The sequence below is a fragment of the Mycobacterium sp. 852002-51163_SCH5372311 genome, assembly GCF_001667115.1.
Lineage (GTDB): Bacteria > Actinomycetota > Actinomycetes > Mycobacteriales > Mycobacteriaceae > Mycobacterium.
In genome coordinates, this window is the sequence record NZ_LZIJ01000089.1 from 57553 (window position 1) to 115223 (window position 57671).

General features: G+C 66.9%; 54 protein-coding genes (2 of these 54 only partly in view). 10 read left to right on the plus strand and 44 right to left on the minus strand.

Translation table 11 applies throughout. The features are described 5' to 3' along the window. Positions 1–1211 carry the 3' portion of an NAD(P)/FAD-dependent oxidoreductase gene (locus A5791_RS11955; RefSeq protein ID WP_067236106.1) on the plus strand. It extends 274 nt beyond the left edge of the window, so the window shows 1211 of its 1485 coding nt (coding positions 275–1485); the start codon falls outside the window, past its left edge; the stop codon is at positions 1209–1211. Positions 1212–1291: 80 nt separating this feature from the next. On the opposite strand, the gene A5791_RS11960 is transcribed toward A5791_RS11955, so the two are convergent. After that, on the minus strand, positions 1292–2911 hold the full coding sequence (locus A5791_RS11960) for a GMC oxidoreductase (protein ID WP_067236108.1): 1620 nt from the start codon (positions 2909–2911) through the stop codon (positions 1292–1294). Between the two features lie 321 nt (positions 2912–3232). On the opposite strand from A5791_RS11960, the gene A5791_RS11965 reads away from it, so the two are divergent. Next, entirely contained in the window at positions 3233–4276 is a 1044-nt protein-coding gene (locus tag A5791_RS11965) for an alkane 1-monooxygenase (protein ID WP_067236111.1), read from the plus strand. Positions 4277–4308: 32 nt separating this feature from the next. Beyond that, positions 4309–4875, plus strand: a complete 567-nt coding sequence (locus A5791_RS11970) for a pyridoxamine 5'-phosphate oxidase family protein (protein ID WP_067236113.1) — start codon at positions 4309–4311, stop codon at positions 4873–4875. Between the two features lie 28 nt (positions 4876–4903). On the opposite strand, the gene metK is transcribed toward A5791_RS11970, so the two are convergent. From metK to mihF, 5 genes are all read right to left on the minus strand, one after another. Continuing rightward, a complete protein-coding gene (gene metK / locus A5791_RS11975) occupies positions 4904–6115 on the minus strand; it encodes a methionine adenosyltransferase (protein WP_067236115.1) in 1212 nt (403 codons plus the stop codon). A gap of 93 nt (positions 6116–6208) precedes the next feature. After that, on the minus strand, positions 6209–7474 hold the full coding sequence (gene coaBC / locus A5791_RS11980) for a bifunctional phosphopantothenoylcysteine decarboxylase/phosphopantothenate--cysteine ligase CoaBC (RefSeq protein ID WP_067236125.1): 1266 nt from the start codon (positions 7472–7474) through the stop codon (positions 6209–6211). Between the two features lie 18 nt (positions 7475–7492). Beyond that, the gene (gene rpoZ, locus A5791_RS11985; RefSeq protein WP_067236127.1) at positions 7493–7825 is read right to left on the minus strand and encodes a DNA-directed RNA polymerase subunit omega; all 333 of its coding nucleotides are present in this window, start codon (positions 7823–7825) and stop codon (positions 7493–7495) included. 59 nt (positions 7826–7884) lie between these two features. Next, positions 7885–8448, minus strand: coding sequence for a guanylate kinase (gene gmk, locus A5791_RS11990; RefSeq protein WP_067236130.1), 564 nt, complete (start codon positions 8446–8448; stop codon positions 7885–7887). Between the two features lie 214 nt (positions 8449–8662). Beyond that, complete coding sequence (gene mihF, locus A5791_RS11995; RefSeq protein WP_003407240.1) at positions 8663–8980, minus strand: integration host factor, actinobacterial type; 318 nt, start codon at positions 8978–8980, stop codon at positions 8663–8665. Between the two features lie 428 nt (positions 8981–9408). Between mihF and A5791_RS12000 the strand changes: the two genes are divergently transcribed. Then, positions 9409–9828 carry a molybdopterin-binding protein gene (locus A5791_RS12000; RefSeq protein ID WP_067236132.1) on the plus strand — a complete coding sequence of 140 codons (420 nt, stop codon included), beginning with the start codon at positions 9409–9411 and terminating at the stop codon, positions 9826–9828. 144 nt (positions 9829–9972) lie between these two features. On the opposite strand, the gene pyrF is transcribed toward A5791_RS12000, so the two are convergent. From pyrF to pyrR, 7 genes are all read right to left on the minus strand, one after another. After that, complete coding sequence (gene pyrF / locus A5791_RS12005; RefSeq protein WP_067236134.1) at positions 9973–10809, minus strand: orotidine-5'-phosphate decarboxylase; 837 nt, start codon at positions 10807–10809, stop codon at positions 9973–9975. Next, entirely contained in the window at positions 10806–14171 is a 3366-nt protein-coding gene (gene carB, locus A5791_RS12010; protein WP_067236137.1) for a carbamoyl-phosphate synthase large subunit, read from the minus strand. Before carB ends, pyrF begins: the two co-directional genes overlap by 4 nt. A gap of 112 nt (positions 14172–14283) precedes the next feature. After that, the gene (gene carA / locus A5791_RS12015; RefSeq protein ID WP_067236139.1) at positions 14284–15411 is read right to left on the minus strand and encodes a glutamine-hydrolyzing carbamoyl-phosphate synthase small subunit; all 1128 of its coding nucleotides are present in this window, start codon (positions 15409–15411) and stop codon (positions 14284–14286) included. A gap of 61 nt (positions 15412–15472) precedes the next feature. Further along, on the minus strand, positions 15473–15979 hold the full coding sequence (locus tag A5791_RS12020) for a transporter (protein ID WP_067236140.1): 507 nt from the start codon (positions 15977–15979) through the stop codon (positions 15473–15475). Further along, positions 15976–17280, minus strand: a complete 1305-nt coding sequence (locus A5791_RS12025; RefSeq protein WP_067236141.1) for a dihydroorotase — start codon at positions 17278–17280, stop codon at positions 15976–15978. Before A5791_RS12025 ends, A5791_RS12020 begins: the two co-directional genes overlap by 4 nt. Further along, positions 17277–18248, minus strand: a complete 972-nt coding sequence (locus A5791_RS12030) for an aspartate carbamoyltransferase catalytic subunit (RefSeq protein WP_156661177.1) — start codon at positions 18246–18248, stop codon at positions 17277–17279. Before A5791_RS12030 ends, A5791_RS12025 begins: the two co-directional genes overlap by 4 nt. A gap of 4 nt (positions 18249–18252) precedes the next feature. Continuing rightward, complete coding sequence (gene pyrR, locus A5791_RS12035; protein ID WP_067236143.1) at positions 18253–18861, minus strand: bifunctional pyr operon transcriptional regulator/uracil phosphoribosyltransferase PyrR; 609 nt, start codon at positions 18859–18861, stop codon at positions 18253–18255. Positions 18862–19147: 286 nt separating this feature from the next. On the opposite strand from pyrR, the gene A5791_RS12040 reads away from it, so the two are divergent. Next, positions 19148–19933 carry a hypothetical protein gene (locus A5791_RS12040; RefSeq protein ID WP_156661179.1) on the plus strand — a complete coding sequence of 262 codons (786 nt, stop codon included), beginning with the start codon at positions 19148–19150 and terminating at the stop codon, positions 19931–19933. A gap of 293 nt (positions 19934–20226) precedes the next feature. Here A5791_RS12040 and A5791_RS26755 read toward each other — a convergent pair whose 3' ends face one another. Continuing rightward, on the minus strand, positions 20227–20502 hold the full coding sequence (locus A5791_RS26755; protein ID WP_197504666.1) for a hypothetical protein: 276 nt from the start codon (positions 20500–20502) through the stop codon (positions 20227–20229). Between the two features lie 534 nt (positions 20503–21036). Between A5791_RS26755 and A5791_RS12050 the strand changes: the two genes are divergently transcribed. Beyond that, a complete protein-coding gene (locus tag A5791_RS12050; RefSeq protein WP_067236145.1) occupies positions 21037–21795 on the plus strand; it encodes an alpha/beta fold hydrolase in 759 nt (252 codons plus the stop codon). A 296-nt stretch (positions 21796–22091) separates the two neighbouring features. Here the strand turns inward: A5791_RS12050 and A5791_RS12055 are convergent, their stop codons facing one another. The 5 genes from A5791_RS12055 to A5791_RS12075 all read right to left on the minus strand — a co-directional run bounded on the left by A5791_RS12055 (position 22092) and on the right by A5791_RS12075 (position 27641). Next, complete coding sequence (locus tag A5791_RS12055) at positions 22092–23108, minus strand: sulfotransferase domain-containing protein (protein ID WP_067236147.1); 1017 nt, start codon at positions 23106–23108, stop codon at positions 22092–22094. Further along, positions 23108–24031, minus strand: coding sequence for a sulfotransferase domain-containing protein (locus A5791_RS12060; protein WP_067236149.1), 924 nt, complete (start codon positions 24029–24031; stop codon positions 23108–23110). Before A5791_RS12060 ends, A5791_RS12055 begins: the two co-directional genes overlap by 1 nt. Further along, on the minus strand, positions 24031–25212 hold the full coding sequence (locus tag A5791_RS12065; RefSeq protein ID WP_067236154.1) for a type III polyketide synthase: 1182 nt from the start codon (positions 25210–25212) through the stop codon (positions 24031–24033). Before A5791_RS12065 ends, A5791_RS12060 begins: the two co-directional genes overlap by 1 nt. Then, entirely contained in the window at positions 25209–26669 is a 1461-nt protein-coding gene (locus A5791_RS12070) for a cytochrome b5 domain-containing protein (protein ID WP_156661181.1), read from the minus strand. The genes A5791_RS12065 and A5791_RS12070 overlap by 4 nt, the downstream gene beginning before the upstream one ends. A 108-nt stretch (positions 26670–26777) precedes the next feature. Further along, positions 26778–27641 (minus strand): LppX_LprAFG lipoprotein, encoded by an 864-nt coding sequence (locus tag A5791_RS12075; protein WP_067236171.1) that lies wholly within the window; start codon positions 27639–27641, stop codon positions 26778–26780. Positions 27642–28032: 391 nt separating this feature from the next. Between A5791_RS12075 and A5791_RS12080 the strand changes: the two genes are divergently transcribed. Next, the gene (locus A5791_RS12080) at positions 28033–29238 is read left to right on the plus strand and encodes a serine hydrolase (RefSeq protein WP_067236173.1); all 1206 of its coding nucleotides are present in this window, start codon (positions 28033–28035) and stop codon (positions 29236–29238) included. A 14-nt stretch (positions 29239–29252) separates the two neighbouring features. After that, positions 29253–29792 carry a GNAT family N-acetyltransferase gene (locus A5791_RS12085; RefSeq protein ID WP_067236180.1) on the plus strand — a complete coding sequence of 180 codons (540 nt, stop codon included), beginning with the start codon at positions 29253–29255 and terminating at the stop codon, positions 29790–29792. Positions 29793–29894: 102 nt separating this feature from the next. On the opposite strand, the gene A5791_RS12090 is transcribed toward A5791_RS12085, so the two are convergent. The 15 genes from A5791_RS12090 to A5791_RS12160 form a co-directional block, all read right to left on the minus strand. After that, positions 29895–32591 (minus strand): fumarate reductase/succinate dehydrogenase flavoprotein subunit, encoded by a 2697-nt coding sequence (locus tag A5791_RS12090; protein ID WP_197504667.1) that lies wholly within the window; start codon positions 32589–32591, stop codon positions 29895–29897. Then, positions 32588–33337, minus strand: coding sequence for an ABC transporter ATP-binding protein (locus A5791_RS12095; protein ID WP_067236182.1), 750 nt, complete (start codon positions 33335–33337; stop codon positions 32588–32590). The genes A5791_RS12090 and A5791_RS12095 overlap by 4 nt, the downstream gene beginning before the upstream one ends. Further along, positions 33334–34191, minus strand: a complete 858-nt coding sequence (locus A5791_RS12100; RefSeq protein ID WP_067236186.1) for an ABC transporter permease — start codon at positions 34189–34191, stop codon at positions 33334–33336. The genes A5791_RS12095 and A5791_RS12100 overlap by 4 nt, the downstream gene beginning before the upstream one ends. Beyond that, complete coding sequence (locus A5791_RS12105) at positions 34188–35582, minus strand: ABC transporter substrate-binding protein (protein WP_067236188.1); 1395 nt, start codon at positions 35580–35582, stop codon at positions 34188–34190. The genes A5791_RS12100 and A5791_RS12105 overlap by 4 nt, the downstream gene beginning before the upstream one ends. A gap of 25 nt (positions 35583–35607) precedes the next feature. Continuing rightward, a complete protein-coding gene (locus A5791_RS12110) occupies positions 35608–35835 on the minus strand; it encodes a ferredoxin family protein (RefSeq protein WP_067236190.1) in 228 nt (75 codons plus the stop codon). Then, positions 35832–36521, minus strand: a complete 690-nt coding sequence (locus A5791_RS12115) for a GntR family transcriptional regulator (protein WP_369828059.1) — start codon at positions 36519–36521, stop codon at positions 35832–35834. The genes A5791_RS12110 and A5791_RS12115 overlap by 4 nt, the downstream gene beginning before the upstream one ends. 248 nt (positions 36522–36769) lie before the next feature. After that, positions 36770–37948 carry an AAA family ATPase gene (locus A5791_RS12120; RefSeq protein ID WP_067236196.1) on the minus strand — a complete coding sequence of 393 codons (1179 nt, stop codon included), beginning with the start codon at positions 37946–37948 and terminating at the stop codon, positions 36770–36772. Between the two features lie 101 nt (positions 37949–38049). Further along, positions 38050–40899, minus strand: a complete 2850-nt coding sequence (locus tag A5791_RS12125; RefSeq protein WP_067236199.1) for an aminotransferase class I/II-fold pyridoxal phosphate-dependent enzyme — start codon at positions 40897–40899, stop codon at positions 38050–38052. A gap of 368 nt (positions 40900–41267) precedes the next feature. Further along, positions 41268–41582: a GreA/GreB family elongation factor gene (locus tag A5791_RS12130; protein ID WP_082966877.1), complete on the minus strand. Its 315-nt coding sequence runs from the start codon at positions 41580–41582 to the stop codon at positions 41268–41270. 267 nt (positions 41583–41849) lie between these two features. After that, positions 41850–42473: a hypothetical protein gene (locus A5791_RS12135; protein WP_067236206.1), complete on the minus strand. Its 624-nt coding sequence runs from the start codon at positions 42471–42473 to the stop codon at positions 41850–41852. Positions 42474–42588: 115 nt separating this feature from the next. Next, a complete protein-coding gene (locus tag A5791_RS12140) occupies positions 42589–44106 on the minus strand; it encodes a CdaR family transcriptional regulator (protein ID WP_067236210.1) in 1518 nt (505 codons plus the stop codon). 31 nt (positions 44107–44137) lie between these two features. After that, positions 44138–44545 (minus strand): antitermination protein NusB, encoded by a 408-nt coding sequence (locus tag A5791_RS12145; protein ID WP_067236213.1) that lies wholly within the window; start codon positions 44543–44545, stop codon positions 44138–44140. Continuing rightward, positions 44545–45066, minus strand: coding sequence for a transcription antitermination factor NusB (gene nusB, locus A5791_RS12150; RefSeq protein ID WP_067236218.1), 522 nt, complete (start codon positions 45064–45066; stop codon positions 44545–44547). The genes A5791_RS12145 and nusB overlap by 1 nt, the downstream gene beginning before the upstream one ends. A 3-nt stretch (positions 45067–45069) precedes the next feature. Then, positions 45070–45633, minus strand: a complete 564-nt coding sequence (gene efp, locus A5791_RS12155; protein ID WP_067236221.1) for an elongation factor P — start codon at positions 45631–45633, stop codon at positions 45070–45072. A gap of 22 nt (positions 45634–45655) precedes the next feature. After that, complete coding sequence (locus A5791_RS12160) at positions 45656–46774, minus strand: Xaa-Pro peptidase family protein (protein ID WP_067236224.1); 1119 nt, start codon at positions 46772–46774, stop codon at positions 45656–45658. A 33-nt stretch (positions 46775–46807) separates the two neighbouring features. Between A5791_RS12160 and A5791_RS12165 the strand changes: the two genes are divergently transcribed. Beyond that, positions 46808–47551, plus strand: a complete 744-nt coding sequence (locus A5791_RS12165) for a B-4DMT family transporter (protein WP_067236232.1) — start codon at positions 46808–46810, stop codon at positions 47549–47551. Positions 47552–47736: 185 nt separating this feature from the next. On the opposite strand, the gene aroQ is transcribed toward A5791_RS12165, so the two are convergent. The 10 genes from aroQ to A5791_RS12215 all read right to left on the minus strand — a co-directional run bounded on the left by aroQ (position 47737) and on the right by A5791_RS12215 (position 57376). Continuing rightward, positions 47737–48174 (minus strand): type II 3-dehydroquinate dehydratase, encoded by a 438-nt coding sequence (gene aroQ / locus A5791_RS12170; RefSeq protein WP_067236235.1) that lies wholly within the window; start codon positions 48172–48174, stop codon positions 47737–47739. Then, on the minus strand, positions 48171–49259 hold the full coding sequence (gene aroB, locus A5791_RS12175; RefSeq protein WP_067236239.1) for a 3-dehydroquinate synthase: 1089 nt from the start codon (positions 49257–49259) through the stop codon (positions 48171–48173). Before aroB ends, aroQ begins: the two co-directional genes overlap by 4 nt. After that, entirely contained in the window at positions 49256–49828 is a 573-nt protein-coding gene (locus tag A5791_RS12180) for a shikimate kinase (RefSeq protein WP_067236242.1), read from the minus strand. The genes aroB and A5791_RS12180 overlap by 4 nt, the downstream gene beginning before the upstream one ends. A gap of 5 nt (positions 49829–49833) precedes the next feature. Then, the gene (gene aroC, locus A5791_RS12185; protein WP_067236246.1) at positions 49834–51042 is read right to left on the minus strand and encodes a chorismate synthase; all 1209 of its coding nucleotides are present in this window, start codon (positions 51040–51042) and stop codon (positions 49834–49836) included. A 116-nt stretch (positions 51043–51158) separates the two neighbouring features. Further along, the gene (locus tag A5791_RS12190; protein WP_231995873.1) at positions 51159–51566 is read right to left on the minus strand and encodes an A24 family peptidase; all 408 of its coding nucleotides are present in this window, start codon (positions 51564–51566) and stop codon (positions 51159–51161) included. Between the two features lie 14 nt (positions 51567–51580). After that, entirely contained in the window at positions 51581–52432 is an 852-nt protein-coding gene (locus tag A5791_RS12195) for a shikimate dehydrogenase (protein WP_067236252.1), read from the minus strand. Further along, a complete protein-coding gene (gene mltG, locus A5791_RS12200) occupies positions 52410–53654 on the minus strand; it encodes an endolytic transglycosylase MltG (RefSeq protein ID WP_067236255.1) in 1245 nt (414 codons plus the stop codon). The genes A5791_RS12195 and mltG overlap by 23 nt, the downstream gene beginning before the upstream one ends. Then, positions 53647–54144, minus strand: a complete 498-nt coding sequence (ruvX, locus tag A5791_RS12205) for a Holliday junction resolvase RuvX (protein WP_067236259.1) — start codon at positions 54142–54144, stop codon at positions 53647–53649. Before ruvX ends, mltG begins: the two co-directional genes overlap by 8 nt. After that, a complete protein-coding gene (gene alaS, locus A5791_RS12210; protein WP_067236264.1) occupies positions 54145–56859 on the minus strand; it encodes an alanine--tRNA ligase in 2715 nt (904 codons plus the stop codon). Between the two features lie 127 nt (positions 56860–56986). Further along, on the minus strand, positions 56987–57376 hold the full coding sequence (locus A5791_RS12215) for a secondary thiamine-phosphate synthase enzyme YjbQ (protein ID WP_156661185.1): 390 nt from the start codon (positions 57374–57376) through the stop codon (positions 56987–56989). Between the two features lie 156 nt (positions 57377–57532). On the opposite strand from A5791_RS12215, the gene A5791_RS12220 reads away from it, so the two are divergent. Continuing rightward, on the plus strand, positions 57533–57671 hold the 5' end (the start) of the coding sequence (locus A5791_RS12220) for a hypothetical protein (protein WP_067236316.1). It continues 482 nt past the right edge of the window; the window shows 139 of its 621 coding nt (coding positions 1–139); it begins with the start codon at positions 57533–57535; its stop codon lies off the right edge, out of view.

Consider the following 57671-nt stretch of genomic DNA (forward strand, 5'->3'; position numbering starts at 1 on the left):
AAAAGTACGGGCTGCGCTCCCGAATCCGTTTCGGCACAAAGGTTCTCGCTGCCGAATTCGACGACGAGCACGGAATATGGCGGCTGCAAACGGACCCGGGCGGCGAAATCACGGCGCGGTTCGTGATCAGCGCCAGCGGCGTGCTCACCGTGCCCAATCTGCCCGACATCGACGGCGTGGACTCCTTCGACGGCATCACCATGCACACCGCGCGCTGGGACCACGCTCAGGATCTGACCGGCAAGCGGGTCGCGATCATCGGCACCGGCGCTTCGGCCGTGCAGGTGATCCCGGAGATCGCACCAATTGTGTCCCACCTCACCGTCTTTCAGCGCACCCCGATATGGTGCTTTCCCAAGTTCGACGTCCCGCTGCCGACCGCGGCGCGCTGGGCGATGCGGATTCCCGGCGGCAAATTCGTGCAACGGCTCCTCAGCCAGGCTTTCGTCGAATTGACCTTCCCGATCTCGGCGCAGTACTTCACGGTGTTTCCGCTGGCCAAGCGCATGGCCGACGCGGGCCGCAGCTACCTGCGTCAGCAGGTCGAGGACCCGGCGGTGCGCGAGCAACTCACGCCGCAATACGCCGTCGGCTGTAAACGGCCCGGCTTCCACAACGGCTACCTGGCAACGTTCAATCGCGACAACGTCCGTCTGGTCACCCAGCCGATAGACAAGATCACGCCAGGTGCGGTGGCGACGACGGACGGCGAAAACCACGAGATCGATGTGCTGATACTGGCGACCGGCTTCAAGGTCATGGACACCGACAACGTCCCGACCTATGCGGTCACGGGCAGCGGCGGCCGGTCCTTGAGCCGCTTTTGGGATGAGCATCGGCTGCAGGCCTACGAGGGTGTCAGCGTCCCCGGATTTCCCAACATGTTCACCGTTTTCGGCCCGTACGGCTACGTCGGATCATCGTATTTCGCGCTCATCGAGACACAGACCCATCACATCGTGCGCTGCCTGAAGCGGGCGCGGCGCAGCGGCGCCACCCGGATCGAGGTGACCGAGGAGGCCAACGCCCGGTACTTCGCCGAGATGATGCGCAAACGCCACCGGCAGATCTTCTGGCAGGACAGTTGCCGGCTGGCCAACAGCTACTACTTCGACAAAAACGGTGACGTTCCGCTCCGACCCGCCACGACGGTGGAAGCTTACTGGCGCAGTCGGCGGTTCGATCTGGACGACTACCGGTTCACCGGGTAGCGCGAGTCAGCGCGAGCAGACACAGAATCGCACGATTCGTGCGTCAAACGTGCGATTCTGCGTCTGCTCGCGCGGGAAAGTCACCTGCGGCCTTGGAGGATTCCCTCGATATTCCGCTCTGCCAACGCGGTGATGGCCATGAAGGGGTTGCAGCCGAGGTAACCGGGCAGCAATGACGCATCGTTGACGTAAAGGTTGTGATATCCCTTCACCCTGCCGTAGCCATCCGTGGCTTTGCCCCGGACAACTCCGCCCAACGGGTGAACGGTGTTGGGCGCGAACGCGTTTCCTTCGAACAGGTCGTCGCGATAGTCCACCCGGTTGGCGTGCGTCACTTTGTCGAAAACCACCCGTGCTTTCGCGCGCAGGTGATCGGTATGACCCTGCGGCCAATTGATGGCGATGGCATCCTTGGCGCGGTCGTAGCTGATGTCAGCACGGTCGCCGGTTCTGACCATCACGTAGTAGCCCAACGCGAACGTCTCGACCGGAAGCGGAAGCGAGAACATGCTGGCGTATACCGGGTTATCCGGATCGTCTCGGCCGTCGAGGTTGATCATTCCCATCAAAGACTGCTGGGTACCGGCGGGATCGCGGGGTGCCAGCATGTGAGAAGCCATGATGTCGCCGTTGTTTCCGTAGCCACGCCCGATCTCGTGGCTCAAGTTCGGCAGGGTCCCCGTCTCGCGCGCCCGCAGTAGCAGCTCAGTGGTACCGAGCACCCCGGCGCTGAGAAACAGCCGCTCACAAGAGACTTCGGCGCGTGCCACCTCCTTGCCGAATCGGTCGATCTCGCGGATCGACAGGATGTACTGGCCGGAACGCTCGCGGCGGATGCCGGTGACCTCGGTGAGCGGCTTTAGGGTGACCTTGCCGGTGGCCAGTGCGGCAGCGATATACGTCTGATCGACGCTGCCGAACCGACCGTAGTTGTTCCCGTACTGCTGCTCGAAGTTCAAAGCCGAGCGCGGAACCTCGCCCGCCTCTTCTCTTTTCATGTAATCGAACGAGTAGGCGCTGCCGTTGTAGTCGACGCGGTAACCCGCTGCCTCCGCGTACCGGCGCCCCACTCGCGCGTATTGGAACCAGGGTGTGCGCTCGAACCAGTCCATGTCGCGATAGCTGATCCGCAGCGTCGCCTTCGCGCGTTCGATATAGGTGCCCAGGAAAACGGCCGGGTCGATGTCCGGGAACGCCGCACGGACCTGGCCGGGGGTCGGTATTGCGGCAATCGCCGCGTTGACCATCGACCCTCCGCCGACTGCGGTTCCGCGGAACACCGTGTGTGCGCCGTGGGCGACCTTTTCGCAGATCCCGGCCTGGACGGGCTGCGGCGACGGCGCGCGCCGGGCGACCTCCGCCATCGAGACGCCACGGAAAGACGGCACCAGGCTCGGCGGCACGGAGGTGAACCAGCCGGCGCGGTTGTCCGCGGGCAACATGCGGGAAAAGCGTTTGCCGTCTGCGTCGGCCGCGTCCCACCACCTGCCCTTTTCCAGAATCAGGGTTTCGACGCCGGCTTGCCCGAGCCGTAGTGCCGAAACGCCGCCACCATAACCGCTGCCCACCACGATGGCCCGATAGTGAGGTCGCAGGGCGGCTGCGTCGCTGCTTCGTTTGAACTCGGCGGCCCCGGCGCCGAGAGCGCCCACAGCAACCCCGGCGGCGACACCGAGAAACCGTCTGCGCGACAGATGCATTTAGCGCCTCCACGACTTCGCCGAGCTAAGGCCGAGGCCCGCGCGCGAGCTATCACACCCAACCTGAGCCAACTGTGATTCACATAACTATTGAATAACCATACCATAAGTATGTGATAACTGATAGTTTGACCGAGCATGACAGGGCACACGCTTTTAACTAGACCTTCGGAATGTTATTGGACGCAAGTACCATTAACCAACTCCGGCGTCGCCGACTCGCGACGGCACCCTTCGGGTGCGCGCTGGAGACAACCAAAGAGGTACCTGTGGCTAATCGCGGCCGCCATCCCGGCGCTTGTCTACGGGTCATGGCTCGGGGTGTGGCTCACCGGGCTCGGCGTGTTCTGGTGGGCCAGTCCCATCCTGGCGTTCGGGGTCATGCCGATCCTCGACCACATGGTGGCGCGCGACGCCGACCATCAGCCGGACAGCGTCATCGCGTGGCTGGAAAACGATCCCTTCTACCGCTGGGTCACCTACCTCTACCTGCCCAATCAGTACCTGTCACTGGTGTTCGCCTGCTGGCTGTGGGCCGGCGGCGGCTGGGTGACCATGTCCGTCGTCGACAAGCTCGGACTGATGGCGACGGTCGGACTGATGGGCGGCCTTGCCATCAACGCGGCGCATGAACTCGGACACACGCGAGAACAACGCGAGAGACGCCTGAGCAAGATCGCGCTGGCGCAGACGTGCTACGGCCACTTCTTCGTCGAGCACAACCGCGGACACCATGTCCGGGTCGCTACCGCCGACGACCCCGCCAGCGCGAGATTCGGCGAGAGCCTGTACGCCTTTCTGCCCCGGTCGATCCTCGGCGGTCTGCGCTCGGCGTGGCGACTGGAAGCCACCCGCCTGGCCGGGATTGGGCGATCGCGCTGGTCACTGCGCAATGACGTGCTCAATGCCTGGCTCATCACCTTCGGACTGTTTACCGTACTTGCGGTATGGTTTCGCCCGGTCGTGCTGCCATGGCTCGCCGGCCAGGCGATTATCGGCTTTTGCCTGCTGGAGACGGTCAACTACTTGGAGCACTACGGACTACGACGGCAGCAGCTGCCCAGCGGCCGCTATGAGCGCGTGCGCCCCGCCCATAGCTGGAACAGCAGCACGGTGATCACCAACATCCTGCTCTTCCACCTGCAGCGGCATTCCGATCACCACGCCAATCCGTTGCGCAACTATCAGGTGTTGCGTCATGTCGACGAGGCACCGCAGCTTCCGAGCGGCTACAGCGCCATGCTGCTGCTGGCCCTCTTCCCGCCGCTGTGGCGCAAGGTGATGGACCCGCGTGTGCTCGATTTTTACGGCGGCGACATCAGCTTGGCCGCACTGAAGCCCGGTCCGGCTGCCCGGTTAAGCTGATTGGCGATTCCGGACTTGAAAAGGAGACGTCGGTGGCGAAAGAGTTTTCGCAGATCGACGAGGCGCTCCGCAAGTTCATGCAGGACCAGGCCATGTTCTTCGTCGCCACCGCCCCGTCGGTAGGCGGGCGAATCAATCTGTCGCCCAAGGGTTATCGCGACACGTTCGCGGTGCTAGACGACCACACGGTGGCTTATCTCGACCTGTTCGGCAGCGGCACCGAAACGATCGCGCATCTGCGCGACAACGGCCGGATCACCATCATGTTCTGCTCGTTCACCCGCAACTCGCGGATCTTGCGATTGTTCGGCACCGGACGGATGGTCCGTCCGGACGATATCGAATTCGACTCGCTGCGAAGATATTTCGCGAATATGCATACAGGTTTGCGAGCGGCCGTCGTTGTAGATGTGCAGCGGATCGCCGACGCCTGCGGCTACGCAGTGCCGTACTACGAGCTGGTCGACGAGCGACCGGTGCTGGACGCGCATCACGCGAGAGCGACCGAGGAGGCTTACGTTCGGCTGCGTGGCCGCAACCAGCACAGCATTGACGGCCTGCCCGGCCTGGATCCCGACCACCCGCTGCCGCCCATTTGACGCGCAGCAGACGGCGCGGTGAAGCGACCTAGATGGCGCGCTTGAGGTCGTCGACTTTGTTGAGTTGCTCCCATGGCAGTTCGATGTCGGTGCGGCCGAAATGCCCGTAAGCAGCGGTCTGCGCGTAGATCGGGCGCAGCAGGTCCAGATCGCGGATGATCGCCCCGGGCCGCAGATCGAAGACCTCGGGGATCACCTTCTCGATTTTGATCGGGTCGACCGCCTCGGTGCCGAATGTCTCGACGAACAGGCCGACGGGGGCGGCTTTGCCGATGGCGTAGGCCACCTGCACCTCGACCCGCTCGGCCAGGCCAGCCGCGACGATGTTCTTGGCCACCCAGCGCATCGCGTACGCCGCCGACCGGTCCACCTTGGACGGATCCTTGCCGGAGAAGGCGCCGCCGCCGTGGCGAGCCCAGCCGCCGTAGGTGTCGACGATGATCTTGCGGCCGGTGAGCCCCGCGTCGCCCATCGGGCCGCCGAGCACGAATTTGCCGGTCGGATTCACCAGCACCCGCACCGACGACGCGTCCAGCGTCTCGTGCGACAGATCGTCGAGCACGGTGTTGAGCACCTTCTCCCGGATGTCCGGAGTCAGCGTGCGTTCCAGGTCGATGTCGGCGGCGTGCTGGGTCGAGACGACGACGGTGTCCAGCCGAACCGGAACGTTGTCCTCGTATGCGATGGTCACCTGCGTCTTGCCGTCCGGACGCAGGTAAGGCAACACGCCGTTCTTGCGGACCTCGGTGAGCCGCCGTGACAGCCGGTGGGCCAGCGCGATGGGTAGCGGCATCAACTCCGGGGTGTCGTTGATCGCGTAGCCGAACATCAGGCCCTGGTCGCCGGCACCCTGGGTATCCAGCGGGTCGGCGGCGCCCTCGACGCGTGCCTCGTGGGCGGTGTCCACGCCCTGGGCGATGTCGGGCGACTGCGCTCCGATACCGATGTTGACCCCGCAGGACGCGCCGTCGAAGCCCTTGTCGGACGAGTCGTAGCCGATCTCGAGGATGCGCTCGCGGACCGTGTTGGTGATGTCGGCGAACGCCGTTTTCGCCGTCGTCGTCACCTCACCCACCACGTGCACCTGCCCGGTGGTCACCAGCGTCTCAACCGCGACACGGGAGCGGGGGTCCTCCGCCAGCAGCGCGTCGAGGACGGAGTCGCTGATCGCGTCACAGATCTTGTCGGGATGGCCCTCGGTCACCGACTCACTGGTAAACAGCCGACCCTTCTCGCTCACCCTGTCATCCTTCCGTCCTTCGTAAACTTAGTTAGGCAAATTATTTTAATGGCCGCTGCTTCAACCGACCAAGCCGGGCATCCTGCCAGGCCGTTATCCGGTTTCGGTTTGCAGAAACGCGACGATTGCATCAACGATACGGCTGGCCATCAGTGTCTTGGAGCCGTGCTGCAGCGCCGACTCGGTACCGTCGGAGGCCAGCAGCCAGCCGTCGTTGCTGTCCACTTCGAAGGCCCGGCCGTCGCCCACCGCGTTGACCACCAACAGGTCACAGCCCTTGCGGCGCAGCTTTTGCCGGGCATGGAACAGTACGTCGCCGTTGGCGTCCCCGGTCTCGGCGGCAAACCCCACAATGGCCCGCATGTTGGGCAGCTCTCCGTGAGCACGCGCCCGCACCGCGCCGGCCAGCACGTCGTCGTTGCGCACGAGTTCGATCGTGGGGGCGTCGTCCTGACTGTCCGGGCGTTTCTTGATCTTCGCGGTGGCCACCTGCGACGGCCGGAAGTCGGCGACCGCCGCGGCCATCACCAGCACGTCGGCTTCGGGAGCGTGCTTGGACACCGCGTCGCCGAGCTGCTCCGCCGAGCTGACATGCACGACATGGACGCCCGCCGGGTCGATGAGCCCCGCGGTGTGCCCCGCGATCAGTGTGACCTCCGCGCCCCGCTGTGCGGCGACCCGGGCGACCGCATAACCCTGCTTGCCGGAGCTGCGATTACCGATGAAGCGCACCGGATCGATGGGTTCGCGGGTGCCACCGGCGGTCACTAGGAGCCGACGACCGGCCAGGTCGTAGGGCAGGGCGTCGTGGCGCTCCAGCAGCAGGTGCGCGAGTGTGGTGATCTCCTCGGCCTCGGGCAGCCGTCCCATGCCGCTGTCGGTACCGGTGAGCCGGCCCGACGCGGGCTCCAGCACCACCGCACCCCGGCGGCGCAGCGTGGCCACGTTGTCCACGGTGGCCGGGTGCAACCACATCTCGGTGTGCATGGCCGGCGCGAACAGCACAGGACATCGCGCCGTGAGCAGCGTCGCGGTCAGCAGATCATCGGCCCGACCGGCTACCGCACGGGCCAGCAGGTCGGCGGTGGCCGGCGCCACCACCACCAGGTCTGCCTGCTTGCCGAGCTGAACATGGGGCACCTCGGGAACGTCGTCGAAGATGCCCGTGTGGACCGGCTGACCGGACAAGGCCTCGAAAGTCGCGGCTCCGACGAAACGCAATGCCGATTCGGTGGGGATGACCCGGACCTGATGACCGGCCTCGGCGAGCTGACGGACGACGGTGCACGCCTTGTATGCGGCGATGCCTCCGGTGACGCCGACGATAATCCGTTTCGCGATCCTATTGTGGTCGTCCACAGCGCCGGGCCTGCCCTGTTACTCGCCCTCGGTGTGCTCGAGCAGGTCGGCGTGGATCTCGCGCAACGCGATGGACAGCGGCTTTTCCTGCAGTCCGGGCTCGACCAACGGGCCCACGTATTCGAGGATGCCCTCGCCGAGCTGGTTGTAGTAGTCGTTGATCTGCCGAGCTCGCTTCGCCGCGTAGATCACCAGCGCGTACTTGCTGGAAACCCGGTCCAACAACTCGTCGATGGGCGGGTTGGTGATGCCCAGGGGGGTGTCGTAGGCGCCTTGCCCACCTGCCGACGGATCGAATTGGTCCACGGCGGCGACGGCGGTCAGTGACGTGTCGGACTGGGGGGTACTCACGTAGTCAATCTCCTGGGACGGCTTAAAAGCGTAGCGGGCGGGAAAGGGGTGGAAAGCGGTTAAGAATTTGGGTTCGAAGCGGTGCCCACCAGCAAGGATATCAATTCAGCACACGCGGACTCCAATTGACTGTTCACCACGACCTCGTCGAAGTCGTCTTGAGCTGCCAGTTCGGTGCGCGCGGTGTCGAGACGGCGCCGGATGACCTCCGGAGTTTCGGTACCGCGGCCGACCAGTCTGGACTCCAGATCCTCCCAGCTGGGCGGCGCGAGAAACACGGCCAGGGCTTCCGGCATCGCCCGCTTGATTGCCCTCGCCCCGGCCAGGTCAACCTCGATGAGCACGGGCACACCGGCCGCGGTGGCGTCGCGCACCGGCTGGGCCAGAGTGCCCGATCGGTGCAGCCCGCCGTGTATCTCGGCCCACTCCAGAAGCGCGCCTTCATCGATAAGCTGCTGGAACCGGGCGGGACTGACGAAGTGGTAGTCGACGCCGTCGACCTCACCCGGCCGCGGCTCCCGCGTCGTGGCCGAGACGCTGAAGTGCAGGTTCGGAATCCGCTCCCGTAGACACTTGACGACGGTCGACTTGCCGACCGCGGAGGGACCGGACAGCACGACCACACGGCCTGATGGTGGCGACCCGCTTCGCCCGGCCCCGCCGCGCTCGCGATCGCCACGGGTTGATGGTGGCGACCCGCTTCGCCCGGCCCCGCCGCGCTCGCGATCGCCACGGGTTGTGCCCGGTCCCCCGCCGGCGCTCATCGACGCTCCAGCCGGGAGCTGATTGCCGGCCTCCTCCTCAGGCCTGACGGCCTGCATCGTCGGCCGGTGGGGCTCAGGCGGAGCCGAACTTTTCCAGCAGTGCCTTGCGCTGACGATCGCCCAGGCCACGCAGCCGGCGGGTCGGCGCGATCTCCAGCTCGGTCATGATCTCCTGCGCCTTGACCTTGCCCACCTTCGGCAACGCCTCGAGCAGCGCAGAAACCTTCATCTTGCCCAAGACTTCGTCACTCTCGGCATCCTTGAGCACCTGCGTGAGGTTGGTGCCGCCGCGCTTCAACCGATCCTTGAGCTCTGCTCGCGCTCGACGTGCGGCAGCAGCCTTCTCCAACGCGGCCGCACGCTGCTCGTCGGTCAACTGGGGAAGAGCCACGATTCCTCCGTCTCTCATCGATATCAATCGATCTTTTCTTGTCTCAGCCGGGTACTCCAGCCAGCGGGAACGACCGTACTCACGCTTCCTGACGAAATCTAACCCGCCCCCCTGGTTGGGAGAACAAATGCCCAGCGTGGACGCGGCGCGTGTCGGCGAGGACGGGCCATCCCCGTACCGCTCGAAGCGGCCGGACACGGCGTTTGTCCGGCGGCAGCAGCCGCTCACGGCCGGCTTGGATACCCTGCCTACCAGCGGTTTTAGCGTGCCGCCGGGATTCCGCAGGCTCGACGAGGCGACCGTCGCGGTGCCCCGCTTCGCGCCGTCACGAGTCGCAGTGCAAAGAATCACTGATTGTCGGCGCGTGTCGCGCGTGTCGCGCCGCCGGTAAGGCGACCCCGTCGGGAGCGTCGAGCTACGATCAAGCGGTGCCGAACCTGCGGATACGTCAGGCGGCCGAGTTGCTGGGGGTCAGCGACGACACCGTCCGGCGATGGATCAACAACGGCACTTTGGCGGTAAGTCTCGATTCGTCCGGTCGCAAGGTCATCGCCAGCGAGGAACTGGCCCAGTTCTCGCGGAACCATGCACCGGCACCGCCGCCCAATCCGCTCAGTGTCGGCAGCTCGGCCCGTAACCGTTTCGTCGGGCTGGTCACCAAAGTCATCAGCGACACGGTGATGACCCAGGTTGAGATGCAGTGCGGTCCGTTCACCGTGGTGTCTCTGATGAGCACCGAGGCGGCCCGGGAGTTGAACCTGCAACCCGGCAGCGTGGCCGTGGCCGTGGTCAAGGCCACCACGGTGATCGTGGAGACCGCCGAACCCGAAGCGATGACTTCGGAGTAGTACCAGTGCGTTGGGTGTGAAACCACGGCTTGGTGTGAATCCTGGGCTTTCCGGTTGAAACCACGGCGGAATCTGGGGCAATTTCCCCGCCATGGCTTCACTCCCAGCGCCAACGCTTCACACCCAGCGAGGGCGCACCGCTGCCTACGGCTTCATCAAATAGGCGACGGCGTCCAGCATCCGTTCGGCGGCGGCGCGCAGCTCCGTCACGTCGGGACCGGCCCGCAGCACCTCCCGCGCCACCGCCGGCAGCAACTGCTCCGGCGCCGCCCCGCCCAGACCCACCAGCGCCTCGGGCCGCCCGCCCTGTGCGCCCACACCGGGTACCAGCACCGGTCCGCCCAGGGCGCTGAGATCGGGCGGCTGCAGGATCGTCGCGCCGACGACGACGCCGACAGATCCGGGTTCGGGCCGCATCGCCTTGTTGGCCTCCCGATTGAAATTAGCGACGTGGTCGACGATCAGTTGGGCCACCGTTCCGCCGTCGGTCTCGGCGCGTTGCACGGTCGCGCCCTCCGGGTTGGAGGTTGCCGCCAGGACGAACACTCCACGGTCATGCGCGGCGGCGACCTCGAGCAGCGGCCGCAACGAACCGAACCCCAGATAGGGCGAAGCCGTGACGGCGTCGGTGGCCAATGGCGAATCGCCGGCCCACGCCGCGGCGTACGCCGCCATCGTCGTCCCGATGTCGCCGCGCTTGGCGTCGGCCAGCACCAGCACCCCGGCGTCCCGCAGCGCGGCGATGGTGCGTTCCAGCACCGCGTACCCGGCTGCGCCGTAGGCCTCGAAGAAGGCCACCTGCGGTTTGACGACCGCGAAACCGTCGAAGGCCGCTACACAGGTCTCGCAGAAAGCGGCCAGCCCGTCGACCGTGGCCGGCAGGTCCCAGGCCCGCAACAGCTCGGGGTGGGGGTCGATACCCAGGCACAGCGGTCCGCGACTCGCCTTGGCCTCGGCCAGCCGGGCACCGAAACCGGTCACCTGCCGGTGCTTCCCGGACTGATACTGCGGTGCAGTTCTTGCAGCGACCGCACCCCGATGTCGCCGCGGATGCCAGCCTCGATGCCCTGCACGGCGGCCGAGGCGCCCTGCACCGTCGTGACGCAGGGGATGTTGACCGCGACTGCGGCCGAACGGATCTCGTAGCCGTCGATACGGGGACCGGAGTTGCCGTACGGCGTGTTGATCACCATGTCGACCTCGCCGGCCTTGATGGCGTCGACGGCAGACACCGCGGGCCGGCCAGGTTGCGGCTCCTCGAAATGCTTGCGCACTTCGTCGCAGGGGATTCCGTTGCGGCGCAGCATCTCTGCCGTGCCTTCGGTGGCCAGAACACGGAAACCCAAGTCCGCCAACCGTTTGACCGGGAACACCAGCGAGCGCTTGTCCCGATTGGCGACGGACACGAAGACTGTGCCGCGAGCCGGTAGCGATCCGTAGGCGGCGGTCTGGCTCTTGGCGAAGGCGCTGCCGAAGTCGCGGTCGATGCCCATGACTTCGCCGGTCGACTTCATCTCCGGGCCGAGCAGGGAATCGATGGCGGCGCCGTCGATGCGGCGGAAACGGTGAAACGGCAACACCGCCTCTTTGACGGCGATCGGCGCGTCCAGTGCGGCGTGTGCACCGTCCCCGGAAGCCGCCAGCAGGCCTTCATCGCGAAGCTGAGAAATGCTGGCGCCCAACATAACCCGGGCACATGCCTTGGCCAGCGGGATGGCGGTGGCCTTCGAGACGAACGGCACGGTCCGGCTGGCCCGCGGGTTGGCCTCAAGCACGTAGAGCACATCGTCCTTGAGCGCATACTGCACATTGATCAGCCCGACCACGCCGATGCCATGTGCGATGGCCTCGGTGGCGCGGCGCACCTTCTCGATGTCGCTGCGGCCCAAGGTCACCGGCGGCAACGCACATGCCGAGTCGCCCGAGTGGATGCCGGCCTCCTCGATGTGCTCCATGATGCCGCCGATGTAGACCTCGGTGCCGTCGCACAGCGCGTCGACGTCGATCTCCACCGCGTCCTCGAGAAACCGGTCGACGAGCACCGGATGCTCGGGGGAAAGCTCGGTAGCGCGGGTGATGTAGCCCTTCAGCGTCTCCTCGTCGTAGACGATCTCCATGCCACGCCCGCCCAGCACATACGACGGCCGCACCAGCACCGGGTAACCGATATCCGCGGCGATTTGGCGGGCTTGCGCGAAAGTGGTTGCGGTGCCGTACTTCGGCGCGGGCAAGCCCGCGGTGCTGAGCACGTCGCCGAATGCGCCGCGGTCCTCCGCCAGGTCGATCGCCTCTGGCGGGGTGCCGACGATCGGCACCCCGGCGTCTGCGAGCCGCTGTGCCAGCCCGAGCGGGGTCTGGCCGCCGAGCTGAACGATGACCCCGACGACCCCGGGGCCGCCGGCGCCGGATTGCGATTCGGCCCGGTAGACCTCGAGGACGTCCTCGAAGGTCAGCGGCTCGAAATACAGCCGGTCGGCGGTGTCGTAGTCGGTGGACACTGTCTCGGGGTTGCAGTTGACCATCACCGTCTCAAAGCCGGCCTGCGACAACGTGGTTGCCGCATGCACACAGCTGTAGTCGAATTCGATGCCCTGGCCGATCCGGTTCGGCCCCGAACCCAGGATCAGCACCTTGGGCTTCTCGGTCTGCGGTGCGACCTCGGTCTCGGCGGCCGGGTCGAGCTCGTAGCTGCTGTAGTGGTAGGGGGTCTTGGCTTCGAACTCCGCCGCACAGGTGTCCACGGTCTTGTACACGGGGTGGATGCCCAGCCGTCCGCGCAACGACCGCACGCCGTCTTCCCCCGCCAATTCCGGCCGCAGCGAAGCGATCTGGCGGTCCGACAGCCCGCTGTACTTGGCGCGCCGGAGCATGTCGCCGTCCAGGACGGGGGCGTCGACCAGCTCGGCGCGCAGCACCTCCAGCTCACCGATCTGCGCGACGAACCAGGGGTCCACGCCGGTAACCTCGGCGACCTGCTCGATCGAGGCGCCCAGCCGCAGCGCCAGTTCGATGTCGTAGAGCCGGCCTTCCGTCGGGGTCTGCAGCCGGGAAAGCACCTCGGCTACTCCTATTTGCGTCCCCTGCGGGTTGTCCGGCTTGGTCCAGAATCCGGTGCGGGGTGTTTCCAGCGACCGCATCACCTTGCCGAGCGCTTCGATGAAGTTGCGGCCCAGCGACATTGCCTCGCCGACGGACTTCATTGTGGTGGTCAGGGTGGGGTCCGCCCCGGGGAACTTCTCGAATGCGAACCGCGGCGCCTTGACGACCACGTAGTCCAGGGTCGGCTCGAAGCAGGCCGGGGTTTCCTTGGTGATGTCGTTGACGATCTCATCGAGGGTGTAGCCGATGGCCAACTTGGCCGCGATCTTGGCGATCGGGAACCCGGTGGCCTTGGACGCCAGCGCGCTGGACCGCGATACCCGCGGGTTCATCTCGACCACGATCAGCCGCCCGTCGCGGGGGTTGACCGCGAACTGGATGTTGCAGCCGCCGGTGTCCACGCCGACCTCACGCAGGATGGCGATGCCCAGGTCGCGCATCCGCTGGTACTCCCGGTCGGTCAGGGTCATGGCCGGTGCGACGGTGACCGAGTCGCCGGTGTGCACGCCCATCGGGTCGACGTTCTCGATCGAGCACACCACCACCACGTTGTCGTGGCCGTCGCGCATCAGCTCGAGTTCGAATTCCTTCCAGCCGTAGATCGATTCCTCGATGAGCACGTTGGCGCTGGGTGAGGCTGCCAGCCCCGCGCCGGCCATCCGGTCGACCTCCTCGATCGATCGCGCCATGCCCGAGCCCAGCCCGCCCATGGTGAAGCTGGGCCGCACCACAACGGGCAGGCCCACTTCCTCGACCGTCTCACGCACCTCGTCCATGGTGAAACACACACGGCTGCGCGCGGATTCACCGCCCACCTTGGCGACGATGTCCTTGAACCGCTGGCGGTCCTCGCCGCGCTGGATGGCGTCGAAGTCGGCGCCGATGAGCTCGACCCCGTAACGCTCCAGGGCCCCGTTCTCATACAGCGCCACCGCCGTGTTGAGGGCGGTCTGCCCACCCAGCGTTGCCAGCAGCGCGTCGATCTTGTTGCCGCGCTGGGCTTGCTGGGCGATCACTCGCTCGACGAAGGTGGGGGTGATCGGCTCGACATAGGTGAAGTCGGCGTACTCGGGGTCGGTCATGATAGTGGCCGGGTTGGAATTGACCAGGCTCACCTGCAGTCCCTCGGTCCGCAGCACCCGGCAGGCCTGGGTGCCCGAGTAGTCGAACTCGCAGGCCTGCCCGATAACGATCGGGCCCGAGCCGATCACCAGAACGTGGTTGAGGTCGGTCCGCCGCGGCACTAGCGCCGTCCTTTCTGGGCAGCGCAAGCGTGCGGCATCGCGCGTTTGCAAGCATAAGTACGGCGTTTACGGCATGTCGGTGTACCAACACACACGCTCGCGGAGGGCAGTGTCATCGGTGGGCCGCCATCAGGTCGACGAATTGGTCGAACAGGTATTCCGCGTCGTGCGGACCGGCCGCGGCCTCGGGATGGTATTGCACCGAGAACGCCCGTCCGTCAACGAGTTTGACGCCTTCCACCACCCCGTCGTTGGCGCAGGTGTGGCTGACCACTGCCGGACCGAACGGCGTGTCGAAGGACTGGCCGGCCTCGCCTTCGAGAGCGAAGCCGTGGTTCTGCGCGGTCACCGCGACCCGCCGGGTGGCGTGGTCGATCACCGGGATGTTGATCCCCCGATGCCCGAACACCATTTTGTAGGTGGACAACCCCAGCGCCCGGCCGAGGATCTGGTTGCCGAAACAGATTCCGAACAACGGGATTCCGGCGCCCAGCACCTCACGGGTGAGCTCGACCACGTGGTCGGCGGTGGCCGGGTCCCCCGGGCCGTTGGACAGGAAGACGCCGTCCGGCTTGATTTCGGCGATCTGGTCGAAGGTGGCCGACGCCGGCAGCACATGGCTGCGGATTCCCCGTCGGGCGAAGTTGCGCGGCGTGTTGGTCTTGATGCCCAGATCCAGCGCGGCCACGGTAAACCTCGCAGACCCCGGTTGCCCTTCGGGTTCCACGACGTAATTCTGCGGTGTGCTGACCTCGCCGGCGAGGTCAGCCCCCAGCATCGGCTCTTGGGCGCGCACCCGCTCGATCAGCTGACCGGGGTCGGCGTACTCGGCGCCGGAGAATATGCCCGCCTTCATCGAGCCGCGGCTGCGCAGATGGCGCACCACGGCACGGGTGTCGATGCCGGCGATTCCGACGATGTGCTGGCGGATGAGCTCGTCTTCCAGCGTGCCGCTGGCACGCCAGTTGGACGCGCGCGGTGACGGGTCACGCACCGCGTATCCGGCGACCCAGATCTTGTCGCCGCGGCTCTCGGCGTCTTCGTCGTTCCACCCGGTGTTGCCGATCTGCGGCGCCGTCGCAACGACGATCTGGCGGTGATAGCTGGGATCGGTCAGCGTCTCCTGATAGCCGGACATGCCGGTGCTGAACACGGCTTCGCCCAGCGTTTGGCCGGTATCACCGAACGGCCGCCCGGTGAAGACGCGGCCGTCCTCGAGTACCAATAGCGCACTAGTCACAAGCGCCGCTCCTCTTCATTGGCGCCGCTCATGCGGCGCACGGTCGGGTCGCCGGCGCCACTCATGCGGCCTCCTGCCAGCCGTCGACCCAGTCCGTGTATTCGTCGCGGCTTCGTGCGCGAAAGCCGGTGTCCATTTCCACACCCGAGGGCAGCCGCCAGCGGATCGCCAGTATTCCGGCGCGGGAACCGACCTTGCCGGCGATGCCGCGTTCGGTGCGGATCGCCGAAATCGACTCGCTCGGAATCCAAATCGGGCGGGCGCGGATGCGTTCGATCAGAATGCCCTCGGGATGGCGGCTCATCACCGCCTTGGTGCGGTACCCCAAATCGCCGACGGCGACCCGGTCGTTCCAGTTCGGAGCGATCGTGCAGCCGCAATAGTGGCCGCGGGTGGTGATGGTCGCCGAGCCGACGTGGTCGGGCAGCCCGGGCAGTGCGCCCAGTAACTCCGCCTGGCGCAGCGCACGATTGCGCCACCCGCGCATCATCAGCTGGATTACGAAGGCGATCACTACCACCAGCACCGCAGCGAAGATCAGCGACCCGACCAGCGTGCCCGAATTCATGCCGGGCTCTTCCCATCCCGTGCGGTGACATTTCCGCGCAACAGGGTCGCGGTGACGGTCGCGGGCAACGTCATCGACTCATAAGGTGTATTGGCCGACCGGCTGGCCAAATCGGCCCCGGTGATGGTCCAGGTGGCGCCGGGATCGACGACGGTGAGGTTGGCCGGCTCCCCCACCTCCAACGGCCGGCCGTGATCGGGTAGCCCGACGATGCGGGCCGGATTCTCACTCATCACGCGGGCGACATCGCGCCAGGTCAACACGCCGGGCTGCACCATCGTCTGCACCACCACCGACAGCGCCGTCTGCAACCCCAGCATGCCGGGGCGCGCGGCGGAGAACTCGACGCATTTCTCGTGCTCGGCATGCGGAGCGTGGTCGGTGGCCACACAGTCGATGATCCCGTCGGCCAGCGCCTGCCGCAGCGCTATTGCGTCGGCCGCCTCGCGTAGCGGCGGGTTGACGCGGTTCACGCCGTCGTAGCTGGCCAGCCGGCCGTCGTCGAGCAGCAGGTGGTGCGGCGTGACCTCGGCTGTGATCGAGATACCCTGCTCCTTGGCCCATTTCAGGATCTCGACGGTGCCCGCGGTGGAGGCGTGGCAGATGTGCACCCGCGCGCCCGCGTCGCGGGCCAACAGTGCGTCGCGCGCGACGATCGCTTCCTCGGCGGCACGCGGCCACCCGGACAGTCCCAGCCTGGCGGCCGTGGGTCCCTCGTGCGCGACGGCACCGACGGTCAGCCTGGGCTCCTCGGCATGCTGGGCGACCAGCACCCCGAGACCGGTCGCGTATTCCAGGGCGCGGCGCATCACCAGCGGGTCGTGTACGCAGTTGCCGTCGTCGGAGAACATGCGCACCTGGGCAGCTCCGGCCGCCATCATCCCCATCTCGGTGAGTACCGTGCCGGCAAGCCCGACGGTGACCGCGCCGACGGGATGCACGTCGACGAGGCCGACCTGCTGACCGCGGTGCCAGACATGGTCGGTGACCACCGGGCTGTCCGCCACCGGATGAGTGTTGGCCATCGCGAAAACCGCGGTGTAGCCGCCGAGAGCCGCTGCCGCCGAACCGGTTTCGATGTCTTCGGCGTATTCGCGGCCGGGTTCGCGCAGGTGCGTGTGCAGGTCGACGAATCCGGGCAGGAGTACGTGATCGGTGGCGTCGACGACGTCGGCCGTGTCCGGAATAGGCAGTCCCACACCGATCTCGGCGATCTGGCCCTCGTAACCAGGGCTGCCGATGAGCACGTCGACGCGCTCGCCCTCGCCGTACAACCGGACGCCGCGCAGCAGCACACTCATGCCACGCCCTCCTTTTCCGGCATTTCGGTTCCGACCAGCACATGGAACAGCACCGCCATGCGCACGTGGACGCCGTTGGAAACCTGTTGCAGCACAGCCGATTGCGACGAATCAGCTACCGAAGAAGAGATCTCCATGCCGCGCACCATCGGCCCCGGGTGCAACACCACGGCGTGCCCGGGCAGCATCGCCTGACGTCGCGAGGAAAGCCCATACCGGACCGAGTACTCGCGCACCGACGGGAAGAAGCCGCCATTCATCCGCTCGGCCTGCACTCGCAGCATCAGCACGGCGTCGGCGGCGGGCAGCTCCGCGTCGAAGTCGAAGGAAACGGTCACCGGCCACCCGTCCACCCCGACCGGCAGCAAGGTGGGCGGGGCCACCAGCACCACCTCCGCCCCCAGCGTGTGCAGCAGCATGACGTTGGAACGGGCGACCCGGCTGTGCAGGACGTCGCCGACGATCACGATGCGCCGGCCTTCGATACCGCCGAGCCGCTGCCGGATGGTCAATGCGTCCAGCAGCGCCTGGGTCGGATGCTCGTGGGTGCCGTCACCGGCGTTGATCACCGACGGGCCGGAGCCATCGGAAGTCGTTGCCGCCGAAGTCCATTCGGCCAGCAGATGCGCCGCCCCCGACGCCGGATGCCGGATGATCAAAGCGTCCGCACCGGCCGCGCGCAAGGTCAGCGCCGTGTCGCGCAGGGACTCGCCCTTGCCCACCGACGAGCCGGCCGCGCTGACGTTGATCACGTCGGCGCTCATCCACTTGCCGGCCACCTCGAACGACACCCGGGTGCGGGTCGAGTTCTCGTAGAACATCGTGACCACTGTGCGTCCGCGCAGCGTCGGCAGCTTCTTGATCTCACGGCCGACGAGTGCCTGCGCGAACCGGTCCGCGTCGTCGAGAATCGCCGTGGCGTCCTCGCGGCTGAGGTCACCGGCGGCCAGTAAGTGGCGACTCATCAGGCTGTCATCCTTCGGGGTCCCTCGCGATCACCACGCCGTCTCGGCCGTCGTGTTCGCTGAGCAGTACGTGCACGCTTTCGCTGCGCGAGGTCGGCACGTTCTTGCCGACGTAGTCGGCGCGCACCGGTAGTTCCCGATGGCCGCGGTCGACCAGCACGGCCAATTGCACGATTCGCGGGCGCCCGACATCGCGCAGCGCGTCCAGGGCCGAGCGCACCGAGCGTCCGGAGTACAGCACATCGTCGACGAAGATCACCAGCGCGTCGTCGACGCCCCCGGCCGGAATTGACGTGGCCTCCAGGGGCCGCGGCGGCTTGGTCATCAGATCGTCGCGATACAAGGTGATGTCCAGCGCGCCGTGACCGACCTCGACGCCGCTGAATTCGCGGATGTGGGAGGCCAGACGCTCGGCCAGGGTGACGCCGCGGGTCGGGATGCCCAGCAGCACCACGCGTGGCCCTGGCCCGGCTGGGTCATCTAACGCGGTCTTTTCGATGATCTGATGCGCGATACGGGAAATGGTTCGACCGACGTCGGCCGCGGACATCAATTCTCGCGGTTCCCGAGATCCCTCGAGTTCACCGCCGATAGCGGCGTTGCCGGCAGCACCCATACGAGAGCTTGACCTCCTTCTCCGCCTCTCCGGACGGATCGTTAAAGGGGGTTTGTAGAACACTCTCATGTCCTAACGGCTAGGAGGGTATCAGTCGCACCAGGTTGTGCCGCCTTCACTACCCGGCTACGGCGAGAATTTTCTCGTTTATTGAGAGCCTGAAGATCCGGTGCGTTCTGCTAGCGGTGGCGCCTCGCCCGCTCGGGTTCGTACTGGCGGCGGTTGGCCATCTTCTTGCGTGCTCGGTACCGGTGACGAGGGCATTGGGGTGCGCTACCGTGTGTCCGTGGTGGGAAGGATCGCCGCGCCAGAGTTCGAAGATTTTGACTGGTTCCCGGCTACGCTCCGGGACCCCATGACCGGTGTTATACGCGCGGTGATGGAAGTCTTCCGTGTTCCCGCCGTCGTTGCTCCGCTCATCAGCGAAGCCATGGTTACCGGGCAGACGGAGCGAGTAGTCGATCTCTGCTCCGGCGGAGGTGGTGTGATCCTGGGCGTTATCAAACGGCTTCGCCAGGAGGGGAAGCAGAACGCGTCGGTCACTCTCACGGATATGTATCCGAATCTCGGTGCGTTCGCGCGAGCGGAAAAAGAATTGCCGGGCGCCGTTTCATACCGCACGCAACCCACGGACGCGTCGGCTGTCCCGAGTGACCTCGCGGGCGTACGGACTATCTTCAACGCATTGCACCATCTGCCACCCGAGGTAGCGCGCGCCGTCTTCACCGATGCGGTTGACAAACGTCAGCCCATTCTCACCTTCGAGGTCCTCCAGCGGACACCGATGAACGTCATCGGAGCGGTGACCGGATTCATCAACACGTTGATCCTGATGCCGTTCGTGAAACCGCGTCGGTTAAGCAACTTCGTCTTCACATATCTCATCCCGCTCGTTCCGCTGTTTTTGATGTGGGACGGCGTCGCGTCGTGCTTGCGTCAGTACTCCGTCGACGAACTCGAATCACTCGTTGCGCCCCTACGTTCGCGCAGCTATACCTTCCGCATCGAGCGACACAAGGTGCCGTGGGCGCCTATGACTGTGACGTGTGTCGTCGGGCTTCCGGTCCCCTAAACCGTCATTCGAGCCAGTTCCGCACGCCCGAGTGCCAGCGGTGGCGTGGTGGAGTTCCGCTAAGCGGAGCTGGGGGCCTCTTGAGGGCCACGCGACAACATGGCCCGAAACCAGTCCGCAGCGGATAGACCCGCTGCGTTCACCACAGGCGTAACCCGTTGGTCCTCACCGATAAACCGGGACAGTAGTGCCATGTACTCGGCCAGGCCGTCGGGTAGTACCAGCGGTCGAACGACCGGAGTTCGTCCGGGAGCCGGGCCGCTACGGCCTGGGGGCCTGTGGGTTTGGTGCGCCTACGTCTGGTCCCGATCCCACCGGGCCTTGGCAGCCGTCCGGGCTGCCTTGCGGCGCCTGGTCTTTGGGTCGTCCTCGTCGGCGTCGTTGTCCGGGAGTCCCAGCCGACCGAGGAGCTGTGCCAGAAGGGCACGCTGAAACCTGGCCTCCGACAGCGTCGGCTGGATAACCGGTTGTCCCTGACTGCCTTTCACGGTCAACGGGGCTTCTGCGGCGTGCTCGTCAGGCTCTGCGATGATGTCGGCCACCCGGCACGCCTGGGTGAGTACCTGCACCTTGTGCGGCTCCTCGTCCAGGTCGAATTCGTCGATCAGGCTCGACGGTGTCGAACCTGCTGGAGCGGCCCATCTCGGATGGGACCGCGAAACTTACTGACCGGGAAAAACTCAAGGCTGCGAATCGCAGCGGGAGAGGCTGACGCAATACCGACCGGTCATGTGCGGGGGGCGTAGGGGTGCCCCGGTGGGGGCCTGCGTGCGACCCGCCTGGGCGCCTACGCCCGGCGCGCCCCCCTCTACGCACAGGCCAAGCGGGGTGCGCTGCACCCTGTACCTGCTGGCCTGCACCCCTGCGCGCTGAGAGGGGCAGGCCCGACGCCTGCCCTGCGTCCCCTGCCGACGCCTGCACCCCTACCCCGAGCGGGGGCGGGGCGGGGAGGTGGAGTGCCCTGCCTGCCCCGCCTCCCCTCCGCGTGCCTGCCTGTGCCTACCTCGGCACGGGGCAAGCTCCTGCGTCCGAATCCGGCACAGGCTCTGTCGCAACCTTTACGATGCGGTCCTGGGCTCACGACGCTGAAGGAGGACCTGGCGATGGGATTGCCCGCATTGGTTCTCGTGCACGGAGGCGGGTTCGCCGCTGATTGTTGGGAGCCCACCGTCGACGTGATCCGCATCCTGGAGCCGGAACTAAAGGTGCTCGCTGTTGATCTGCCGGGGCGGCGAGGGAAGCCCGGTGACCTGATCACCGCTTGTGTCGATGGGTGGGTCGATTCGGTGCTGTCGGACATCGAGAATGCTGCGCTCGACGACTTCGTGATCGTCGGCCATTCGCTGGCGGGCGTGATCGTCCCCGGTGTTGTCACCAAGCTCCGCTCGGCGCGGGTGCGGGAGATGATCTTGGCCACCGCGCAGGTACCAGCCAACGGCAGCGCCCTGGTGGACACGCTTCCCGGGGCGCAGACCTGGTACGCACGTCGCACCGCGAAACGTTATGTGCAGAAAGGCCGTTCGGTTCGGGCGGGAGGTTTGCCTACTGCGTTGGCGGGGTTTGTATTTTGCAACGGAATGACTCCCGCACAGCGCAGGTTCACGCTGGCTCGGTCCTGTCAGGAATCACCCTCCATCATGATAGAAAAAGTTGATCGCAGCGGTATGCCCGACGAGGTGCCACGAACGTGGATACTCACTCGGCGTGATCGTTCCGTCTCGATGAAGATTCAACATGAGTGCATCGCCGCGCTTGGCGGAGTGCAGACGCTCATTGAGATCGACACCTGCCACATGCTGATGGTGAGCGAACCTGAACGCCTGGCAGAGATCCTCATCGGGCGTTGCCGTTTGTACGAATAGCCCACGCGCTGAGGACTTGTCGTGAGTGCTGCCGCAAACGATCGAGCGATGGGACGCCACAGTGGCCTCTGGCGGAGGGCGCTTTCGGCGTGAACTGACGGCTTTGGTCGTGAACTGACGGCTTTCGCTGTGAGGCTAGGGCGGCGATCGATCACCAATCTCCGCCCAGGTTTCACCCGCAAAGCCCTGATTTCACACGCAAAGCCCAGGATTCACGCGCAACGCTGGCCGCGGGCCGTCGACGTGCATTCCATGGCGCCGAAGTCGAGATGGTCCGCGCGGCGACGCTGAACCGCTCAGCCTGGATCGTGACCGCGGCGGCCGTCGTGCGCCCACGCGAGTAGGTCCGGAGCCGCGAGCTGGCCGGCGCGGTCGTTATAGCGCCGAAACGCGTGTTCGGTGAAGAAGTCCCGCCATTCACCGCTGCCACCGGCCCGGAAGAACCGCTCGTTGCTGTGCCAGACGCCTTCGGTGGAGTCGGGGGCGAACTCGTCGGCGCGGGCCCGCATGGCTTCCAGCGTGGCATGCTCCGCCAACTTCTCGGCTCGGTCCCGCCCGAGCTGGTACCCGAGCGTCCGGCCGAGACGGATGAATTCGCCGACCAGGTCCCGCTGGTAGTCGGCGTAGTGGAAGAGGGCCACATTGGGCAGGTGGCGGCGGTCCCACAACGAGGAAAAATGGTGCAGCACGTTGGCGAGCGAGCCCATGCCCTGCACGGGGGGTTTGGGCCCGATTCCGGTGGGCCCGAAGCCGTCGGGCGGCACGAACCCCATCCCTTTCGGGGGCAGGTTGCCCATCCCCTCGGGAGGCATGATCGGTCCTTCCATCCAGTCCCGAAATGCCTGCACCGGGCTGGGAACTCCGGCGGCAGGCGGGGGCGGCGGTACCGGGTGCCCCGGCGATCCGCCTTGCAGCCGCCGCAGGCGCTCGACGTTCATGTTGTCCCATTGCCGCAATTCCGACACCGCTGCGTCGCGCGGATCGCGGCCGACCCCGAGGTAGGTGACGCGGTCGTCGAGCACCAGTCCGTCCAGCGGCGTGTGGGTCTTGAGGAACCGCCGGTGATCTTGCGCATCGAGAACGGCGACGACCTCGTCGATCGGCCTGATGTTCAAGTCGACCCACGGCGACACCGTCGACAGTGGCCCGGGCAGCTCCGGTCCGTCGAAGACGAGCAGTGACACCAGCCGTTGAGTCCAGGTCATGCCGCACTTCGACGGCGCGGAGATGACGATGTCGCCCTCGCGCAGCTTCAGCGCGTCCCAACGCAGGTTGTCGCTCAGCCACGAGCGGTAGACGACTCGGCCGGCCATCACTGATCGGGGTCCCAACCCCTGCGGCCCTCATGAGCCCAGGCCAGCAGGTCCGCCCCGGCCAACTCACCCGCGCGCTCGTGATAGCGCCGGTGCTCGGCTTCGGTGAAGATCTCCCGCCACTCCCCTTGCCCGCCGGCCCGGAAGAAGGGTTCGTTCCGCTCCCACACGCCGTCGGTGGCCTTGGGGGCGAGCTCCGAAGCGCGAGCGCGCATGGCGTCCAGCGCCGCGTGCCGCGCCAGCTCCGCCGCCCGATCGCGATCCAGCCCGATACCCAGAGCCGCGGCCAGCCGGATCAGCTCGCCGACGAGGTCCGCCTGATAGTCGGCATAGTGGAACAACGCCACGTTGGGCAGGTGACGCCGGGACCAGACCGAGTCGAAATGCTGCAGGATGGTCGCCAGCGAAGCGATTCCCTCGGTGGGGGCGACAGGCTGCTCCATCCAGGCGCGTAGCACGTCCAGTCGGCTGAACTCGCCGCCGAAGTCCCGCCGGATCGGTGGGAACGGCTCGCCGGGCGGTCCCTGGGCCAGGCGCAGGGCCCGCATCCGGTCGTGGTCCATCAGCATCGAAACCGCGGCATCGCGCGGGTCGCGCCCCACCCCGAGGTAGGTGACGCGCTCGTCGAGCACGAGGCCGTCCAGCGGCGTGTGGGTCTTGATGAAGCGCCGGTGCTCCTGGGCGTCGAGGGCCGCGACGACCTTCTCCACCGGCTGGACGGTCAGGTCGAACCATGGCGAGACCAGCGGCAGCGGCCCCGGCAGGTGCGGCCCGTCGAACACGAGTAACGACACCAGCCGCTGTGTCCAGGTGGTGCCGCACTTGGGTGGTGCGGAGATGACGATGTCGCCCTCGCGCAGCCGCAGGGCGTCCCAACGCAGGTTGTCGCTCATCCACGAGCGATACATCACCCGCTCGGGCATCAGCGGCGAATGATGTCGAACAGCATTCCCTCGACAGTGACCCCGGGAGCGAACGCCAGCGCCACCCCGGTCGAGATCTCCTTTGCCGACTCGGGTTGCCGCACCATCGTTTCCAGCACGAAGATCAGTGACACGCTCAGCATGTTGCCGAACCCGGCCAGCACATCCCAGCTGGGCGCCGCCCGCTCCGGCGGGATCGCCAGCGAGCGCACCGACTCCTCGATGATCCTGGGACCACCCGGGTGAATGGCCCACAGGTCGATATCGGACTTTTGTAATCCGTTGTCTGCCAACATCTCTGCCACCACCGGAGCAACGCCGGCGTAGATGTAGTCGGGCAGGCTCTCGGACAGTTCACAAGTGATGCCGTTGTGGTTGACGCCGAGCACGATGCCGTCCGACGCGCCGTCGAGCAGCCGACTGAAGCTGGAGCGAATCACCACCTTGCCCGGTTCGAGTTTCTCGTGCACCTGGCTGGCGCCGATCACCAACGCCGCACATCCGTCGCCGAACAGGCTGTGCGTCACCACGTCGTTGACGTCATCGGCGAAAACCGCATTGACCGAGCACAATTCGACGCACACCACCATCGCCTTCAGGTCCGGGTGAGCGCGAACGTAACTGGCGGCGACGCGAACGGCGTTCATCGCGGCCGCGCAGCCCATGAAATTCACCACGACCCGCGAAACCGACCTGGACAGGCCGAGTTCCCTGACGATCGCGACATCGACTCCCGGTGCGATGAATCCGGTGCTGGTCACGAACACCAGCAGCCCGACTTCGTCGGGCGCATAGGGAAGAGCGCGCAGCGCCCGCCCACCCACCTCGACGGCCAGCGGAACCGCGTGCCGGTGGAACAGATCCATCCGGTCCCGGATCGTCGCCGGATTCCGCCGAAACGGCGCGAACCCGGCATCGAGCGGGTCCACGGCCATATGGCGGGTTGCGACCTTGGTCTTGGCGTACACGCGCAGGATTCGGTCCCGCTGCACCGGGTCGGCGAACAGGCCGGCCACCCGGTGGGCCGCCTCGCACTGATTCACCAGCCGCTGTGGCGTGCCGGTCGCGATGCTTTCGATCACCGCCACAGTGGTCGGCGGGGACGGTGGCAACTCGGCCAGGCTATGGCCTTGTTGCTCACAGCTTTCTGGCTGCGGGACGCTGCCCTCCGAGATGCTCATACCGAACCGATTCCGACGAATCCCTGAATCACGTAGTCAGCGCTGGCTTTCCAGGCAGCGGGCGAGCAATGCTCGCGCAGGAAGCCCCAGTTCAGCTGGCTGGCCTGCCGGGAGGGTGACAGTAGATAAGTCCGGCACAGCTTGGGAAGCCGATCGGTGACAAAGCTTTTCGCGGGAAGCCACTCGATGCCGAATTTGGCCGCTTCTTCGGCCAGCACGTCCTCGGTGGCGATGTTGGCGAATCCGCTGCGCTGAAACGGCAGCACGTGATGAACGCGGTGCGAGCTCAGGCCGGCCGACAGGAAGCAGTCGACGTAGCGATTGCCGACCACCTTCAGGTCGTCGGCGTGCTCGAGTTGATCCCGGCCCCAATCCTGCTCGCGGCTGCGGCCACCGTCTTCGAAGTCATGGCTGGCGACCACCAGGAAGGTGCTGACCCAAAGCGTCGCGACGAATTGCAAAGCCCAGGCCCAGAAGTCGCCGGCCGCTACGAACACCACTAGTTCGCCGACGAGCAGCAGCCGCACCGCCGAGGATCCCAGGAAATGTGGGAGCGCCCGGCTCCAGCTCCCATACGACTCGTGTACGCCGACTTTCCACGTGATGCGCCAGACGTCGGCGATCCGGACGGCCATGCCGGTCAGGAGATGCCCGAACTTGTGGATGGTGTGCACCGGCACCCGATACAGCCGGGGCAGCCGCATCATCATCGTGAACACGTTCTTCTTGATGTCCACCCCGCTCTGGGTGTACGGGTGATGCAGCAGCGTGTGTCCGTCGGCGGTAACCAAAGACAGCGCTACGTAGTTCATGTCGAAGGCGTTGCCGAAGACCCGGTTCATGCCCCGCTGCGCGCGGTGCAAAGCGTAATGACCGAACCCGGCCAGCGAACTGCGCAGCAACACCATCGCAATCACGAAGAGCGGCAACGGCATCCAGCGAGGTTCGGCCAGCCGCAGCGCCTGAACGGTGAAATACGCGACGAACAGCAGCACCGCCACGACGTTGAAATACGTGTCCATACGCTTGATCCGGGCGGCCAGGGCAGGCTCGTTCAGTCGGGCTTTGACCCGGTGCAGCAGATCGTCGTGGTCGTCGAATCGGTACTTCGGGGTGTCCCGCCAGCTGTTGAAATCCTCGTCGAATAGGAATGCCGGCGCATTGTGCTTCGGGTGGATGTCCTGCGGCGTGGCATCGCGGCCTAAGGCGTACCGCCGCTGCAGGATTCGTTCCACCTTTGCCGGATCGCGGTGGTAGGAAGCAACGATGGCGGTGATGTCGCGGTTCTTCGTTCGCCCGATGAAAAAGGCACCGCCCGGATGCTTGGCGATCCAGTCACTGAGGTCGTAGGCGCGCCCGTTGTAAACCCATACGTCTGACAGCCTCGGCCCACCCGGAGGGGCGGCGGCGCTCGGCGAAGCGGCGCGCTCCCGTACTTCTGGGAGGTCGTTGGTCATTCGCATTCCTCCAACTCTGACGTCGGTGGAGGTGTAGGGGTGTCAGGGCGGAAACCGGCCCATAATTTCGGGCCGGCTCCCAATCCGAAGTTCACGCGAAGGCGCCAGTTACCCCGTGGGGTTGGGGATGTTGACCGGCTGACCCCACGCCGACAGGGTGATGCTGACGTTGCCCTGACCCTTGTCCACCACCATCCGCACCAGATTCGCGGTGGTTCCCGGCGTCGCTTTCACGTCGGTGATGTACAGCGTGATCGGCAGAGGCGCAGTAGCGTCCTTGGCAATCTGCGGAATGATCGGGTCGATCACCGCCGCGTCGATGGTCCCCGTCACCTTGACCGTGGCCACGCCGTTGATGTTCTCGTTGCCGGCGATCTGCGGGTTCTGGACCTTGCCGATCGCGCTGCCCAGACCTTTGTCCTTGTCCAGGATGATGCCCGGGTCGTAGATCTTCACGGCCGGTCCCACCGAGGTGTACTTCCCGGTCTCGTTCTTGGTGTACATGGTCTTGTTGGTGACCAGGAAGTCCTTGCCGACGGCCGGCGCCTGCGGTTGCAGCCGGATGTTCGCGTGACCGATCGCCTGACCGTTGCCCTGGGGCTGGTTGGTCACGTCGGCGTCGACGCTCTCCATCGGGAGAGTCGTGAGGTTGGTCGTCGCCAGGATGATGTGGAGCGACCGCAGGGCCGTGGTCGCCTTGGAGGCGTCCTGAACGAGTTGCGCGGCCTGAGCCGACGGCGCCGCAGACGTTCCTGCGGACGTCGTTGCCGCACCGGATGTCCCACTTGATGTCCCGGACGCACCAGGAGTTTGAGATCCGGAAGTCTGGGATGTCGTGGATTTGTTCCCGCAGCCCGCCAGTACCGTCGCGATCATTGCCGTCGCGGCCACGATCGTGAGAAATCTCGGGCGGGAAGGTCGACGGACAGCTCGTCGGAACGAGGTTTGCGCTTGGTCGGTCAAGCCCATCATTGGCAGCCTTTGCTGAGTTATCTAATCGGTGGCAATGAGCAGCGATTCGCTGCGCTCGCGTGCAGTACGGACGAGGTCCCCACAGTCTGAGCTCTCGCCGGAGGTTCCGGGTCTTGGTGACTGCATACCCGCACCCTGGCTCACCGGCGGCGCCAACGTCTTTCGAGACATGCGCCGCCCTCCCAGCTTGTTCACCAGATCGCATCGGCCGGAGAGCAGCGAGATTAGCATGCGGCGGGGTGCGCGAGGAGCGGTTTCGGCAAAGCAGCAACCGGGCCGGACGCGCTGAATCCCGGGTACAGCGGGTGGCCTCGCCCAGCAAAATGGGTTGCCAGCGGGTTCCCGCGGCCTCGGCGCACATCGTTTCGGCCGACGCTTTACCCTCGACCGGGTGAATCTCGACGCCAATCAGGTCTCCCTCCGGGAGGTCTGCGATGCCGGTCTGCTCGCCGGTGCGGTCACGGTTGTCTGGCAGCGCGGAGAAGTGCTGCAGATCAACGAGATCGGCTACCGCGATGTCGAAGCGGGCCTGCCGATGCAGCAGGACACACTGTTTCGCATCGCGTCGATGACCAAGCCGGTCACGGTGGCGGCGGCGATGAGCCTGGTCGACGCGGGCAAGCTGGCTCTCGTCGAGCCGATCGCGCGCTGGACACCGGAGTTGGCCGGCGTTCGCGTGCTCGACGACCCCAGGGGTCCGCTGGACCGGACGCATCCCGCACGACGGCCTATCGTGCTCGCCGACTTGCTGACCCACACCAGCGGTCTGGCCTACAGCTTCTCGGTGTCCGGACCCATCTCCCAGGCCTACATGCGGTTGCCCTTCGATCAGGGTTCGGACACCTGGCTGGCCGAACTCGCCGCGCTGCCGCTGGTGCATCAGCCCGGTGATCGGGTGACCTACAGCCATGCCACCGATGTGCTGGGCGTGATCATCGCCCGCGCCGAGGGCAAACCGTTTCACCAGGTTCTCGACGAGCGGATCCTGGGCCCGGCCGGCATGACCGACACCGGGTTCTTCGTGCCGATGGATGCGCGAAGACGTGCCGCGACCATGTATCGCCTCGACAACGAGGGTCAGCTCCGCCACGACGTCATGGGACCGCCACACGTCAAGCCGCCGTCGTTCTGCAACGCCGGCGGTGGGCTCTGGTCAACCGCCCGGGACTACCTGCGATTCGTGCGAATGCTGCTCGGTGACGGTTCGGTCGACGATGTCCGGGTGCTCTCACCGGAGTCGGTGCGGCTGATGCGCACCGATCGGCTCACCGACGAGCAGAAGCAACACAACTTCCTGGGCGCGCCGTTCTGGGTCGGGCGCGGGTTCGGTTTCAACCTGTCGCTGGTCACCGATCCGGCGAAGTCCACGCCGCTGTTCGGGCCCGGAGGCCCCGGAACGTTCAGCTGGCCCGGCGCATACGGAACCTGGTGGCAAGCCGATCCGACCGCGGGCCTGATCCTGCTGTACCTGATACAGAATTGTCCGGACATGTCCGTCGACGCGGCCACGGCCGTGGCCGGCAACACGTCGCTGGCCAAGCTGCGGACCGCGCAACCGAGGTTCGTCCGCGAAACGTATCGCGCGCTGGGTCTGTAGCGGAGACCTCACCGATGGCCGCCTACCCGCCTGACCGGATCGCCGGAGCGCGGCTGCTGCTGCGCCTGCCCGTGCCCGACGACGCCGGCGCACTGTTCCAGCGGGTCGCCCGCGATCCCGAGGTCACCAAATATCTGTTGTGGAGCCCGCATCCCGATGTGGCGGCGACGCGGCGGGTTATCACCGAGAAACTGAACGCCGGCGACGACGAGCGGACCTGGGCCATCGCGCTGCGGCACAGCGACGACGTGATCGGCCTCACCAGTTGCCGGCGCCCGGTGCGGCACTCCGTGGAAATCGGGTATTGCATCGGCCGGCGTTGGTGGGGCAAGGGTTTGATGTCGGAGGCGCTCGCGATGCTGATGGCTGCGCTGGAAGCCGACCCCGACGTGTACCGCGTCTGGGCCACCTGCAACGTCGATAACGATCGCTCGGCGCGACTGCTGGCACGAGCCGGGTTCGTCCTGGAGGGCCGGCTGGCCCGCCATGCCGTCTACCCGACCATCGGGCCCGAACCGTGCGACAGCCTGCTCTACGCCAAGGCGCTGCGCTGAGCGGTCCGGGCTCCGCCGAGCCTGCGGTGAGGGCGCGATTCTCGCGAAAAACACAGCGCTGAGCGCAGTTTCGATGCCACCACTGCAGACTCGGCGGCCGGACTACCCGGCGCCGCGGTCCAGCGCGCGACGAGCGTATGCCCGGACATCGGCATCGCTGTCCTTGAGCGCGATGCGCAGAGCATCCGCAGCCGCGGGTTCGCCGGCCCATCGCGTCAGGCTGAGCACGGCCGCCTTGCGCACGTCGAGATGCGCGTCGTCGAGCGCCCGGGCCAGCCGGGGTATTGCCTGCTCTGGCGCCGCGCCCGACATGGCACGGGCCGCGCCCTCCCGCACCTGCCATGCCGGTGCCTGCAACGCACGGTCGACGACAGCGAAATCTACTGCATCGCAACCTAATTCACCAAGTGCGGCCAGCGCGGCGGCGCGCACCAGCGGATCCGGGTCGCCGATCAGCGCGCTAACGGTATCGGCGCCGGCACGCAGGGTCGCCAGGCCGGCGGCGGCAGCGATGCGGACCTCCCGGTTCTCGTCGCTGCCGGCGGACACCACCCCGGCCACGTCGTCGACCGAAACCGCCGCCCGCACCGCCTCGATCCGCACCCGGTGGTCCGGATCCTGCAGCCCACGGCGGAACTCCCCGGCATCGCCGGACCGGCGTGCGGCAAGCACGTAGATAGCCGCCGCACGCACCACCGTGTCGCCGGAGCGCAGATACGCCCTCGCGGCAGCCGGATCCGGCAGCACCTCGACGAGTTCGCGGACCCCGTCGGCGGCGGTGCGGCGAACCGCGGCATCGTCATCGTCCAGCGCGGCGAACAGGGCCGGGGCGTATCCGTCGGAGGTGTGCTCGGTCAGCGTGGCCACCGCGGTCCGGCGCACTACGGAATCGGCGTCGGACAGATACGGGACCAAATCGGCGACGGCCGGCTCCTCGAGCGCAAGCACCTCGGCGATACGCGGCGAGGGCGCTTCGAATGTGGTTGTGGCCGCAGCGATCCGGGACCGAGTGGTAGCTGGGGCCTGGCCGCCGACCAGCGGCGGCTGCTCCACCTCATGCACCGTCTGGTCGTCCGGCGGCAGGCCGTCCAACTCCGGCACCGGCACGAGATATGGCGCCACCGGCCGTTTCAGGAACAGCATGTCGCCGCCGGCGCCCTTGCGCAGGTTCAGGTGATAGCCCCACTGGCTGTCGTCGCGGCCGGGCAGGTCGGCGCGATTGTGGTAAAGGCCCCAGCGCGATTCGGTCCGGGTCAGCGAGGACCGGGCGGCCATCTCGGCGCAGTCTCGGATGAACGACACCTCCACGGCGCGCATCAGCTCATGCGGGGTACGGGCACCCATGCCGCCGATCTCGTCGCGCATCCGGTCGAAAGTGCGTACCGCGATGGACAGCTTGGCCGCCGTCTTCGGTGGGGCCACGTAGTCGTTGACGAACCGTCGCAGCTTGTATTCGACCTGTGGCTGCGGCGGGCCGTCGGGATGCTTGAGCGGGCGGTAGATCAGGTCGTGGGCATCGTGCAGCTGGTCTTGCGGAAGTTCTTGCGGTGCCGCAACTTCGGCCAGGGTCGACGCAGCATGGGCGCCCGCAAGGTCGCCGAAGACGAACGCCCCGATCATGTAGTTGTGCGGCACACAGGCCAGGTCTCCGGCCGCATACAGCCCGGGCACCGTGGTGCGGGCGTGTTCGTCGACCCAGACACCCGAGGCGGAATGTCCACTGCACAAGCCGATTTCGGAGATATGCATCTCGACGTCGTGCGTGCGGTAGTCGTGGCCGCGGTTGGTGTGGAAGGTGCCGCGGGTGGGTCGCTCGGTGGTGTGCAGGATGTTCTCCAGCGTGGTCAGCGTCTCGTCGGACAGGTGCGACACCTTGAGGTAGATCGGTCCTCGCGCCGAGTCGATCTCGCTTTTGACTTCGGCCATCATCTGCCCCGACCAGTAGTCGGAGTCGACGAACCGCTCGCCGTGTGAGTTGACCTGGTAGCCGCCGAACGGGTTGGCGACGTAGGCGCACGCCGGGCCGTTGTAGTCCTTGATCAGCGGATTGACCTGGAAGCATTCGATGCCGGAGAGCTCCGCTCCCGCGTGGTACGCCATCGAGTACCCGTCTCCGGCGTTGGTCGGGTTCTCGTAGGTGCCGTACAGATACCCCGACGCCGGCAAGCCCAAGCGCCCGCACGCCCCGGTGGCCAGGATCACCGCCTTGGCGCCAACGGCGACGAATTCCCCGGTGCGCGTGTGCAATGCGGCGGCGCCGACCGCCCGGCCTCCGCTTTTGGGGTCGGTCAACACCCGCACCGGCATCAGCCGGTTCTCGATCCGGATCTTCTCCCGCATCGACCGCTGCCGCAGCACCCGGTACAGCGCCTTCTTGACGTCCTTGCCTTCCGGCATGGGCAGCACGTAGGAGCCCGACCGGTGCACCCTGCGCACCGCGTACTCGCCGTGTTCGTCCTTCTCGAACTTCACCCCGTAGCGCTCCAGTCGCTGCACCATCGCGAATCCACGGGTCGCGGTCTGATACACGGTGCGCTGGTTGACGATTCCGTCGTTGGCCCGGGTGATCTCGGCGACGTAGTCCTCCGGTTCGGCCTTGCCGGGAATGACGGCGTTGTTCACCCCGTCCATGCCCATCGCAAGCGCACCGGAATGCCGCACGTGAGCCTTCTCCAGCAACAACACCTGGGCGCCGTGCTCGGCGGCGCTCAGCGCAGCCAAGGTGCCCGCGGTGCCGCCGCCGATGACCAAAACGTCGCAGTCCAGGCGGACCGGCACCCGATCGGGTATCTGCATCATGCTGCCCCCGAATGGTCCAGTGCGGCAATGATTTCAGCGCGCAGCTCAGCGCGCGGCACAGCCTGCCGCGGGTCGGGCACGTCCAGCAGCGCGCGCAGCGGCTGACCGGCCCGGCCCAGCACCGCAATGCGGTCACCCAGGAGCAGGGCCTCGTCGACGTCGTGCGTGACGAAGACGATAGTGGTCGGATGGGCGCGCCAGGTGTCGATCAGCAATCGCTGCATGGCTGTCCGGGTCTGAGTGTCCAAGGCCCCGAACGGCTCGTCCATCATTACCGCGCGCGGCGCCCCGGCCAGGCCCCGGGCCAGCTGGACCCGTTGGCGCATACCACCGGACAGGCTCTTGGGCAGGTAGTGGCCGAAGCCGGTCAGCCCGACTTCGGCTATCCAGTGCTCGGCCTGCGCGCGCCGCGTGGCGCGCGGTACACCGCGCAATCGCAGCGCCAGTTCGATGTTGGACCGCACGGTGCGCCACGGCAATAACGCGTTGTCCTGGAAGACCATCCCCCGATTCCCCGAGGTGGTGGTGACTTCGACGCCGTCGGCCAGCACCCGGCCGTCGTCGGGAGGCAGCAGTCCGGCCAGAGCGCGCAGCACCGTCGACTTACCGCAGCCCGACGGCCCGGTGAGCACCAGGATCTCCTCGGGGCGCACCGCCAAACTCAACCCGTCGATCACCGCAATACCGGTGTAGGACAGCCGAATCCGGTCCAGCGCCAGGCTCATTCCCATACTTTTCGGGGTCATCGCTGATTCTCCTGTGCTCGCGGCAGCCAGCGGGTGACGCGGCGGCCCACCAGTTCGACCGCCGCGGAGGTCGCGAATCCGAGTACGCCGATGGTGAGAATCCCGACGAACACCTGCGGGTAGGCCAGCACGGTGTAGTCCTGCCAGGTGCGGTAACCGACACCCAGGCGCCCGGAGATCATCTCCGCGGATATCACGCAGATCCATGCCACGCCCATGCCGACCGACAGGCCGCCGAACACGCCGGGCAGGATGCCCGGCAGCACCACCTGGCTCAGCACCGCCCACCGGCCGCCGCCCAGCGTGCGCACGGAGTCCTCCCACAGCGTGGGCAGTGCCCGCACCGCGTGCCGGGTGCTCACCATGATCGGGAAATAGGCCGCCAGGAAGGTGATGAAAACGATGCCGGCCTCGTCGGTGGGAAACAGCAGGATCGCCACCGGCACCATCGCAATGGCGGGGATGGGCCGGGCCAGCTCGGCCAGCGGGCCGAACAGGTCGGCGAACAGTCGAGAGCGGCCCAGCAGCACACCCGTCGCGACGCCGACGGCCGCGGCCAGTCCAAATCCGGTGAGAATGCGCAGCAATGACTGCGCCAAGTCGAGCCAGTAGTCGAACTTGCCAAGCCGCTGAGTCAGGGCATGCGCGATCTCGGTCACGGTCGGCAGCGTGTCGAATCGCAGCCAGAGCCGTACTTTGCCGGCGGTGAGCACCTGCCAAAGGCCGATCGCGGCGGCCACGGACACCAGCCGCAGCAGTCTCGAACGCCACGGTGAAGCGGGGCGGCGCGGCGGGTCCAGCGCGGGCGCCGAGACCGCGTCGAAGACTTGGCCGGCCACTACTTGCGCAGTCATAGCGAACCTCCCAGTGCCTGTTGGTAATCCACCGCAACGCCGCCCGGGTGCGCGGCGATATACCGCCGTGCGCCGGCTGCGGTGCTGAACGGGTGATAGGTCTGGCCGTCCCGCACCCACACCGCCTTGTCGGCGAACCACCGGGTGCCCAGCTCGGTGTCGGGGACATAGGCCGCGCGGACCTTGGCGCCGCGAGCGGTCGCGTCCCGAATCGCCTGCAGCAGCGCGGTGGGGCTGGCGACGGTCTCGGTCGCGTCGGATCCGTCCAGCCACACTTCGCCGGCCTGGGCCGGGTCGCCACCGAGTACCGACGGGTTCGCTGTGGCGGCCCGGGCCGCGTTGTAGTCGCGACCGCGGGCACCGTACACCGCGCGCAGTGGTTCGTCCTGGACGAACCCGGGGACGTCCAGGTCGGCGAACTCGCCGATCGACTTTAGATAGGGCACATCGCTTTTCAGCGCATTGACCAGGGACGGCTTGAGCGTGGTGTCGAAGGAGGTGCCGCCGGGCCCGTTGTACAGGTAGACGACTTCTTGCGGCAGCCCGCTTGCTTGGGCGACGATACGGGCTGCCTCCAGCGGCCTTTCGTTCAGGAAGTCGGTCGCGTCAAGTTGTGCCTGCAGAAAAGCCGCCAGCACTTCCGGGTGGGTGGCCGCGTACGCGCGCCGGATGACCACGCCGTGCAGAGTGGGCAGGTTCAACTCGGCCCCGTCGTACAGCAGTTTGGCCTTGCCCTGGTAGACCAACAGCCCAGGCCAGGCCACGAACTGCGAAAGTCCTTGGACCTGGCCGGATTCCAGCGCGGAAGCGCCGATCTGGGGCTGCTGGTTGAGCACCTCGACGCCGGCGGGATCGATGCCCGCCCGGTCCAGGGCACGTACCAGCGTGCCGTGCCCGGCCGAGCCGACGCTGGCCGACACCTTCTTGCCGGCCAGGTCGGTCAACATGGTTGCCGACGAATTCGGTGTCACCACAACCATGTTCAGTGCGCCCTTGGGGTTGTAGCCGGTGACCGACACCATTTCGGTGCGGGCCCGCGGATTCGACTGCGTCTTGGAACCGTTGATCAACATGGGGTAGTCCCCCATCGAGCCGATGTCGATCTTCTCGGCCAGCATCTGTGCGGTGATCGGAGCACCGGTGTCGTAATCCTGCCACCGGACAGCGTATTTGGTTCCGGTGCGGGCGGTGATGTCGGCCAGCCGGCGCTCCAGATAACCCTGCGCCCGAAGCAAGGTGCCCGCGGTCACCGTGTTGATGGTCTTGGACTGATAGCCGACGACGACGTTGACCACACCGGAGGACTGCGCCAGCGATTCCAGCGAGCAGCCGGCGGTGACCGCGACGGCCGTGCACACGATCGACACCTGCCGCGCTATGCGTCTTTTCATGGAAAGGCCTGGGCTGTAGGCTGATTCAGCGTAGGAGGTAGGGCATGTTTACCGTGACGGCGCCGGTCGGGCAGCGGGCCGCGCACGGGCCGCAATACCAGCATTCGTCGACGTGCATGAAGGCTTTGCCGGTTTCCGGATTGATGGCAAGGGCATCCAGCGGACATATCTCGACGCAAAGGGTGCAACCGTCGATACACAACGACTCGTCGATGGTGACCGGCACATCGGCCCGGTTGTTTACCAGTGTCATAAGTTGCTCCTAATCAGGCTGCCGCGCATGGTGATTCGATCGCCCCGCATCCGGATGTATTCCAGGTCAACGGGTCTGCCGTCGTCGAGGCTGGTGAGCCGCTCCAGCATGAGCAGCGCCGCCCCGTCGGGCACCTGCAGTGTGGCCGCCGAGTGGGCGTCGGCGGGAATGGCTTCCAGCGCCAGCGACGCCGAGCCCAGCCGGTGCCCGCTGACCTGCTCGATGAGCGCGAACAGGTCTTGGTTTTCCAAGGAGTTTTCCAGCGGGAGGTCCAGGATCTCGGTTCCGATATCCGGCGTTAGGTAGGTCAGGTCCAGGCTGAGCGGCAGGTCACCGAGGTAACGAAGTCTCTCGATGAACATCACCTGGTCGCCTGGTTTCAGGTGCAGCCGGCTGGCCACCGCCGGCGGCGCGGCCACCGGCATCGCGGCGCGTACCTCGTTGCGGACCTCCCCCAGATCCTTGAATGTCTCCTTGAGCCCGAGCAGCGCATCGAGTCCGTGGTGGTATTTGCGCTGCGCGACATGGGTGCCGACCTTGGGCCCGCGCTCGATCAGGCCTTCGTTCTTCAGCACGGTGAGTGCCTCGCGAATGGTGTTCCGCGAGACCAAGAATTCCGCTGCCAACTTGGTTTCGGAGGGAAGCCCGTCGGGATACGCGCCGGCGTGGATCTGCTGGCGCAGCACGTCAGCCGTCCGGCGAGCCCGGTCAGCCCGGGACCGGTTGATCGGCACTGCCGACTCAGCTGTGGCCACGCCGTCACGCTAATGCGGTTCAGCGCCATGTTCTGGGTGAGCGGCGGCGGCCCTCAGTGGCCGGCCAGCCTATTGCGCCAGTTGCAATTCGGCCGTGACCAGTCAAAATACCGGCCCCGCCCGCTATTGCGCCACCTACGACGAGTCGCCGAACTTTGGATCCCGCTGAGCGCAACCCGTCACCGTTTGCCCCAGTGCCATTGCGGTGTGGTCAGCAGGTCCTGCCCCTTGATGCGGGTCTCGCCCCATTCCTTGTACAGCTCTATCTCGACGGCTGGGGCGCCAGCAGTAGCGGGAATTGTGTCGAGGAAGTCCAGCAGCAAGCGCGAGTGGGTGACTACCACCACCTGAGTATTCGACGAGGCGGTGCGGATCAACGATGCGAGCGGCTCGACCAGGCTCGGGTGCAGTGAGGTTTCCGGTTCGTTGAGCACCATCAGCGACGGCGCCTGTGGGCTCAGCAGCGCGGCGGCCCAGAGCAGGAAACGCAATGTACCGTCCGACAATTCGGCCGCCCGGAGCGGACGCAGCATGCCACGCTGCCGAAGCTGAAGGTCGAACAGCCCGTCGTGGACGGCCACCGAGACGGCGGCACCGTCGAATGCGTCGGCCACGACGCGGTCCAGGTCGCCGAAACCCGCTTCGATGATGGTCTGAATCGCGGCGGCCAGGTCGTTGCCGTCGTCGCTGAGCACCGGGGTTCGGGTACCGACCTGCGGGTGCCGCGCGGGCGCGGCGGCGTCGACCCGGAATCCGTCGTAGAAACGCCAGCTGCGCAGCCGTTCCCGTACCGCCGCGAGTTCGGGCAGCGCGTGTGGGTGCGCATACTCGGCCAGCACGCTGCGGTAGGTCGGCAACGAGCGGGATAGCTCGTCAAAGCCGCTGTCCGACTCGGCGCGCACCTCGGCGAAGTCCCGTACCCGCCGCACCAGGGTCGCAGCCGTGCGCAGCACCGGGCCGGCGAACAATGCTTCGCGCTTGATCTCCGGGTCGCGGGCGAAGGCCGACCCCGGCCCGGCGGACTGCGGGACGCCGAGGTCCACGAGATACCCGAAATCGTCTGCGGCGAAGCCCATTTCGAGCGAGACCGGACGATTGCGCACGGTGCCCTCGGCTTTTCCGGTTCGTCGCGCCCCGCCGAGCTGCTCCGGACCGGCCCACAGCACCGACACCAGTCCGCCCTCGCGGGCCAGCGAACCGATCACCTCGCCGCGTCCACAGTCGGCCAGCAGCCGCAAGGCGCGGTACAACGACGACTTCCCCGAACCGTTGGCCCCCGTGACGACGGTCAGCCGGCCCAGCGGCAGTATGACCTCGCGCAGGGAGCGGTACCCGCGGATGGCGACCGTCTGCAGCACGGGCCCGACTCTACGTCGCCAACCGATGTTGAGCAGACGCCGTAGCCAACGGGTGCCGAGCAGACGCAGAATCGCCTATTTCGGCGGGGATTAGGGCGATTTTATGTCTGCTCGCGGGAGGAAGTGGCGCCCGCTCGCGCTACTACCCCCTCGCCGTTGATACCCGATGCGTCGGCTGGGATCTCGAACACCGCCGCCGCGTCGCCCACCGCAGCCATTGCCGCATTCCGTTGAGCCTCAAGGCGTTTCAGCGCAGTCTGGGTGAACACGGACAAACCGAGCTCGTGGTTGTATCCGTGGATTTCCTTGACGTCGAGTTGGGCCAGGAACCAGATGATTTCCTTGGAGACAACCTGTCCCGGGACCAGCACCGGGAAACCCGGGGGGTAAGGCACCACGAACGTCGTGGACACCAGCGTCTTCCCCTCGGCAAGCCGCCGCCCGGCCGCGCCGATCAGCACGTACTCGCGGTCCGACTCTTCGTAACCGGCATAAAAAGCCGATCGCGTGTCGCCGAACCTGCAGGCGTCGTCGGGACGGAAGGCGACGTCGAACTCGCTGAAGTCGGGCAGGTGCGGCAGATCCTGGGTGATCTCCTCGACGCGGCGTTGATGTAGTGCCCAGTCGGCCACGCTCGCCGCCTCCTTTGCCCGGTCGAAATCGGAAGCCACCCGGCGCAGCACGTCAAGCAGATGATGCACACTCGACCAGGTGACGCCGATGGTGAAGATCAACAGCACGCTGTTGATCGACGTCTTGTTGATCTGGATGCCGAACCGGTCCATCAGGATCTTCTCGCGGAAGTCGTACCCGTTCATTCCGGTGTTGCCGAGAAACAGCGTGACCCGCGTCGGGTCCAGCACGAACTGATCGGATCGCCACGCCTCGTTCCACTCGTCGAGGGCACCCTGCCTGACTTCGCGGTACGAGCTGACGTGGGACGCCCGGAACTCCTCGGGCACCAAGTCGGACTCGTCGAGGATGCGGAACCACTTGCTGATCAGCCGGTCCTTGCGGACGCGGTGCCGGAACACCAGCGCCATGTCGTAGGTCTGCCGGACAAGCTGGAAGCCCTCGATGTCGACCTGGCGACGCGCCAGGTCCAGTGAAGCCAACAGCTGCTGGTTCGGCGACGTCGACGTGTGGGTCAAGAACGCCTCGCCGAACGCATCACGCGCCCGGGCGTTGAAATCCTGGTCCCGGATGTGGATCATCGACGCCTGCCGGAATGCCGACAGTGACTTGTGGGTCGAGTGCGTCGCGTACACCCGGACCCGCGCGCGAGCGGGGTCGGGCAGCAGCCGGTGCTCAGCCCACTCCGACCGTGGGATCCCCTCCATGGATGCGCGCCATTCGCGGTATTCCTCGGCGTATTCGCGAGACGCCAACATTTGTTCGAGACGCTCGGCGGACACCATCGCGGTGCGCTGACGAGCCCACGGCACGGCGGTGGCGAACGCGTACCATGCCTCGTCCCACAGGAAGCAGATGTCCGGCTTGATGGCCAGCACTTCTTCCATCACCCGGCGGGGGTTGTAGACGACTCCGTCGAAGATGCAGTTGGTGAGCAACAGCATGCGCACCTTGTCCAGCTGCCCGGCCGCCTCGAGGTCCAGCAGCTCCTTCTTGATGGTGCGCAGCGGTACCGCCCCGTAGATCGCGAACTGCGGCAGCGCGTAGGACTCCAGGTACAGCGGGTAGGCGCCGGCCAACACCAGGCCGTAGTGGTGCGACTTATGGCAGTTGCGGTCGATCAGAACGATGTCGCCGGGCCGGGTCAACGACTGCACGACGATCTTGTTCGCGGTGGACGTGCCGTTGGTGACGAAGTAGGTGTGGTCGGCGTTCCAGGTGACCGCGGCCTTGTCCATGGCCTTTTTGATGTTGCCGTGCGGGTCCAGCAACGAATCGAGCCCACCGGAGGTGGTCGAGGTCTCGGCCATGAAGATGTTGCGGCCGTAGAACTCGCCCATGTCCTCCAGCGACTTGGAGTTGAAGATGCTGGCGCCGCGCGCGACGGGAAGCGCGTGGAACTGACCGACGGGTGCGGCCGCGTAGGCCCGCAGCGCGTCGAAAAACGGTGTGGAGAAACGGTTTCGCAAGCCCGCGATCACCGTGCTGTGCAAATCGGTGACGTCGTTGAGCCGGTAGAAGGTGCGGTCGTAGACGTCGGGGTCGTCGTCGGAGCCCGCCGCGATCGACTCATCGGTGAGCAGATAGAGGTCGATGTGGGGCCGCAGTTCGCGGATCCACTCGCCGCACTCGACCCAGTCGTGCGCGCGATCGGACACCGGTACGTCATCGTTGGCACCTAGCAGCGTGTTCATCAACGGCACCCGGTCACGCGAACGCAGCGGCAGGTCATGGCGGATGATCGCGGCCTGGATTTCGCCGTTCAGCGCCACCGCGGTGATGGCGTCCTCGACACTGGGGGCCACCAGGATCTCGAACTGGACGTCGTCGGCCGGGTTGCGCAGCGCGCGCAGGCATTCGACGAGACTCTCGGGTGCAGTGGGCGGCGCGTCGTCGGCCAGCAAGACGGTGTAGAACTGCTGTTGTTTCGCCTTGGCCACCAGCTCTTGATCCGCCAGCGGCGCGGAGGTGTCGAAAAGCGCTGTGCGGTCGCCGTATTCAGACAACAAGCGCACGGCCAGCGACACCTCCTCGCAGAGCCGCACCGTGGAAAGACTGTCCAGATGTGCGCGAAAGGTCGCCAAGTTTTCCGCGCCCGGATACAGCCAGTACCGCTCGTAGGCGCCGATGCGGTCCATCAGGCGCTTGACTCTGGCCACGTCGTGGGCGATGTCCAGTCCGGCCAGGTCGACCTCGGCCAGGTGCCGGCAGGCGTCGTCGAGCTGGTTCCAGGTGTCGATGCGGGTGTACGACGGGTTGGCCACGGCCGCCAGCGCGGACACCCGAAGTCGCCGCTGCTGGGCACTGTCTCGAGTCATATCGTCACCTGTCTTCTGGCGCGGGCTGCCCCCAACGGTCCCAGCCAGTGCAACTCACAATTATGGCGCGCCAGACGAAAATAGTGACCAAAACCGCTATCACCGGATTGCGTCGCGGAATCTCCCCGGCGGCGGCGCCGGTTGCTGCACATGCTCCGAGGTTACGACTTTGCGGTCGTCAGCGACCGTCCTTTCCGTAGGCGACGGCAAGCATGAGTCCCAACACCGCCAGCAACAAGAACAACATCGCCACCGGGTCGATCAGGTCGAACAACATGCGATGCCGTCCCCGCGCAGCCTGTCGGCGCATCGCACGGGCCGTCGAACTGCCTTCGTAATCCCATGTGCTGCTGCCGGTTTGGGGCTGTTCATGCCGTGACTCGAGCTTTGTAGGGCACCGCCTCTATCAACGTCACGCGGTGCTCAGGCCCCTGCGGCATCGAATAGATGCGCTGCTCGCCCAGCCGGGCTCCGGCGATCGCGTGGCCCAGCGGCGACAGCATCGAGTACACCTTGACGGCAGCATCCTTGCCGGCGCGCCTGCCCAGCAGAAAGGTCTCGGTCTCGCCGGTCTCGTAGCGGATGGTGAGCAGCATGCCGGCTTTGGCGATCGGGGCGCCTCCGCGATCGTCTCCGGTGTGCGCGTTGTGCCTGGCCATCCAAAAGCGTCGTCTGTCAGTCATTTTCTGTGTTTCCTTTCGTTGGCAGAGGGTTGTCGCCAGGGGCGGGCCAGGGCAGAGCAGCCGCCCCTGACGACTCGGCGCCCACGGGGGGAAGTTCAGGCGTGCGGAAAATTCGCTGTTGATCCCATGGTGGTGCGGGCGGATGCAGTGACGCTTGCGGTGAGCCGACAACCCGGCGGTGCACCGTTGTCAGGATCCGACAACGTCTTTGCGGACAAGCCTTCGCGGACAAGCCTTCGCGGACAAGCCTTCGCGGGCGAGCCTGAATTACCGTTGGCCCAGCAGGTTGTCGATGCCCCGCTGCCACGCCGCGTTGCGTGACCGGTCAAGGGCCATCCGCGCGACCAGGTACAAGGCGACCGCCGACAAGGTCGTGCCGAGCCAGACGGCGAAAGCGGAGGCCACCGCCTCGTCGACGGCGGTCGTGCTCGGCCGGCCCACCGGCGAGCCGTCGTCGTCCAGCCAGACCTCGACCGTGTCGCCCACCTGGACCGTGCGTGGCGCGACGACGTCGCCGGTGTGTTCGGTGCCCGAAATGAGCCATCGTGCGGGAACCGTGATGGTCGGGCGTTCGAGGTTCTGACGGGAATCGCCGGTGCCGATGACGGTCGCAGTGACCGTGCGGTATTTGGCGGCCTGCTCGGTGTAGACGCGGCTGCGAGAGTCGTGCACCGCGGTGCCCACAGCGGCCGCGACGGGCATCGAGATCAGTGACACCGCGACCGCTAACACCAAGAAAAATGCCTGCAACCGGTCGCTGGTGCGCGTCAGCGGGTTACCACCGAACAGGCTGACCGACGTCTTTCGTGGCAGGCGCACCGTGAACGTCTCCATCGCGTCGTCCGGTCGGCGGCCGGCAAGCGGTTGATGATCGGGCGGCGGGGTGCTCATCGAATGTTCCTGTCCACGGGGGCGCCTTCCATGATGGTGGCGATGGCGCCGACCGGCGTTGCCCCAGCAGGACAAATCCGCGGCCGCGGGTTGTCGCAGCCGGACAGCACGGCCGTCAGTCGGTGTCGGCGGCCGCCAGCTCGATCGTCATGGCCAGCCGCTTCTTGGGGTCGTCCAGTGGCAGGTTGGTTATCTCGGCCATCTTGCGCAGCCGGTAACGCACGGTGTTCTCGTGCACCCCCAACCGCTCGCCGGCGCGCGTCGGGTCGCCCTGCTCCTCCAGCCAGGCGCGCAGCGTGGCCACATACTCTGTCGCGTTGTCGCGGTCGTGGCGGCGCAACTCGGCCACCGGTCCGCGGTCCGGTGTTCGCCCCGACCGCGCGGCGCGGCGCAATCGCTGCAACAGGATGTCGTCCCACGACTCGTCGTAGGCCGGCGTATCGCCCTGCGGCGACACATCACAAAGCGCCAGGCACTCGTCGGCTTCCTGCCGCGCCGCCGGCAGGTCAGCCACCTCGGCCGCCGCGCTGATCCCGGCCACCACCCCGACCTGCTCAGGCAGGGCGGCTCGCAGACCGCTCACCCAGCGCCGCGCCGTATCCGCTTCCGCGCTGGGCAGCAGGGTGTAGACGGTGTTACCCGCCAGTGCGCTCCGGCCCGCCCGCGACCACCCGAAACCCGTGGTTGCGCGGTCGAAGGCCAATAGCAGAGCGGCATCGCGCTCGTCGCCGATGGATGCTTGCAGCGCGATCACCCGCAGCGCCGTGTGCGAGAGGCCCAGCCTGCTGGCCAGCGTGATGGCGTCCAGTGTGCCCTCGAGCAACTGAATCACCAGCTCGGATTCCACCTGTCGTTCCAGATCCGCGCTGGCGCGTGACCGGAGCAGATGCAGTGCCACCGTGTGGGCGCCGTCCGTCAGGGCATTGCGCTGGGCGCCGTCCAGCGGTGCCTCGCAGGCCACCCACACCGACCCGACGATCTCTCCCCCCGTACGCACCGCGACCACCATGCGGCCGGTCATGCCGTGCTCGTCATCGGCTGCGACGAACAACGGCTCGTCCGACGCCGCCAAATGCGCAAATACGCCTCGTGACTCGAACAGTGCGCGCAGCTGCTCCGGCGTCTGCCGGCCCAGGATGGTCGATATCCGCGCCGGGTCGGCGTGCTGCTGCAGCCGCGAATACGCCAGTACCCGCAACAGCTTGTCCTCGATCGTCACCGCGCCACCGGTCGACTCGGCGAGACTGTCGGCCAGCGCGAACAAATCCGTTGGGCCACGACCGGATTCGGTTTCCCGGCCCTCCAGCACCAGCCCGTAGACCACCGCGGCAACCTCGCTCCACGAGACGGCACCGTCGAGCGTCATCACCGCGCCCTGCGTCCCCGGGTCGAACGTCATGGGCTCCGCGTCGCGCGTCAACACCACCACGGCGCGCGCCGCCGCGCCCCAGCTCACCGCTTCCTCCAAGGAGCCGGCGCCGACGGCCAGCAACACGTCGCCCGTCGCCGCACGGTGCTGCTTTGGTTCGTGGATCACCACGCTGCGCAACTCCGTCGACCTGGGCACCGACGACCAGCGCAACCGGACCCCATAACCGCCCAGCACGTTGATCAAGCGGTCGAAAGTGATCAAGAAACCACTCCCAATCCCGGGACGCCTGCGGTCAGCGATCCGGCTCGTCGTCGCTTTCGTCGCTCTCGATGATCCGCTGATTGCGCCGACTGCCCCAGGGGTTTTCCAACCACCGCAGCATCGGCAGTTCCAGGCCACGCGCCGGCAGTTCGGTGACATCGCTCAGCGATCGCACCACGGCCTGCGAGAGGCCCATGATGGCCGCCATCACCGGCAGTAGCGGCTGCAGCGGCTTGGCGGCCTGACGAACCGTGCTGATCCGGCGCGCCACCAGCAGCCGCTCGATCGAGTGATACAGCCAAGCGCCGACGGCCAGCGCATAGATCGAGAGCACCGACGCCACGACGGCCTGCCCGAATGCGGCACATACGACGGCACCCAATACCACCGTCGCCGCCAGGAAACCGGCGGCGACGACACGCAGCTCCAGCCGGTTCATCAGCTCGGGTGCTCCGTCCCCCCCAGGGCGCCCGACCGTACCGCCTCGGCGGCCGCCCGGATCTGCGGCGTTACCAGCATGACCTGGCCCAGCACACCGTTGACGAAGCCCGGCGAGTCGTCGGTGGACAGCTCCTTGGCCAGCTCGACCGCCTCGTCGACGGCGACCGGCTCGGGCACGTCATCGGCATGCAGCAGCTCCCATACCGCCACCCGCAGGATGGCGCGATCCACCGCGGGCAGCCGGTCCAGCGTCCAGCCCTGCAGATGCGAGGTGATCAGGTCGTCGATGTGGGCAATCTGCTCATCGACTCCGCGTGCCACCGCCACGGTGTACGGGTGCAACGGCGCCACCTCCGGCTTGGCCTCGGCCAGCGCGGTCCGGACGTCGACCACCTCGGCTGGGCTCAGACCACGGGCCTCGGCTTCGAACAGCAGGTCGACCGCACGCTTGCGGGCTTGATGACGCCCCTTGACCGCCCTGGCGGGTCTCGCCGGTTTCTCCGGCTTCGCATCCGGCATGTCTCAGGCGTTGACCCGGCCCAGGTAGCTGCCGTCACGGGAGTCCACCTTGAGCTTGTCGCCGGTGTTGATGAACAGCGGAACCTGGATCTGGGCGCCGGTCTCCAGCGTGGCCGGTTTGGTGCCCGCGCTGGAGCGGTCGCCCTGGAGGCCGGGCTCGGTGTGGGTGACCTCGAGTTCGACGGTCACCGGCAGCTCGATGTACAGCGGCGCCCCGTTGTGGAAGGCCACCTGCACCGGCAAGCCCTCCAGCAGGAATCGCGCGGCGTCGCCCACCAGGGACTCCGGCAGCGCGTGCTGCTCGTAGTCCTGGCTGTCCATGAACACGAAGTCGGAGCCGTCGCGGTACAGGTAGGTGGTGTCGCGCCGGTCGACGGTGGCGGTGTCGACCTTGACCCCGGCGTTGTAGGTCTTGTCGACCACCTTGCCCGAAAGCACGTTTTTCAGCTTGGTACGCACAAAAGCCGGACCCTTGCCGGGCTTGACGTGCTGGAACTCGGTGATGGTCCACAGCTGCCCGTCGATTACCAGGACAAGTCCGTTCTTGAAGTCAGCAGTGGTCGCCACGGTCTCCCAGATCTCCGATCTACTACAAGATGGCCAGTTCCTTCGGGAACCGGGTCAACAATTCCGGGGTCTGCCCGGCGGTTTCGGGGTCTTTAGGCGTCCCGCCAGCCACCACCAGGGTGTCCTCGATGCGCACGCCGCCGCGGCCGGGTAGATAGACGCCGGGCTCCACGGTCACGACGGAGCCCGCAAGTAGTGTACCGGCGGACGTGGCCCCGATCCCCGGCGCTTCGTGGATCTGCAGGCCGACGCCGTGCCCCAGACCATGGCCGAACTGCTCGCCGTAGCCGGCATCGTCGATCAGCCGGCGTGCCGCGCCGTCGACGTCGCGCAGGTCGGCGCCCGGCCGCAACGCCTCCCGTCCCGCCTTCTGCGCATCGGCAACCAGTTGGTAGATCTCCAGCTGCCAGTCCGCGGCCGAACCCAGCACAAAGGTGCGGGTCATGTCGGAGTGATATCCGGCGACCAGCGCGCCGAAGTCGATCTTGACGAAATCGCCGGTGGCCAGCTTGCGGTCGGTGGGCCGGTGGTGCGGGATTGCCGAGTTGGGCCCGGTGGCCACAATCGTCTCGAACGACATCGCGTCGGCGCCGTGGTCGAGCATCAGCGCCTCCAGCTCACGCCCTACCTCGCGCTCGGTCCGGCCGGGCCGCAGGCCGCCGCGATCCACCAGGTCGGTCAGTGCGGCGTCGGCGGCCTCACAGGCCAACCGCAGCAGCGCCAGCTCGCCGGCGTCTTTGATCTCGCGCAGCGCCTCGACGGTTCCCGAGGCGCGCACCAGCTCGGTGGCCTTGCCGTCCAACTCGTTGATCAGGGCGTCCAAACCGTCGACCGTCATCACGTGGCTCTCGAAGCCCAGCCTCTTCACTCCGTCGTCGGCGGCGCGACCGGCCAGGTGGCGTCCGCAGGCCCGTTCGATGACGATCTCGACCCCGGACGCCTGCTCCGCGGCCTGCGTGCGGTACCGGCCGTCGGTGGCCAATACCGGCTGCCGATCGTCGGCGAATACCAGTAACGCGCCATTCGACCCGGTGAATCCTGACAGATAGCGGACGTTGACCAAGTCTGTGACCAGCATCGCGTCCAGTTCTTTGGCAACGATTCGGCTTCTGAGGTTGTGTCGACGCTGAGAATGTGTCACGACCCTTGACGGTACTCGCTACGCTGTTTGCCCATGAGGAACTGGATGGTGCGCGGACTGGTGTTCGCCGGGTTGATGGTCGTTCTCCGCCTGATTCAAGGGGCGGTGATCAACGCCTGGCCGACGACGTCCGGATTGGTCAGCGTGGTACTGCTCCTCTTGTTCATTGCCGGCGTAGCCACCTGGGGGGTTCTCGACGGTCGCGCCGATGCCAACGCCAACCCCGACCCGGACCGGCGCGAGGACCTGGCGATGACGTGGCTGCTGGCCGGCATCGCGGCCGGGATCCTCAGCGGCGCGGTGGCCTGGCTCATTTCGCTGCTCTACACGGGTCTGTACACCGGTGGGCCGATCAACGAGCTGACCACGTTCGCGGCCTTCACCGCGCTCATCATTTTCGTGCCCGCCATCATCGGCGTGGCTGTCGGCCGCTGGCGGATCGACCGTAAGGCCGAGCCGCCGGCCCACCACGACGGATCGCGCGGTCGGCCGACCGACGGCGACGTGTTCTCCGCGGTTCGCGCCGACGAGTCGCCCACCGGCGAGATTCCGGTGCAGCGCGGCGAGGCCCAGACCGAGGAGCGGACCGCCGCGGTCGCCACGGCCGAGCGTGAGGGACGGACCGAGGAAATTCCCACGCACGAGGGACGCACCGAGGCGCTGCCTACCCATGAGGCGCGTACCGAAGCGATCGACACCCGCGGCGGCGAGTCGCCCACCCAGGAGATCCGCCTGGACCCCGACGCCACCCAGCAGCGCGACACCCGTCGCCGCTAAGCCCCGTCCACTGTGCGTTCGCGACTTTCGGTGTGAAGCTACGGCTTTCGGTGTGAAGCTACGGCTTTCGGTGTGAACCTAGGGCGTCGATCCGGCGATTTTCCCGCCCTACACGCACACCCAAAGCCGTGAATGCACACTCGAATCCGAACGTCGACCGGTCGCCTGTGGCGGGCCAATCCCGGCTAGGGCGAATCCCCCGCCAGGTAGCGCAGGGCGAGCAGGTAGCCCTGGATGCCCAGCCCGACGATCACCCCGGTCGCCACCGGACTGATGTAGGAGTGCCGGCGAAACTCTTCGCGCGCATACACGTTGGAGATGTGCACTTCGATCAACGGTGCGCGTAGTTCGGCGCAGGCGTCGCGCAGCGCCACCGAGGTGTGGGTCAGTCCGCCGGCGTTGAGGATCACCGGTTCGCCGGCATCAGCGGCCCGATGGATCCATTCCAGTAGCTGGGCCTCGTTATCGCTTTGCCGCACAACAGCTTTGAGCCCGAGCGCGGCGGCCTCGGTTTCGACGGCAGCCACCAGCTGGTCGTGAGTGGTGCTGCCGTAGACCGCCGGCTCACGCTGGCCCAGGCGGCCCAGGTTCGGGCCGTTGATGATGTTCACCGTGCTCGTCATGACTGCTCGAGTCCCGCGTAGGCGGCGGCCAGCAGCGCCGGGTCGGGTCCGGCCAACCGGCCCGGCTTGGCCAGCCCATCGAGGACCACGAATCGAAGCACACCTGCCCGGCTTTTCTTGTCTCCGGCCATGTACTCCAACAGCTCCGGCAGCGCGCCGGCGTCGTAGCTGGTCGGCAGGCCAAGCGAGGCGAGGATATTGCGATGCCGCTCGGCGGTGGCGTCGTCGAGCCGGCCGGCCAGCCGGGCCAGCTCCGCGGCGAACACCAGGCCCACCGACACGGCCGCGCCGTGGCGCCACCGGTAATGCTCGCGACGCTCGATCGCATGGGCCAAAGTGTGGCCATAGTTCAGGATTTCGCGCAGCTCGGACTCCTTCTCGTCGGCGGCGACCACTTCTGCCTTCACGACGATCGCGCGCCGGATCAGTTCCGGCAGCACGTCACCAGCGGGGTCCAGGGCGGCCTGCGGGTCGGCTTCGATGAGGTCCAGGATCACCGGGTCGGCGATGAAGCCGGCCTTGACCACCTCGGCCATCCCGGCGACGATCTCGTTGCGCGGCAAGGTTTCCAGTGTCGCCATGTCGACCAGCACGGCGAGCGGCTGATGAAACGCACCGACCACATTCTTGCCGGCCTCGGTGTTGATGCCGGTCTTGCCGCCGACGGCGGCATCGACCATGCCGAGCAGGGTCGTCGGCACGTGCACGATCGACACGCCCCGCAGCCAGGTGGCCGCCGCGAATCCGGCGACGTCGGTGGCGGCGCCGCCGCCGAGGCTGACCAGCGCATCCTTGCGACCGATTCCGATGCGACCCAACACTTCCCATATGAAACCCACCACGGGCAGGTCTTTGCCGGCCTCGGCATCCGGGATTTCGATGCGGTGCGCGTCGACGCCCTTGCCGGCCAACAGGGTTCGGATGGCCTCGGCGGTGTGCGCCAGCACCGGTTGATGCAGAATTGCCACCCGATGCCGGTCGGAAAGCAGCTCTTCCAACTCGTTCAGCAGACCCGTGCCGATCACGACGGGGTACGGCGGGTCGACGGCCACCTGAACCGTGACCGGTGTTGGGATTTGGGTCATTTGGTCGCCTGCGCCGGAGTAGGGCCGGGTTGCGAGCCGGCGTTGCCGGTTGACTTCTCGCCTTCCAGCCGCGACATGATGTAGCGGACCACCGCCCCGGGATTGCGGCGATTGGTGTCAACCCTGATGGTGGCGACTCGCCGGTACAACGGAATACGTTGGGACATCAGGGCTTTGTATTTTGCGTATTTCTCGGCCTCTCCCCCGGCCAGCAGCGGCCGCACGGTGTTGCCGCCGGTTCGCCGAACGCCTTCGGCCGCACCGATTTCCAGATAGACGACGGTGTGTCCGGCCAGCGCCTCGCACACCCCCGGGCTGGTAACGGCGCCGCCGCCGAGCGACACCACACCGTCGTGCTCGGCCAACGCCGCACGCACCACTTCCTCCTCGATGCGGCGGAATTCCAGCTCCCCGTCGGTGGCGAAGATGTCGGCGATGCCGCGCCCGGTCCGCTGTTCGATCATCGCGTCGGTGTCCAGCAGGCTCACGCCGAGCGCCTTGGACAGCCGCCGCCCGATCGTCGACTTGCCCGAGCCCGGCAGCCCGACCAGTACCGCCTTGGGTGCCATGGCCGCTAGCCTCCCGAAGCCCGGGCGGCCGGCGCTTCCCGGTCGGCGACCGCACGCTGGTATGCCCCGACATTGCGGCGGGTTTCGGCCAGCGAATCGCCGCCGAACTTTTCCAGTGCCGCGCGGGCCAGCACCAGGGCCACCATGGTTTCGACGACGACGCCCGCGGCGGGCACCGCGCATACATCGGAACGCTGGTGGATGGCGACCGCCTCGTCGCCGGTGGCCATGTCAACGGTGGCCAGCGCACGCGGCACCGTGGAGATCGGCTTCATCGCCGCGCGTACCCGCAGTGGCTGCCCGTTGGTCATGCCGCCTTCCAGTCCGCCGGCCCGGTTGGTCGAGCGGACGACGCCGTCGGGTCCGGGATACATCTCGTCGTGGGCGCGGCTACCGCGGCGGCGCGCGGTCTGGAAGCCGTCGCCGATCTCCACCCCCTTGATCGCCTGGATTCCCATCACGGCACCGGCCAGCTGGCTGTCGAGCCGGTTGTCGCCGCTGGTGAACGATCCCAGCCCGACGGGCAGGCCCAGCGCCACCACCTCCACCACCCCGCCGAGGGTGTCGCCGTCTTTTTTGGCGGCCTCGATTTCGGTGATCATCGACTTTTCCGCCTGTTCGGCGAAGGCACGAACCGGACTGGCGTCGATGGCAGCGAGATCTTCCGGACGCGGCGGCGGTCCGTCGTAGGGCTCTGAGGCGCCGATCGAGATGACGTGAGAGAGCACGTCGACGCCCAGGGCCTGACGCAGGAACGCGCGTGCGACGGTTCCGGCGGCGACCCTGGCGGCTGTCTCGCGGGCGCTGGCACGCTCCAGCACCGGCCGGGCGTCGTCGAACCCGTATTTGAGCATGCCCGCGTAGTCGGCGTGGCCAGGCCGTGGCCGGGTGAGCGGGGCGTTGCGGGCCAGCTCTTCGAGCACCTGCGGGTCGACGGGATCGGCGGCCATCACGGTTTCCCACTTCGGCCATTCGGTGTTGCCGATCTCGATGGCGATGGGCCCACCGAGTGTGACGCCATGCCTGATGCCGGACAGCAGGGTCACCGCGTCACGCTCGAACGTCATTCGGGCGCCACGGCCGTAGCCCAGCCGGCGGCGGGCCAACTGGTCGGCGATGTCGGTCGAGGTGACCTCCACACCGGCGACCATGCCTTCCACGACGGCCACCAACGCGCGGCCGTGCGACTCCCCGGCGGTGATCCAACGCAACACCCGACCATCTTCCCATGTTGGCGAGCGCGGGCTTAAATCCGAGCTGTCCCTCGAAATCGACGCCAGCGTGCGGCTCTCTCGCATTTTTCCGCGCCGCCGTCGATTTCGACGGGAGGTCACCAGAGGCTCAGGCTCACCGCGCAAGCGGTCGCCAGGCACATCGAGGGACCGTGCGGCACGGCGCGTACCCCACACACCATCCCGCACAGCGCGGTCAGAACCGGCGCGGCCAGCGCCGCCAGAAACCACGCCCCTACGCCGAAGCAGCCGGCCAGACCGCCCAGCCCGATCGCCAGCTTGACGTCGCCGGCGCCCATGCCCGCCGGCGCCAGCAGGTGTACCAGCAGATACACGCTGGCCAACGCCGCGGCCCCGGCCAGCGCGGGCAAACCACGACCGGCGGCCGCGGCGGCCAGCAGGATCACGGCCGCCCCCGGCAGCGTCAGCACGTTGGGCAGTCGGCGTTCCCTGAGGTCGTAGCGGCTCAACACGACCAGCCAGGTCAACACCACGGCCGCGATCAGCATGCCGCTGCACGCTAGAGCATTTCCTCCAGCGCGCAAGTCATCGCCTCGCGCGGCGCGGGCAGCCCGGTGAACTGCTCAACCTGCGCGAACGCCTGGTGCAGCAGCATCTGCAGGCCGTTAATCACCCGGCCGCCCGCGGCGGCCACGGCCGCGGCCAGCGGGGTGGGCCACGGGTCGTAAACGGCGTCCAGCAGCACCGGGATCCTGGCGAACGTGCCGGCATAGCGTGCCGCCACGTCGGCCGGGATGGTGCTGACCAGTACCAGCGCGGCCGCCACCTCGCCGGCCAGCTCACTGCTGCCCAGATCGCAGAATCGGGTGTCCGCGCCGATCCGCGTGCCCAGGTCGACGAGCCGCGCGGCCTTGTCGGGATTACGCGCCACCACGGTGATGCCGGTGACGCCGAGGTGTGCCAACCCCACGACGGCCGCCGGTGCGGTGCCCCCCGACCCGCACACAAGCGCGCGTCCCGACACCTGCCCTATCAGGGGCCTGAGGGCCCCTACGACACCGTCGATGTCGGTGTTGTCGGCGCGCCAGCCGCGCGGCGTGCGGACCAGGGTGTTGGCCGAGCCCACCTGTTCGGCGCGTGCGGTGTGCTCGTCGGCGAATCGCAGGGCGGCGAACTTGCCGGGCATCGTCACCGAAACCCCGACCCATTCGGGCCCGAACCCTCCGACCACACCGGGCAGCGCTTCGGCACTGCACTCGATGCGGTCATACGTCCAGTCGTTCAGGCCCAGCGCACGATATGCGGCCAGATGCAGCTGCGGGGAACGGGAATGGGCGACCGGGGAACCGAGCACGGCCGCTTTTCTGGGAACGTGCGCGCCCGCCGGGTCAGCGCGTGCTGTCGAGGACACCGTTGTGCTTGGCCAACTCGATGTTCGCCAGGTGCTGTTGGTAATCCCTGGTGAACAGTGTCGTCCCCTGTGCGTCGATGGTGACGAAGTAGAGCCAGTCGCCCGGCTCGGGGTGCTCGGCGGCGCTCAGCGCCTCTATGCCCGGGGAGCAGATCGCGGTGGCCGGCAGGCCCTGGGACACGTAGGTGTTCCACGGGGTGCGCTGGGCGCGGTCCGCATCGCTGGTGGCCACCTCGCGCCGGTCCAGCGGATAGTTCACCGTCGAGTCGAATTCCAGCGTCCGGTGCTCGTGCAGCCGGTTGTAGATGACCTGCGCCACCTTCGCGAAATCCTGCGACTTGGATTCCTGCTGTACCAGCGATGCCACCACGAGGATGTCGTAGGGCGACAGGCCGAGGGATGCGGCGGTATCGACCAACCCGGATTTGGTGTACTCCGCGGCGCCCGCGGTGATCAGGCCGGCCAGAATGCTCTGGGCCGAGGCGGAGGGATCGACATTGAAGGTCCCCGGTGCGATGAGGCCCTCGATGCGGCGATGGTCGTTGCCGAGTTCGGTCACTGGTTGAACCGCCCAGGACGGCACCGCCAACGTCGCCGGAGCGCTGTGGGCCGCCGCCTTGCGCAGGTCATCCACCGAGACGCAGTGCCGGTCCCCGTCTAGGTCCACACAGGTGGCCCGCGAGATCAAACTGAGGATTCCCGGGGTCACCGCATTGGTCTTCATGTCGGTGGTGTCGTCGAGCTGGCGACCTTCCGGAATGACCAGCCGGCCCACCCGATTGCTGGGGTCGGTCAGCCGGGCGACCGCCGTGGCCGCCGGGATCTCGGTTCGCATCCGGTAGTAGCCCGGCTGGATCGCCGAAATCGCGGCGTTGCCGCGCGCGGCCCGGACGAAGGCCTTGACGGTAGCGACCACGCCGTGGTTGAGCAGTGTCTCCCCGATGGCCGTGGTGGAATCCCCGGCCTGGATCTGAATCATGATGTCCTGCTTGCCACTGCCGGTGTAGTCGTCGCCGTTGCCGAACATGGTGTGCCACAACTTGACGCCCACCACGCCCGCGGCGACCATCACCACCACGAGCAGGCCCAGGGCCAGTCTGCGGGCGAACCGCCGTCGCCGGCGTCCGCGCTCGGCCTGGATGCGGTCCAGACGGCTCATCGCCGCCCGCGGCGGTCCGACGGCCTCGGGCTCGGCCCGTTCGCCTCGCACGCCGTCAACCATCGGTGAGGCCCCCTGCCATCCCGCGGCGCTGATCGAGCCAGGACTGCAGAATCGCGACCGCGGCGGCCTGGTCGACCACCGCGCGTTGGTGCTTGGCCGAAACCCCCGCGGCCCGCAACGATCGCTGCGCGCTGACGGTGGTCAGTCGCTCGTCGGCCAGACGCACCGGCGTCGGCGCAATCCGTCCTGCCAGTGCTTCGGCCAGTTCGATCGCATCCCGTGCCGACGGCCCGGTGCGGTCGGCCAGTGTGCGCGGCAGCCCGACGACCACCTCGACGGCGTGCAGCTCGGCGACCAGCGCCGCCAGCCTGCGCAGATGCTTGCCGGAGCGATCGCGGCGCACCGTTTCCACCGGGGTGGCCAGGATGCCGTCAGGGTCGCTTGCGGCCACCCCGATACGGACACTGCCCACGTCGATGCCGACGCGCCGCCCCCGACCGGGATCCAATTCGCCGGGCCGATCGGGCAGGCGGTGCTGTGATGAGACCACTCAACCGACCCGCGCTATCACGGCGATCTCGGAGCGCACCGCGTCAAGCGCCGCGTCGATGCCGGCCGGATCCTTCCCTGAGCCCTGCGCCAGGTCGGCCTTGCCGCCGCCACGGCCGTCGACGGCCACAGCCAGCTGCTTGACCAGCTCGTTGGCGCGGATCCCAATCTCCTGGGCGGCCGGATTGGCCGCAATCGCATAGGGCACGTTGTCGTTCTCGCCCTGGGCTATCAGGGCGACCACCGCCGGGTCGCTGCCCAGCTTGCCGCGGATGTCTCCGACCAGGGAACGCAGGTCGGCCGCCGTCATCCCGCCGGACATCCGCTGCGCCACCACACGCACGTTACCGATGCGCTCCGCGCCCGCGGCCGCATTGGTGGCAGCTGCCCGCGCGCTGGCCTGCCGGGCGCGCTCGAGTTCCTTTTCGGCGGCCTTCAGGCGCTCCACCAGATTGGCCACCCGCGCCGGCACCTCTTCGGACGGCACCTTCAGCGACGACGCCAGCCCGGCCATCAGCGCCCGCTCCTTGGCCAAGTGCCGGAATGACTCCAGCCCGACGTAGGCCTCCACCCGGCGCACCCCGGACCCGATCGACGATTCGCCCAGGATGGTCACCGGACCGATTTGCGCGGAATTGTGCACGTGCGTGCCGCCGCACAGCTCCAGCGAGAACGGTCCGCCGATCTCGACTACCCGCACCTGGTCGGGATAGCTCTCGCCGAAGAGCGCCATTGCGCCCATCGCCTTGGCCTTGTCGAGCTGTTCGGTGAACGTGTGCACCTCGAAGTCGGCCTGCACCGCTTCGTTGGTCACTTCCTCGATCTGGGTGCGCTGCTCGTCGCTCAACGGTCCCTGCCAGTTGAAGTCGAAGCGCAGGTAACCCGGCCGATTCAGCGAACCGGCCTGAACGGCGTTGGGCCCCAGCACTTGTCGCAGCGCGGCATGCACCATGTGGGTACCCGAATGCCCCTGGGTCGCGCCCTTGCGCCAGCCGGAGTCCACCGACGCGACGACGGTGTCACCTTCGACGAATTCCCCGGATTCGACGTTGACCCGGTGCGCGTGCAGGGTTTTGGCGATCTTCTGGACGTCGGTGACGGCCGCCCGGGCGCTCTCGCCGGAACCCGTTCCGCTGATCGTGCCGATGTCGGCGAGTTGGCCGCCGGACTCGGCATACAGCGGGGTGCGGTCGAGCACCAGTTCTACCCGGTCGGCCTCGACCGAGTCGGCGTGTGCGACCACCGGTACCCGCCTGCCGTCGACGAAAATACCCAGAATGGTTGCCGGAGAGGTCAATTCGTCGAACCCGGTGAACTCGGTGGGGCCGGCGTCGACCAGCTCGCGATAGGCGGTCAGGTCGGCGTGCGCGTGCTTACGCGCGGCGGCGTCGGCCTTGGCGCGCTGCCGTTGCTCTGCCATCAGCTCGCGGAAGCCCGCCTCGTCGACGGTCAGGCCTGCCTCGGCCGCCATCTCCAGGGTGAGCTCGATCGGGAAGCCGTAGGTGTCGTGCAGGGTGAACGCGTCCGAACCGGAAACCACAGTGGCGCCAACGGATTTGGTGCTGCCGGCGACCTCGTCGAACAGCTTGGACCCCGAGGCCAGGGTGCGGTTGAACGCGGTTTCCTCGGCGACGGCGATGCGGTTGATCCGGTCGAAGTCGCTGACGAGTTCGGGGTATGACGGGCCCATCGCGTCACGCACGGTGGCCATCAGGTCGCCGACGATCGGGGTGGCTGAGTCGTCCACGCCAAGTAGCTTGACGCTGCGGATCACCCGGCGCAGCAGTCGGCGCAGCACATAGCCGCGGCCGTCGTTGCCGGGGCTGACGCCGTCGCCGATCAGGATCGCGGCGGTGCGGCTGTGGTCGGCGATGATGCGGTAGCGCACGTCGTCGGCGTGGTTTCCGGCGTCATAGGGGCGGGGCGCGCGGCTGGCGACCAGGTCGATCACCGGGCGCAACAGGTCGGTCTCATAGACGTTGTGGACGTCCTGCAGAACCAGCGCGATGCGTTCGACACCCATGCCGGTGTCGATGTTCTTGCGCGGCAACGGCCCCAGGATTTCGTAGTCCTCTTTGGTGGTCCCCTCGCCGCGCTCGTTCTGCATGAACACCAGGTTCCACACCTCGAGGTAGCGGTCCTCGTTGACGATGGGGCCGCCCTCGGGACCGAATTCCGGCCCGCGGTCGTAGTAGATCTCCGACGACGGCCCGCACGGCCCGGGGATGCCCATGGACCAGTAGTTGTCGGCCATGCCGCGGCGCTGGATCCGCTCCGCGGGCATACCGGCAACCTCCTGCCACAGTCCCGCGGCCTCGTCGTCGTCGAGATACACTGTGGCCCAGATCTTTTGCGGGTCCAGCCCGTATCCCCCGTCAGAGATGGGGTTGGTCAACAGCGTCCAGGCCAATTCGATGGCCTCGCGCTTGAAGTAGTCGCCGAACGAGAAGTTGCCGGCCATCTGGAAGAAGGTGTTGTGGCGGGTGGTGATGCCCACCTCGTCGATATCGGGGGTGCGGATGCACTTCTGGATGCTGGTGGCCGTCGCGTACGGCGGTGTGCGCTGTCCCAGGAAGTACGGGACGAACTGGACCATGCCGGCGTTGACGAACAACAGGTTGGGGTCGTCGAGGATCACCGAGGCGCTCGGCACCTCCGTGTGGCCTGCCTTCACGAAGTGATCAAGGAACCGCTTCCTGATCTCGTGTGTCTGCATGTCCTTCTCTCTTGGTTCCCGGCTTTGCTCTCTTGCGTGCCCGAGCCGGATTCCAGCCTATTCGCCGGGAGGTCGGAAGGCCCTCTAACGACGCTTTCCGATCGCTCACAGTACCGGTGCGCCGGCGTTAGCCTTCCAGGAAGCTCAGGCGGACCGATCGCCGCGGATTGTCCCGGTTGAGGTCGACGAGAACGACGCTCTGCCAGGTGCCCAGCAGCGGCTCGCCCCCGGAGACGGGCACCGTCACCGACGGCGCGACTATCGCCGGCAGCACGTGGTCGGCGCCGTGACCGAAGGAGCCGTGCGCGTGCCGGTAGCGGTCGTCGCGCGGCAACAGCCGTTCCAAGGTATCGACCAGGTCGTCGTCGGAACCGGCACCGGTCTCGATGATCGCGACCCCAGCCGTGGCATGCGGGACGAACACGTTGCACAGGCCATCGCCACAGCTGAAGCAGAATCTGCGTACCGCATCGGTGAGATCCACTATGCGGCGACGGGCGGTGTCCACCTCCAGCACATCGGTATGCACCCGGTCCAGCCTACGGCGAGGCGACGCGACCTGCCGATCATTGTCGCTGCGGCCAGCATTGCCACCCTTGGCCGGTTGGAGGAAAGTATTTGATTGACCGGTGGCGCCACCGGGGCGCTGCCCCGAACAAAGAGGGGGTGGATCGTGTACGCACGCTCTACCACAATCCAGGCGCAAACCTCGTCGATCGACGCTGGAATCGCGCATGTTCGCGATGAGGTTATGCCCGCGCTGCTAGGTATGCCGGGGTGCGTCGGTATATCCCTTTTGGTCGATCGTCGCG

Coding starts and splice junctions, on each gene's coding strand:
- A5791_RS12020 (WP_067236140.1), bottom strand. CDS start 15,979: ATGAATTCGGGCACGCTGGTCGGGTCGCTGATCTTCGCTGCGGTGCTG.
- A5791_RS12105 (WP_067236188.1), bottom strand. CDS start 35,582: ATGAAAAGACGCATAGCGCGGCAGGTGTCGATCGTGTGCACGGCCGTC.
- A5791_RS12050 (WP_067236145.1), top strand. CDS start 21,037: ATGGGATTGCCCGCATTGGTTCTCGTGCACGGAGGCGGGTTCGCCGCT.
- aroB (WP_067236239.1), bottom strand. CDS start 49,259: ATGACCCAAATCCCAACACCGGTCACGGTTCAGGTGGCCGTCGACCCG.
- A5791_RS12060 (WP_067236149.1), bottom strand. CDS start 24,031: ATGCCCGAGCGGGTGATGTATCGCTCGTGGATGAGCGACAACCTGCGT.
- nusB (WP_067236218.1), bottom strand. CDS start 45,066: ATGCCGGATGCGAAGCCGGAGAAACCGGCGAGACCCGCCAGGGCGGTC.
- A5791_RS12180 (WP_067236242.1), bottom strand. CDS start 49,828: ATGGCACCCAAGGCGGTACTGGTCGGGCTGCCGGGCTCGGGCAAGTCG.
- A5791_RS12145 (WP_067236213.1), bottom strand. CDS start 44,545: ATGAACCGGCTGGAGCTGCGTGTCGTCGCCGCCGGTTTCCTGGCGGCG.
- A5791_RS12110 (WP_067236190.1), bottom strand. CDS start 35,835: ATGACACTGGTAAACAACCGGGCCGATGTGCCGGTCACCATCGACGAG.
- A5791_RS12070 (WP_156661181.1), bottom strand. CDS start 26,669: ATGACCAACGACCTCCCAGAAGTACGGGAGCGCGCCGCTTCGCCGAGC.
- A5791_RS12090 (WP_197504667.1), bottom strand. CDS start 32,591: ATGATGCAGATACCCGATCGGGTGCCGGTCCGCCTGGACTGCGACGTT.
- A5791_RS12095 (WP_067236182.1), bottom strand. CDS start 33,337: ATGACCCCGAAAAGTATGGGAATGAGCCTGGCGCTGGACCGGATTCGG.
- A5791_RS12100 (WP_067236186.1), bottom strand. CDS start 34,191: ATGACTGCGCAAGTAGTGGCCGGCCAAGTCTTCGACGCGGTCTCGGCG.
- A5791_RS12165 (WP_067236232.1), top strand. CDS start 46,808: ATGAGGAACTGGATGGTGCGCGGACTGGTGTTCGCCGGGTTGATGGTC.
- A5791_RS12065 (WP_067236154.1), bottom strand. CDS start 25,212: ATGAGCATCTCGGAGGGCAGCGTCCCGCAGCCAGAAAGCTGTGAGCAA.
- mltG (WP_067236255.1), bottom strand. CDS start 53,654: ATGGTTGACGGCGTGCGAGGCGAACGGGCCGAGCCCGAGGCCGTCGGA.
- A5791_RS12075 (WP_067236171.1), bottom strand. CDS start 27,641: ATGATGGGCTTGACCGACCAAGCGCAAACCTCGTTCCGACGAGCTGTC.
- A5791_RS11960 (WP_067236108.1), bottom strand. CDS start 2,911: ATGCATCTGTCGCGCAGACGGTTTCTCGGTGTCGCCGCCGGGGTTGCT.
- pyrR (WP_067236143.1), bottom strand. CDS start 18,861: ATGGGTGCTGCCGGCAACGCCGCTATCGGCGGTGAACTCGAGGGATCT.
- A5791_RS12125 (WP_067236199.1), bottom strand. CDS start 40,899: ATGACTCGAGACAGTGCCCAGCAGCGGCGACTTCGGGTGTCCGCGCTG.
- A5791_RS12055 (WP_067236147.1), bottom strand. CDS start 23,108: ATGGCCGGCCGAGTCGTCTACCGCTCGTGGCTGAGCGACAACCTGCGT.
- A5791_RS12085 (WP_067236180.1), top strand. CDS start 29,253: ATGGCCGCCTACCCGCCTGACCGGATCGCCGGAGCGCGGCTGCTGCTG.
- aroQ (WP_067236235.1), bottom strand. CDS start 48,174: ATGACGAGCACGGTGAACATCATCAACGGCCCGAACCTGGGCCGCCTG.
- A5791_RS12130 (WP_082966877.1), bottom strand. CDS start 41,582: ATGACTGACAGACGACGCTTTTGGATGGCCAGGCACAACGCGCACACC.
- A5791_RS12135 (WP_067236206.1), bottom strand. CDS start 42,473: ATGAGCACCCCGCCGCCCGATCATCAACCGCTTGCCGGCCGCCGACCG.
- A5791_RS12025 (WP_067236141.1), bottom strand. CDS start 17,280: ATGAGTGTGCTGCTGCGCGGCGTCCGGTTGTACGGCGAGGGCGAGCGC.
- alaS (WP_067236264.1), bottom strand. CDS start 56,859: ATGCAGACACACGAGATCAGGAAGCGGTTCCTTGATCACTTCGTGAAG.